Here is a 55,123-nt window from a genome sequence, read left to right on the forward strand (position 1 = left end):
TGCGTTTCGACATCTCTGATCTCCTTCTCGTCGAAGATCAGCAGACTGCAAATCGTAGCTTATGTCAGTGTCCGAATTTCGGGGGGTAGCTCACACCTCAGGACCGGCTCGGAATTCGGTTCCTAGAGGCAACCGTCAACGAGGGCGGAGGGCTTCTGCAAACTGGAGAAGCTATCAAATCCGCAACCGCCCGCAACGAGATAGGGCACGCATTTCTTAGTATGCCTGCAAGTGACGGAGGCGGGCCAAGCCGTTGTCTGCTGCCTCAGGTGGCAGCGTTCCAAAACCTGCTGCTTACACTATGCTTACACGAGCATCGACGCAAACAGGCAAAATCCGGTAAGCAATTGATATTATTGGTGCCGGCAGAGGGACTTGAACCCCCGACCCCGAGATTACAAATCACGTGCTCTACCAGCTGAGCTATACCGGCACAGAGAGGGATCGGTTTCGCGATCCCGCTCTCTGGTCGCAGGGGTACTTGGGCTGGAGGCCCGGCGCAAGAGGATTGGAGCACGGCCCGCGCCCGGAGGAGCGCGGCACCGCGCCACACACGGGCGGGCCACCCGCCCCCGCCGGCGCGAGCGGGCGAGTTCGTGGAAAGCGGTTCAACTGAACGAAAAATCCTCTATGATCGGGCAAAAGCCGACCGGCCCGGAAATATATCATCCATGAAGATCATCTATCACCTCGGCCTGCACTGCACCGATGACGACAAGCTCGTGGCCTGCCTGCGCCGCAACGCCGCCACGTTGAGCCGCGAAGGCATCGAGGCCCCCGACCCCGACCGCTACCGCGCATTGCTGCGCGAGACGATGAACGGCGCCCGCGGCCAGGGCGTTTCTCATGATACGCAGGAACGTCTGCTGGATGCCGTGATGGAGGCCGACACGGCCGAGAGGCTGGTGTTTTCCAACCAGAATTTCCTGTGCAGGCGACAGCGCGTGCTGGGAGAGGGCGTATTGTATCCGATGGCCGAGAAGAAGGCACGCTGGATGGTCGGCCTGTTCCCCGATCACCACGTCGAATTCCACCTGGCGATCCGCAACCCCGCGACCTTCCTTCCGGCCCTGTTCGAGCAGGAAAAGGATCTGAGCTACGATCAATTCATCGACGGCATCACCCCGCACAAACTGCGCTGGTCCGAGATGATCGCCCGGATCCGGCGCGCCCTGCCCAAGGTGCCGCTGACGGTCTGGTGCGACGAGGACACGCCGCTGATCTGGCCCGACGTTCTGCGCGCGGTCGCCGGCCATATGCCCGAAACCATGCTGGACGGCACGCTCGATATCCTGAGCCCGATCATGTCGAAAGAGGGCATGACCCGGCTGACTGACTACCTGCACAGCCACGCGCCTCAGACATCCAGCCAGCAGCGCCGCGTCGTGGCCGCGTTTCTGGACAAATATGCGCTCGACGATCAGATCGAGGTGGAACTCGATCTGCCCGGCTGGGACGAGGAATATACCGAGACCCTGACCCAGATCTACGACCACGACGTGGTGCGCATCGCGGAAATGAAGGGGGTGACCTTCCTGACCCCCTAGCGGTTTGACCCCAGGGTTTGATGAGGCGCGGCGATCGTTGGGCCGGATGGCAGCACCATGAGGCAGCTTCGTCCCGAGAGCGATGTTTCGCGTATATAGGTATCACCCGATGCGGCCGGCGCCCCCTTGGCGGCGCATCGGCGGCGGATACATCTGTATTGGGGACGACCGGGCCGATCTGATCGCGTACATCGCAGGCTTGGACGGCCCGTCTTCATGGGCGGCCATTCGAGAGGCGGAGCCATGTTTCTGATACGCGGTTGGATGCGGCGCTATCATGACCGACGAGATCCGCGCGCAGGTGACCGATGCGGCCACCACCACGACCGGATCGCAAGGCTATCCGGCATGCAACGCGGGCCTGCTCTTCGGGATTGCCGACACGGCAAGCGCGGGCGACGGGCGCGTTGATCGGCGCCGGGCTGGGCGCGGCGTCATGCGATGCGGGCGTGAATTCGTCCCTCGGAGCCGGCGGCGGGGCCGCAGCTTGCGCGCTTATCCCCATTCTGCAGGCCTTCACGCAGGCTCATCATTTCAACCGCCACCAGTTGCCCACACAGTCCGGCGCTTCCGGCACCGCGCCGAGGCCGGGCCAGCAGCGAAAGGCCCCGCAGGCCAAAGTGGATCCAGTTCTCCGACAAATGGGGCAACGTGCGCCCCGCCGTCGCGAGGCGATGGTGCAGGGACGCGACCACCCGGACGGGAAGGCAAAGAAAACCCCTTGCGGCCCGCCGCGCGGCCCGTTATCAGATGCGCCACGGAGCGCGGGCGTAGCTCAGGGGTAGAGCATAACCTTGCCAAGGTTAGGGTCGTGAGTTCGAATCTCATCGCCCGCTCCAAATCTTCACGACAGGCGTGGCTTGATACCGGGCGCGGGCGCGGCACCTGTTTGCGGCGTGTCGCGGACTGCGCCATGATGCCGCGATCCTTGTTGCGCAGAAAGCCCGCCCCATGACCGATCATCACCTTGCCGCGACCCCTGACACCGTTCACTGGGGCCGCTTCTGGTCCGAGTTGCCCCCGGTGCTTCGGGTCGCCCCCGGCGATAGGGTCACCATTCAGACGTTTTCAGGCCGACCCGCCGTGCTGCCGACCGAAGGGTCCGGGATGCATGTCGACCCCGCCCACCGCGAGATCCTAGAGGCGGGCCTGCCGGGCCAGGCGCATCTGCTGACCGGCCCGGTGGCGATCGACGGCGCACAGCCCGGCGACGTGCTGAAGATCACCATCGAGAAGATCGAACTGGGTGCCGACTGGGGCTACAACCTGGTGCGCCCCACCGCCGGCACCCTGCCCGGGGAATTCCCAGCCTCGGCCGAGGCGCTTAGCCTGATCGCGATCGACCGCGCCGCGCGTATCTGCCGCCTGCCCTGGGGTACCACCTTGCCGCTTGCCCCGTTCTTCGGGGTGATGGGCGTGGCCCCGCCGCCGGAATGGGGCGAAATCACCTCGATCCAGCCGCGGCTGCATGGCGGCAACCTCGACCTCAAGCTGCTGACCGAGGGCGCCACGCTCTACCTGCCGGTTCACGCCGAGGGCGCGCTGTTCTCGTGTGGCGACGGACACGGCTGCCAGGGCGATGGCGAGGTCTGCATCACCGCGCTGGAAACCGCGCTGACCGGCACCTTCCGCTTCGATCTGCTGAAGGCCGGTGAACACGCGATCAACCTGCCGCGCGCCGAAACCGAGGAGGATCTGATCTCGATGGGCTTCCACGCCAGTCTCGACGTGGCATTGCAGATCGCCCTGCGCCAGATGATCGCGCAGATCCGCGAACGCACGGCCCTGACCGAAACCGAGGCCTATCAACTATGTTCGCTGGCTGCGGATTTCGCCATCACTCAGTCGGTGAACCAGGAAAAGGGCGTCCACGGCCGGCTCAGGAAAACAATTCTGCTGCCCGGCTAGAGGCATCGCCTTCGGCACGTCGGTCGAATGGAATCGCCTCGGATCGCGATGACAGAGGATCGTTCCGCCATCCGCGGTTGCACCGGAAACGGCGGTCGCGCCCCAGATGGCCACGTTCGGGCGCGGGGGCGAGGCGCCGCCCGTGCTGGTGCCTCCGGCCCGTCGGCTGGCGCGATGCGGCCGGCAGGATCCTCCGGCACCCCGTCGCCCGCGAACGCCGCGACGCGTTTTCCCGGCCCGCATGGGGAGCCGACTTGATCGGACCGTTCAGGCGCGATCCGGGGTACCGAACTTCATTCCCGCCGCCGCGATCGCCTTTTCGGCACCATTGAGGATGTGACGCTCCAGCATCGCGCTGCCGCCGGCGGCATCGCGCGAAACCAGCGCCGAAAGGATCTGGCCATGCTCGGCAAGCATTTGGTCGCGGCGCCGGATGTCCGGAAGTTCGAGGCTGCGGAAGGCAAGGATCTTTTCGTCGATCTCCCGCAGCTCTTGCAGCAGGACCCGGTTGCCACATAGCGCGGCCATGCCCGAATGGAATCGGCTGTCGTAGATGTCCAGCGTTTCGAAACCCGCCACCACATCCTTGCCCCCCCACCGGGCATGGAAGGCGGCCAGATCGCCCTCGGGCGTCGCCGCGCAGGCGCAGCGGAAGGCCCAGACCTCCAGCGCGGCGCGGACCGCGTAGATCTGGGCGATTTGATCGGTGTCGACCTTGCGACAGTAGAAGCCGCGGTTGGGCACGAAAGTCACGAAACCCTCGGTGCTCAGCCGGTTCAACGCCTCGCGCACCGGTGTCCGGCTGACCCCGAACTCGGCGGCCAAAACCCCTTCCTTCACCTTCTCGCCGGGGGCGAAGCCGAACTCTATCGCCCGCCGCTTCAGGCGCGCGTAAACGCGTTCGACCACATCCGCCTTGCGCACTGCCATCCGCGACCCTCCAATGCCGCCCGCGCCGAAAGTGTATGCACTTATTACGGCATAGATGCTATGGAAAGCTTATCTGAGTCTTTGACATGGGAAGAATATCATGACGATCGAACGCCTGCACACCAATGACCGCATGAGCCAGGTCGTGATCCACAATGACACCGTCTATCTTGCGGGCCAGGTGGCGCTGAAGGCGCCGGGCGCCAGCGTGACAGACCAGACCAAGGCCATTCTCGACCAGATCGACGGCCTGCTGGCCGAGGCCGGCACCGACAAGTCCAAGGCGCTGACGGCGACGATCTGGCTGAACAGCATGGACGATTTCGCCGAGATGAATGCGGTCTGGGACGAATGGTCCAAGGGCGGCGCCGCGCCCTGCCGGGCGGCTGTGGAATCGCCGCGCCTCGCCGCGCCGGAATTCACCGTCGAGATCGGGCTGATCGCGGCGCGCTGACGCGGGTCGGCTTCAAGGTGCCTGTCTTGGGCAGTTTCAACAAGCCGCCCCGCCCCACGGTTGCGGCGATCGGCACCGCAAGCCTGAAGGCCACGATCGCCCGGATCCAGGCCGCAACCAAGGTGGATGCGGTCTTCATATCGTGTACGTCGGTGCGGATCGCCAGCGATCGGGCCGCGATTAAAGCCGCGCAGGACCTGCCGGTGACCTCATTGAGCCACGCGCTGGCCTGGCACTGCCTGCGCCTGACCGGGCCGGCTGTTCGCGCTGTAGCCTGCGCCCGGCTCAATGGAAATCCCGGCTGGGGAACAGCCGCTTGGCCTGTTCGCGCGGATGGCGGGCCCCGGGGCCGTTGCGCGGGGGGCGGGGCGCGTCGTCGGCCTGGGGGCGGGTCTGGCCGACCGCGCCCTCCAGCGGATGACCCAGATCGGAAAGCCGGTGCGAAAGATCCTCGACATGGTCGGCGATCAGATGGACGACGATCCCCTCGCGCTCCAGCCGCCCGGTGACGCGCAACAGCCGCCCGCCCATTACCGCGCGGCGAAAGCGCTCATAGGTCTTCGGCCAGACGACGATATTGGACACCCCGGTTTCGTCCTCGAGCGTCAGGAAGATCACCCCCGAGGCGGTGCCCGGCCGCTGCCGCGTGATCACCAGCCCGCAGACCGCGGTGCGCACCAGCGGCGCGGTGACCAGCTGGTCATGCGCCGTCAGCCCCGGGATCGCCGGGCGCAGAAGTTCCACCGGGTGGGCGCGCAAGCTCAGGCGCAGCGCAACATAATCCTCGACCACCTCCTCTCCCAGATGCATCTGCGGCAGCGCCACCTCGGGTTCGGCCACGCGCTCGCCGTCGATCGGATCCGCGAACAGCGGCAGCGGCGTCTGCCCCCGGATCGCCCGCACCTGCCACAGCGCATCGCGCCGGGTCAGGCCCATGCCGGCGAAGGCATCGGCCTCGGCCAGACGCTCCAGCACCGGCGGCTGGATCCCGGCGCGCAGCCACAGCGCCTGCGGATCCGGATAGCCATTGCCCCGCGCGCCCACGATCCAGCCCGCGTCCTCCTCGCGGAAGCCCTTGATCTGGCGAAAGCCCAGCCGCAGCGCCAGCCGCCCGTCGGCGCGCCGTTCCAGCCGGTTGTCCCAGGTGCTGTGGTTGACGCAGACCGGGCGCACCTCGGCCCCGTGGTCGCGCAGGTCGCGCACGATCTGGGCCGGCGCGTAAAAGCCCATCGGCTGCGAATTCAGCAGCGCGCAGGCGAAGACCGCCGGATGGTGGCATTTCAGCCAGGACGAGACATAGGTGAGCATCGCGAAAGCCGCCGCATGGCTTTCGGGAAAGCCGTAATCGGCGAAGCCCTCGATCTGGCCGAAACAGGCCTCGGCCACCTCGCGGGCATAGCCGTTGGCCATCATCCCGGCGATGAAACGGTCGCGGTGCTCGCCGATCGTGCCCATCCGCCGAAACGAGGCCAGCGAACGGCGCAGGCGGTCGGCCTCTTCCGCCGTATAGCCCGCGCCGACCACCGCGATCCGCATCGCCTGTTCCTGGAACAGCGGCACGCCCAGGGTCTTGCGGGTGACCTCTTCCAGCGCCGGGCCGAAGGGTTCGGGCGCCTCCAGCCCCTGGCGGCGGCGAATATAGGGCTTTACCATGCCGCCCTGGATCGGGCCGGGGCGCACGATTGCCACCTCGATCACCAGATCGTAGAAGGTCGCGGGCTTCATCCGCGGCAGAAAGTTCATCTGCGCCCGGCTTTCGACCTGGAACACCCCCACCGCATCGGCGCGCTGCAGCATGGCATAGGTCGCGCGATCCTCCTGCGGCACGGTTTCCAGCCGGTGATGGAGGTTCTCGTGATCGGCCAGCAGTTCGAAGGCCTTGCGCAGGCAGGTCAGCATCCCCAGGCTGAGGATATCGACCTTGAGGGTGCCCAGCGTGTCGATATCGTCCTTGTCCCATTCGATGACCGTGCGCCCCTCCATCGCCGCATTCTCGATCGGGCACAGCTCATCCAGCCGCCCCCGGGTGATCACGAAGCCGCCGACATGCTGGGAAAGGTGCCGGGGAAAGCCGATGATCTCGCCGATCAGGCGGATGGTCTGGGCAAGGCGCCGGTCCTCGGGGTTCAGCCCCATCTCGCGCACCAGCGCAGGGTCGGCGCCCTTGCCCGAAATGCCCCAGATCTGGCCCGAAAGGCCGGTGGTCATATCCTGCGACAGACCCATCACCTTACCCACCTCGCGGATCGCGGCGCGGGTGCGGAAATGGATCACCGTGGCACAAAGGCCGGCGCGGTGGCGGCCGTATTTCTCATAGATCCACTGGATCACCTCCTCGCGCCGCTCATGTTCGAAATCGACGTCGATATCGGGCGGCTCGCCCCGGTGGCGCGAGATGAAGCGCTCGAACACCATACCGATCATGTCGGGTGAAACATCCGTGATCCCAAGCAGATAGCACAGGATCGAATTGGCGGCAGAGCCGCGCCCCTGGCACAGGATCCCGCGCCGGCGGGCCTCGGCCACGATGTCGTGGACGGTCAGGAAATAGGCGGCATAGCCCAGCTCCCCCACCAAGGCCAGTTCCTTCGCCATCAAGCCCCGCACCTTTTCGCCGTCCCCCTGCGGGTAGCGCCGCGCAAGGCCCTCGCGCGCCAGCCGTTCCAGCCGATCCTGGGGCGCCTCGTTCCCGGCTGTCTCGTCGGGATATTCGTAGCTGAGTTCACCCAGCTCGAAGCTGCATCGCGCCGCGATCTCGGCGCTGCGGCGGATCGCGCCGGGGTGGTGGCGGTAGAGCCGCGCCATCTCGGCCGCGCCCTTCAGGCGGCGTTCGGCATTGGGCAGGGCGCGGGTGCCGATCGCGTCGATGGTGATCCCTTCGCGCAGGCAGGTCAGCACATCGGCCAGCTGGCGCCGGGCGGCGCGGTGCATCAGTACGTCGCCCACCGCCACCATTGGCGTGTTGCAGCGCAGCGCCAGCGCCGCGCAGGCCGAGAACCACGCCTGATCCGACCCGTCATAGCGCGGCGCGGCGCCCAGAAAGACATGGCCGGGAAAGCGGCGCTGAAGCCGTTGGACCGGGGCCGCGGCGCGGGTCAGGTCGGCGGGCGGCAAAGCGATCAGGATCAGGCCGCGGGCGCCTGCCTCCAGATCCGTCAGATCGAGGTGGCATTCCGCCTTGCCCGCCCGGCGCTTGCCCAGGGTCAGCAGCCGGGAAAGACGGTGATAGGCGGCGCGGTCGGTGGGCAGAGCCAGCCATTCGACGGGGCTGTCGCGCAGCACGAGGCGCGCGCCCACGATCAGCCTGGGCAGGCGGCGCGCGGCGGGACGCGGCAGGTCGGTGGGTGTACCCACCTCCTGGCGCGAACAGGGATCGACGCGGTGGGTCGAGCGGATGCGCAACGCCTCCTGCGCCGTGCCCTCGGCCTCGTCGCGCAGGATCTTCAGCGCGCGATAGGCCCGCACCACCCCGGCCAGCGAATTGCGGTCGGTGATCGCGAAGGCAGCAAGGCCAAGTTCGGCGGCCCTGACCGCCAGTTCCTCGGGATGCGAGGCGCCGGTGAGGAAGGTGAAATTCGAGGTGATGCAAAGTTCGGCATAGGCGAGGGTATCGTCCCCGGACGGGGAAGCCGCCGCCGCCCGCCGCAGTTCGGCGGCCCAGGGGGATGCCGAGGTCATGACGCTAGCCCCCCTGGGCGCCCGGCGCGCGGCACCGGAGAACGGGAAGGGAAAGAGCCTTGGCGACCAGACACGCCTCAACCACAAAATAGAATGGGCTAAGCCCTCTTGCGCCCGGTTCGCGCCGCAGGCGCAGGGCGAGCACCTGCCCGCCCCGGCGGGCTGGCGCTATGCAGTTCTCGATCATGCGGAGGCTCAGGGAAATGCTGCGCCATAAACGGCGACATGCCAGCGTCGAGGACGCCATCCCACGGGCAGACGCTCGCCCTGCTCGGACCGCTGAAGTTGCCCCCCTCATGCGAATTCCCCCTGCACGAACCAGCCGGGCACCTGCGGCGTGTGGAACAGCCACAGCCGCCGGCCCTGATGGGTCTCGACCCGCCAGTAATCGCGCAGGCCCCGCGCCCAGGCCTCGTCGTCGAGCCACCATTCGGGGGCGATGCGCTCGGGCCCCGTCGCGCGCGCCGTGCTCAGGGACAGGCGCCGCCACTGGAACCGCGTGGGGGGCCGCCTGCCCTGCCCGCCCCCCTGCCCCGCGATCGGCTCGGGCGCGAACAGGCGCAGCGGGCGCGGGCGCGGCGGGGCCCAGGCGCCCTGGGGCCGCGACCAGGCGGCGGGGGCGATCAGGAAGCCACGTTCCGGGATATGGCTGTCGGCGGGCAGGAAGCGGTGGATGTTCTCCAATCCGATCCGGGTGCCGATCCGGGTGATCAGATCATCAAGCCTGCCCCCGTCCTGCCGCCCGCCCGCACGGGTGGCAAGCTGACGGGCGGGCAAGGGTTCCACCTGCGTCGCCTCCAGCCGCAGCTGGTCGATGCCGAAACCCGCATCCGCCGCCTCTACCCCGCGCCGAAAGAGCGGCAGGATGCGGGCGGCATCGCGCAGCGGCGCGGCCAGGCGCAATTCCACCTGCTGGCTGCCGCGGTCGACCCGACGCAGCGTCAGACACAGCCGCCGCGCCCCCGCCTCGCGCGCCGCCAGCTTGGCGCAAAGCGCCTCAAGCAGCCGCGCGGTGCCGGCCATCACGTCCTCGACCCGGCCGATCGGTTCGGGCAGGCTGAGGCGGATGCCGTAATGGGGCGGCGCGGGCAAGGGCGTGACGGATTCGCCCTGCCGCCCCATCGCCTGGTCGAGCCGTGCCATCACCCCGGCCCCGAAACGCCGCGCCAGCGGGCCGCGCGCCGCCGCCTCCAGCTCGCCGATCCGGCGCAGGCCCAGGCGTTGCAGGGCGGTCACCGTATCGGGATCAAGCCGCAGCGCCGCCACCGGCAGCCCCGCCAGCGCCGGCCCCGGATCGCCCGGCGCCGCGATGCCGCCACCGGCATGGGCCAGCGCCCAGGCCGCGCCGCGGGTATCGGCCAGGCCCAGCCCGACCGCGAATCCCGCCCGCTCCATCCGCGCGCCCAGATCCGTCATCAGCGCGGCCTCTCCGCCCATCAGATGCGCAGCCCCCGTGATGTCGAGCACCAGCCCGTCCTGGCCCTCAAGCCCGACCCAGGGGCAATAGCGCCCGGCCCAGCGCGCCAGCGTGGCCAGCATCCGCGCATCGCCCCGCGGATCGGCCGGGCGGCTTTGCAATTCGGGGCAGAAGGCGCGGGCATCGGCGAAGGGCATGCCGCGATGCAGCCCTGCGGCCTCGGCCTCCGCATTCAGGCAATGGATGCGCTCGGCATTCCGCTCGCGCAGGGTCAGCGCGAAGGGTCCGGCGACAGGATGCGCACGCAGGGCCCGGTCACTCGCCAGGCGGGGAAACCACATCGAGACAATGCGCTTCTGGATCCCATCGAACATCCCAGACCCCAAGAGTTCCTGATTTGTTCTTTATAATTTCCCAGCGCATGCGAGTCGAGTCCGCGCCCTCCCCCGGATCGTATACTGGGTCATGGACGGGGGCGCATCGCCAGCGCGTCTCGGCCGCGTTCGACCCCATCCCCTCGGGGATCAGGCACAGCCCCGTGGCGCCCCCGGCCTGCGCCGCCAGTTGCAGCCGCCGCCCTTCGCGCAGGTTCAGGGCGCGGGTGATTTCGATCATCACCAGCGGCACCGCGCCATCCTTCAGCGCCTCTTCGGCGCTGGCCAGGCTGTCGGTCTGGTCGCGGCATTCGGCCACCAGCAGACGGGCGGGGTCGAAGAAGGCGGCCAGGCCCTGGGGGTTCAGCCGCTCGCCCCCCCAGCTTTCACGGATCCACAACAGCGGGCCGCGCGCCCGGGCGCAGGCGACTGCCGCGAAGGCCGTGGCCGCGGCGCCGCAGACCTCATGGACGCGGGCGGGACGCAGGGGGAAGGATTCGTGCAACGGGACGGGCATGGCATCAGCCTAGCGCGGAGAACGAAAGAAGGAAATCAGGGCAGGGAACGGCGCGGCATCCTTGCGGGTGGCATACATAGCCGGGGGGCCACCACGCCGCCAAGACTGGCGCCTTTCGCTCTCACGTCGCCGCCAAGATGTTCGGGTTCGGGCGCCGTGCGGGTCAAAACGCCGGGGACGGGGCTGACAGCGCGGTCAGGCGTGCTATCTGTGGCCCGGACCGTAAAGCGTGAAACCGGAGGACGCGATGCAAGTGAGATATCTCCATACCATGGTGCGGGTGAAGGATCTGGAGGCCTCGATGAAGTTCTATGAACTCCTGGGCCTGAAAGAGACCCGGCGGATCGAGAACGACCAGGCGCGTTTCAGCCTGATCTTCATGGCCCCTCCCGGTCAGGAGGAATGCCCGGTGGAGCTGACCTACAATTGGGACGGCGACGAGGGGCTGCCCTCGGACAGCCGGCATTTCGGCCATCTCGCCTATGCGGTCGAGAACATCTACGACATGTGCAAGCACCTGCAGGACAACGGCGTCACGATCAACCGCCCGCCGCGCGACGGCCGCATGGCCTTCGTGCGCAGCCCCGACAACATATCGGTCGAGCTGTTGCAGATGGGGGAAGCGTTGCCCCCGGCCGAACCTTGGACAAGCATGGAAAACACCGGCCACTGGTAAGGCAGCTGCCCGACATGGGCCGGTGGCCACCACCGCCGGCCCGCTTCCCGACCCAAGACCTGGCGGAGTTTCCATGACAGTTCTCATCACCGGCGCCAACCGCGGCATCGGCCGCGCCCTGTTCGACGCCTACCATTCCGCCGGCGCCGACCCGATCGGCACCTACCGCGGTACCCGCCCCGATGCGCCCGGCATCTGGCGGCAGGCGGACATGGCCGATCCGGCCTCGATCGCGGCCCTGGGGGCAGAACAGGGGCGGGCGCCGCTTGATCTGCTGATCTGCAATGCGGGGGTGAATCTCGGCAAGGGACAACGCCTGGAAGACGGCTTTTCCGCCGCCGACTGGGCCGAGACCTTCGCGGTCAACGTCACCGGGGTGTTCCTGACGATCCAGTCCCATCTGCCGGCGCTGCGTGCCGGACGCGGCAAGATCGCGATCATCTCGTCGCAGATGGCTTCCTCGACCAACGCGGCGGGCGGGCATTACATCTACCGCGCCTCGAAGGCGGCGGCGCTGAACCTGGGACGCAACCTGGCGGTCGATCTGCGGGACGAAGGTATTGCGGTCGGTATTTATCACCCGGGCTGGGTGCGCACCGACATGGGCGGTGACAGTGCCGCGATCGGCACGGAAGAGGCCGCCACGGGCCTTCTGGCGCGCTTCGAGGCGCTTTCGGTCCCCACCACCGGCTGCTTCGAAACCTGGGACGGGCGCGCCCATCCTTTCTGAGGCGAACGCGCAGGCGCGGAAACTGCGCGCGGACCCTGCCCCCGCGCCCAAGTTGGTCGCGCCGGAAGTATATCCCCGCGACGCCAGCAAACGACGGTCCGATGTTTTGCGGGGCAGGTCACCATCGCCAGCCGATCACCCTCGCAAGAGCTGGAGGCGGCACATCTGTCGTCGTCAGAGTAGCGCCGCGAAGGTTCTTTCTTTTCAAACGAGCTTGCTTGCGCTCAATCGCCGCTGTCGCGAACGCGAAGAAGCTCTCTCACCGTGCAGCGGGGCGATTCCTGCCGGATTACCGTTCGGCGGTTCTCCCTCCACATGCTTTCGTCGAATGTCGGAAACCATGTATCGGCATCCGGGACATCCACAGATACCTCTGTGATCAACAGCCGGTCCGCACGGGGAAGCAACGCCTCGTAAATGGATTGGCCGCCAATGCCATAGAGTCTTTGGTGGCCGGCGCCATGACAAAAGTCGATGGCGTCGTCGACGTTCTGGAACACATGATCCGCCACACTGCTGTCGCGGGAGATAACGCAATTCGTTCGCCTCGGAAGGGGACGCGAAGGCAAACTCTCCCATGTATTGCGGCCCATGATCACCGCCCCTCCGACCGTCTCTTTCTGAAACAATCGTAGATCTTCGGGCGAATGCCAGGGGATCTCCTTGCGCCGACCAATCGCTCCATCGCGCGCCCGCGCCACGACCAGGGTAATCATGGCTATACCGCGACCGGTGCTTTGATCGACGGATGGGGGTCATAGCCGACGAACTCGAAATCCTCGTAGCGAAAATCAAAGATCGAAGCGACTTCGCGCTTTATCTTGACGGTCGGCAGAGGCCGGGGCGCGCGCTCCAGCTGTGTTCGAACCTGGTCCATATGATTGTTGTATATATGGGCGTCCCCGATCGTGTGGACGAAATCGCCGGGCGCATACCCCGTGACATGGGCCAGCATCAACAGAAGCAAGGCATAAGACGCGATGTTGAAGGGGACGCCAAGGAACATGTCCGCCGATCGCTGATATAGCTGAAGGTGCAGTTTCTCGTTCAATATCCGAACTTGCCAAAGCGTATGGCACGGCGGCAGCGCCATCCTGGAGATGTCACCAGGGTTCCACGCGGTAACGATCAGCCGCCGACTGTCCGGCGACTTCTTTATGTTCTGTATCAACTCCGAAATCTGGTCGACTTCCCCCAAAAGAGCACCCGCTTCCGCGTCGTCGTCATTTCTCGGCTTTAGGCATGGGAAGTGCCGCCATTGGTGGCCGTACACGGGACCAAGATCCCCGTTCTCATCGGCCCATTCGTCCCAGATCGAGACGCCATTGTCGTTCAGATACCTTACGTTCGTATCGCCCGACAGAAACCAAAGAAGTTCGTGCACGATCGACCGGAGGTGCAGCTTCTTGGTGGTCACCAAAGGAAACCCGTCATCCAGCCTGTAACGGCACTGCATCCCGAAATACGAAACCGTCCCCGTCCCGGTTCGGTCAGAGGACGGGACGCCTTCGGTAAGGACCGTGCGCAAAGCGCCGAGGTACTGGTGCAAGGGAACCTCCAGTTTGTTCGGTATCGGTCACCGTCGAAATGGCAAATGCGCAGCGCGACACCACAGTCAGATGGATAGTGGAGGCTGCCCAACACTGCAACCGGCCGATGCCAAGGCCGGCGAAACCGACCCCGGGGCCTCTGGCGATGCCGTCGCGCTTGCCTTGGGCAGCCTAGTCCAGCGCTTCCAGCACCTCGCGCAGCGTGCCGACCAACTGATCGATCTGGGGCTTGTCGATGATCAGCGGCGGGCTCATCGCGATGATGTCGCCGGTGGTGCGGATCAGGATGCCCTTCTCGTAGGCCTTCAAAAAGGCCGAGAAGGCGCGCTTGGTCGGCTCGCCCGGGATCGGCTCCAGCTCGACCGCGCCGATCAGGCCCATGTTGCGGATGTCGATCACATGGCGCGTGCCTTTCAGCGCGTGCAGCGCGTCCTCCCAATAGGGGGCAAGCGCATGCGCGCGCTCAAAGAGGCCCTCTTCACGGTAGGTGTCGAGCGTGGCGATACCGGCGGCCGCGGCCACGGGGTTGCCGGAATAGGTGTAGCCGTGGAACAGCTCGATCATGTGTTCGGGGCCCTGCATGAAGGCGTCGTGCACCTCGGCCGTGGTCATGACGGCACCCATCGGGATCACGCCGTTGGTCAGGCCCTTGGCGGTGGTGATCATATCCGGCACCACGCCGAAATGCTGCGCGGCAAAGGCCGAACCCAGGCGCCCGAAGCCGGTGATCACCTCGTCGAAGATCAGAAGGATGCCATGTTTTCTGGTGATCGCGCGCAGGCGTTCCAGATAGCCCTTGGGCGGCAGCAGCACGCCGGTAGAGCCCGCCATGGGCTCGACGATCACCGCGGCGATGGTCTCGGCGCCGTGCAGCGCCACGATCCGCTCCAGCTCATCCGCCAGGTTCGCGCCATGTTCGGGCTGGCCGCGGGTGAAATCGTTCTGGCCCGGCAGGTGGGTGTGGGGCAGATGGTCGACCCCGGCCAGCAGCGTGCCGAAGGCCTTGCGGTTCGACACGATCCCGCCGACCGAAATGCCGCCGAAGTTCACCCCGTGATAGCCGCGCTCGCGCCCGATCAGACGGGTGCGCGCCCCGTCACCCTTCGCGCGATGATAGGCGATCGCCAGCTTCAGCGCGGTCTCGACGGATTCGGAACCGGAGTTGGTGTAGAACACATGCGCCATCCCCTCGGGCGCAATGTCGATCAGCCGGTTGGCAAGCTCAAACGCGATCGGATGGCCCATCTGGAAGGCGGGGGCGTAATCCAGCTCTGCCACCTGGCGCTGCACGGCCTCGGTGATCTTCGGGCGGCAATGGCCGGCGTTGCAGCACCACAGGCCCGCGGTCCCGTCCAGGATCTGGCGCCCGTCCGCGGTGGTGTAATGCATGTCCTTCGCGCCCACCAGCATCCGCGGCGCCTTCTTGAACTGCCGGTTCGAGGTGAAGGGCATCCAGAAGGCGTTCAGATCGTTCGGGGCGGGTTTGCGGTCCAGTGCCATGGGCCTCTCCATCACATGCGGGCCATCGGGGCCCGAGCCGGCTGCATTTGTCTGACCAGTCGGTCAGCTTCCACGCTAGGCACCGTCCGGCGGAAAGGTCAAGCCCGCCCAGCACGCGGCGGGCGGGCGGCGCGACGATGGCCGAGGCGTCCCCCCCCGGGGGGCCTTCGGGATTGCCTCTTTGCGATCCACGCGATCCCGGGCACACTATCGCCATTGACCTTCGGAGATTGCATGGACGGCCGAAACGATATTGCCCCGCGCCCGCGCACCCGCATCCAGCGCAAGAACAGCCGCGCGATCCTTGACGCCGCGCTCGAGGTGTTCTCGCAATACGGCTTTCGCGGCGCCACGCTGGACCAGATCGCCGAGGTGGCCGGCCTGTCAAAGCCCAATCTGCTGTATTACTTCCCGTCGAAAGAGGCGATCCATGTCACCCTGCTGGCCGGGCTTCTGGATACCTGGCTTGCCCCGCTGCGCGCCATCGACCCCGCCGGAGAGCCGGTGGAAGAGATCCTTGGCTATGTCCGCCGCAAGTTGGAACTGAGCCGCGACTACCCGCGCGAGTCGCGGCTGTTCGCGAACGAGGTCCTGCAGGGCGCGCCGCGGATCTCGGGTCTGATCCAGGGAGAACTGCGCGATCTGGTCACCGAGACCGCCGCCTTGATCCGCGGCTGGGTCGCCGCCGGTCGGCTTGCGCCGGTGGATCCGCATCACCTGATCTTCTCGATCTGGGCCACGACCCAGCATTACGCCGATTTCGATGTCCAGGTGCGTGGCATCCTGCGCCAAAGCCCGGCCCGCACACATCAGGGTGCACTCGACTTCCTGTGCCATCTTTACAGCGCCGCCCTGGCCCCCGGCGGGCCGGGCCTTGCGCCACCCTTCGATCATTAACCTGCTGGTAGGAATTATGCTTTAGCGTCTCCTTTTGGGGGTGTCTCCTTGTTGCAGGAGGTAGGAATGGTGGATTTCACGGGCCTTGGCCCAAACGCAGGCGCCCGGATCGGGCTCGATCCGGCTTCGGCGGGACGGTTGCACATATCGAACGCGGCGCCCGGCAGCGTGCCCAATGCGCTGTCCAGCGCGGTGGCGGCGGCCGGGGCGGGCGAGAAGACCCGCGCCGATACCGCCGGCCACGACAGCACGGGCGGGTCGCGCAAACCGCGTGACCGCCCCCACGCCGAAGCCGCCGCCCGTTCGGCGCCGCCCAAACAGCAATTGCGCGAGGGTATGCTGACCGGACCGCCCCCGACGTTCGAGGCATCGCTACTGGAATTGGAAACCGATCTGAAGCTGGCGCTTGCGCGGATCCAGGCCGCGGGCTACGGCGAGGCCACGCTCAAAAGCCAGCCCGACGGCGCCGCAGCAGCGGTCAGGGCCGAAGCACAGGCCAGCCGCGTTATCTCTGATCCCGCGACGGCAACACACGCCGCGACGTCCCAGGCGGCCAGGCCAACCGCGGCACCCGCCGCCGCCCCGCCGCAGTGGGCTCCTGCCGCCGAATCGCCGGACGGCGCGGCGAGGATGCCCGCCCAGAGCGCGCATTCCGACCAAGGTGACGGGAACTGACACTTCCCGTCATCGGCGCGCCCCTGGCGCCCGCAGCCGAAGGCGTTGCGCGCCTATTGCGCGGCTTGCGCGGCGGGGTTGTTGGGGTGCGTCGTCCAGTTGGCGTAATCGCCGACCTCCTGCCCGGTGCGCGGATCGACCGTACCCTTTTCCAGCTTGCGCATGGTGATGCAGCCTTCCACCGGGCATACGTCGACGCACAGGTTGCAGGCCACGCATTCCTCATCCTTGACGGTGAAGACCCGCCCCTCGCCCATCGCGATCGCCTGATGGCTGGTGTCCTCGCAGGCCGCATAGCAGCGCCCGCATTTGATGCAGGCGTCCTGATCGATCTGCGCCTTGGTGACGTAATTGAGGTTCAGATACTGCCAATCCGTGACATTGGGCACCGCCCGCCCGACCAGATCCGACAGCGCCATCTGCTTGGCGTCAAGGTAGTCGGACAGGCCCGAGATCATCTCTTGCACGATCTTGAAGCCATAGGTCATGGCGGCGGTGCAGACTTGCACATTGCCCGCGCCCAGCGCCAGGAACTCGGCCGCGTCGCGCCACGTCGTCACCCCGCCGATGCCGCTGATCGGCAGATCCGCCGTCCCTGCATGGCGCGCGATCTCGGCCACCATGTTCAGCGCGATCGGCTTCACCGCCGGGCCGCAATAGCCGCCATGCGTGCCCTTGCCGTCGATCGTGGGTTCCGGCGCGAAGCCGTCCAGATCGACCGAGGTGATAGAGTTGATCGTGTTGATCAGGCTCACCGCATCGGCGCCACCCTTCTTCGCCGCTTCGGCCGGGTAAAGGATGTTGGTAATGTTCGGCGTCAGCTTCACGATCACCGGCATCCGCGTGTTCTGCTTGCACCAGCGGGTGACCATCTCGATATATTCCGGCACCTGCCCCACGGCCGAGCCCATGCCGCGTTCGGCCATGCCATGCGGGCAGCCGAAGTTCAGCTCGATCCCGTCGGCGCCGGTTTCCTCGATCCGTGGCAGGATCGCCTTCCAGGCGTCTTCCTGGCAGGGCACCATCAGGCTGACGACCAGCGCGCGGTCGGGATAGTCGCGCTTGACCTGCTTGATCTCGCGCAGGTTCACCTCCAGCGGGCGGTCGGTGATCAGCTCGATGTTGTTGAGCCCCAGAAGGCGGCGGTCGGCGCCCCAGATCGCGCCGTAGCGCGGGCCGTTCACGTTCACCACCGGGGGGCCGTCCTCGCCCAGCGTCTTCCAGACCACGCCGCCCCAGCCGGCATCAAACGCGCGGCGGACGTTGTATTCCTTGTCGGTCGGCGGCGCCGAGGCCAGCCAGAACGGGTTCGGGGACTTGATCCCCACGAATTCGGAAGTCAGGTCAGCCATATCGTTCCCCTCAGCCCTTCAGCGCCGCGTGAATGTCCATCGCCGCGTCGCGGCCCTCGGCCACCGCGGTCACCGTCAGATCGTCGCCGCCCGCCGCGCAATCGCCCCCGGCCCAGACCCCCTTCAACGAGGTCCGCCCCGGCCCGCTGACCGCGATCTTGCGGCCCGCCAGCTTCAGCCCCTCGGGCACGCCGGCCAGCGTCTGGCCGATCGCCTTGAAGACCTGATCGGCGGCCAGGCGGAAGGTCTGATCGGTCAGGCGCAGCCCCTCGGGGCCGGTCTCGGTATAGGCGAATTCGACCTCGGCCACGGCGCCGTTGCCCAGTACCCGCAGCGGCGCCGCATGGGTGACGATCCGCACCCCGTGGCTGGTGGCATGGTCGCGCTCGTAGGCGGACGCGCCCATCTCGGCCTCGCCGCGGCGGTAGACGATGGTGACATTCTCGGCACCCAGAAGCTTCGACTGCACCGCCGCGTCCACCGCGGTCATGCCGCCGCCGATCACTACGACGTTGCGCCCCACCGGCAGCGCGGCAAGGTCCGAGGCCTGCCGCAACTCGGCTATGAACTCGACGGCGTCGCGGACGCCCGGCTTGTCCTCGCCCTCGGCGCGCAGCGCGTTCACGCCGGCCAGGCCGATCCCCAGAAAGACCGCGTCGAATTCGGCCCGCAGGGTGCCAAGATCCAGATCGCGGCCAAGCCGCGCGCCGTTCTTCACCGCGATCCCGCCGATCCGCAGCAGCCAGTCCACCTCGGCCTGGGCGAAATCGTTGACCGCCTTGTAGGCGGCGATGCCGTATTCGTTCAGCCCGCCGGCCTTCTCGCGCGCATCATAAAGCGTCACCTCATGCCCCAGCATCGCCAGCCGATGCGCCGCCGCCAGACCCGCCGGCCCCGCGCCCACCACCGCCACGCGCTTGCCCGTGGGCGCCGCGCGGGTGAAGGGCTGCACGCCCTTGGCCATCAGCGTGTCGGTCGCGAACCGCTGCAGGCGGCCGATCTCGACCGGCTTGCCTTCGGCCGCCTCGCGCACGCAGGCCTCTTCGCAAAGCGTCTCGGTCGGGCAGACCCGGGCGCACATGCCGCCCAGGATGTTTTGCGACAGGATCGTGCGCGCCGCCGCCTCGGCCGTGCCAGTCGCGATCTGGCGGATAAAGAGCGGCACGTCGATCGAGGTCGGGCAAGCCACGGTGCAGGGCGCATCATGGCAGAAATAGCAGCGATCCGCCGCTACCGCCGCCTCATGCGGATCAAGCGGCGCCACCATGTCGGCAAAGTTCTGGTCATATGCCCCGGCGGGCAGGCGGCCCTGCACCACCCCGGGGGTGCGCTGTGTATTCGGCACGAAAGCTCTCCCGTTGAACATCTGTTTTGGAAAAGGCTGCCACAGGGTAATTTTTTTATCAAACGGTAAATTTTGGATTCGATCGGCCCCGGCGCCTTCTGCGGTGTTTGCCTCGGAAAAGGGCAATCCGGATGCCGCGCGCGCCCATTTCGACGGCTTCGGGGGGCAAACTCGTGCTTTTCACCCCGGGCCGGCTAGCGTATAAGCGGCCAATCTCAGGCACAGGCCTGCATAAGACAGGCCGCAAAGACCGACCGAGGACGGCATGACCCAGCACCCCCATGACAGTGACGTGGCCTTCATCCAGGCCCTGGCAGAGCTTCTGAACGCGAACGAGCTGACCGAGTTGAGCGTCAAGCGCGAATATGGCGAGAACGACAGCCTCAATGTCCGCGTGACCAAGCAGACGACCGTGGTGACCCAGGCGGCGCCGGCACCCGCCGCAGCCCCGACCGCGGCACCCGGCGGGGGCACCTCTGCCCCGGCTGCGGTGGTCGACGACCCGGCCCAGCACCCCGGCGCGGTGACCTCGCCGATGGTCGGCACCTGCTATCTGGCGCCCGAACCGGGGGCTTCGAATTTCGTCACCACCGGCGCCAAGGTGGCCGAGGGCGACACTCTGCTGATCATCGAGGCGATGAAGACGATGAACCACATCCCCGCGCCGCGCGCCGGCACGGTGAAGCGCATCCTCGTCGAGGACGGCAGCCCGGTCGAATTCGGCGCCCCCCTCGTCATCATTGAATAGGGGCGCGCGATGTTCGAGAAGATCCTGATCGCCAACCGGGGCGAGATCGCGCTGCGCGTCATCCGGGCCTGCCGCGAGATGGGTATCCGCTCGGTCGCCGTCCATTCCACTGCCGATTCGGACGCGATGCATGTGCGTATGGCCGATGAATCGGTCTGCATCGGCCCGAACTCCTCGACCGACAGCTACCTCTCGGTGCCCGCGATCGTCTCGGCCTGCGAGATCACCGGCGCAGAGGCGATCCACCCCGGCTATGGCTTCCTTTCCGAGAACGCCAATTTCGTGCAGGTGCTGGAAGACCACAACATCACCTTCATCGGCCCGACGGCGGCGCATATCCGCATCATGGGCGACAAGATCACCGCCAAGGAAACCGCCAAGGAGCTGGGCATTCCGGTGGTGCCGGGCTCGGAGGGTGGGGTGCCCGACGTGGCCTCGGCGCTGAAGGTGGCCGAAGAGATCGGCTATCCGGTGATCATCAAGGCCACCGCCGGCGGCGGCGGCCGCGGCATGAAGGTGGCCAAGGGGCCGAAGGATCTGGAATCGGCCTTCCGCACCGCCCGCACCGAGGCCAAGGCCGCCTTCGGCAACGATGAGGTCTATATCGAGAAATACCTGCAGAAGCCGCGCCATATCGAGATCCAGGTCTTCGGCGACGGCAAGGGCCAGGCCGTACATCTGGGAGAGCGCGACTGTTCCCTGCAGCGCCGCCACCAGAAGGTGTTCGAGGAGGCCCCCGGCCCCGTGATAACGCCCGAGGAACGCGCCCGGATCGGCAAGGTCTGCGCCGATGCGGTGGCCAAGATCTCCTATGCCGGCGCCGGCACGATCGAGTTCCTCTACGAGGACGGCGAGTTCTACTTCATCGAGATGAACACCCGCCTGCAGGTCGAACATCCGGTGACCGAGGCGATCTTCGGCGTCGATCTGGTGCGTGAACAGATCCGCGTGGCCTCGGGCCTGCCGATGTCCTTCACCCAGGACGATCTGGTCATCAACGGCGCCGCGATCGAGGTCCGCATCAACGCCGAGAAAGTGCCTGATTTCGCCCCCCGCCCCGGCCGCGTGAACATGTTCCACGCCCCGGGCGGCCTGGGGGTGCGGATGGATTCGGCGCTTTACAGCGGCTATTCGATCCCGCCCTATTACGACAGCCTGATAGGCAAGCTGATCGTCCACGGCCGCGACCGCACCGAGGCGCTGGCACGTCTGAAACGCGCGCTGGGAGAGTTGATCGTCGACGGCGTGGAAACCACGGTGCCGCTGTTTCACGACCTTCTGGAAGAGCCGCAGATCCTGGCCGGCGATTACAACATCCATTGGCTGGAGAAATGGCTTGTCAGCCATTACGGTGTGAAGGGCTAGCCGGGAGCGGCGCGCAGGTCGACCAATGCGCCCCGCCCCGGTAGCCTTCGAAGACCTCGGCGCCGGCGTTTCACCCCGTCCGTTTTCGTGGCGCGGTCCCGCCGACGCCGGCGCCACGGGGTCCGGGCACCGTCGGCAACGGCGCGCCAACGGCAACGCCGATGGAGTATTTTCGCCAAGGTGAAATGCAGGAAGGGCGCCGTGCTTTCATTGTTCCCTAAATACGCAGGGCGCTAACGCCACCGCCCTTACATCGGTCGCAGCGTACAGGTGCCGCGTCGCATGTCGGTATCGCGGTAGTAATCCATCACGCCTTTGCGGCGGTCCGCGGGCACCGCCCCCCAGTCGACCCAGTCGATGCGATAGCCCAGAACCTCGGCCATCACCTCCATCGCCTTGAAGGATGGCACGCCCTTCACAGCCACCTTCTGCCCCTCGATCTGCGGCGCGGCGTTCAGCACGTTATCGGTGCGTTCCTTGACCAACTGGATCATCGGGCCGGGGCGGCGCATGAATTCGCTGTCGACGATCACCAGTTTCGGCCCCAGCTTGCGGAGTGCCTGGAACAGGCGGAAGTGGTCCATCAGATGATAGAGGATCCCATAGACCGCCACCACGTCATAGCGGGCGCCTTTGCGGGCCTCGCTGTCGATCTCGTCGTAAAGGTCGTTGCGGCGCAGTTCGACCCGGGCGCGCAGATCGGCATCGGGGAAGCTGGGAAAGATGTCGATCAGCTCCTGCCGGGCCTCGACGCCCACCACCTGCGCCGCCCCCGCGCCGGCCAGCGCATAGGACCAGCGCCCGTCGTGCGCGGCCAGGTCCAGAACCCGGGCGCCGCGGATGTCGTCCGCGAAGGGCTGCACGATCATCGCGTGGCGCGCGTTCAGCCGCGCCACCGGCTGGTTGTGGTCTCGGTAAGCCTCCATATCTGCGATGAAATCGAAAAAACCCATGTTGCCCTCGCCTCCGCTTTGCGATCCAATCTGCCCGCTCGGCGCAGGAAGGCAAAGCCCTAATTCGCGCGGGGCGTGCATGACAGGACCCGGCGAAGAGGGCGCGCGATGCGGGGACTGACCCCCGAGATGCTGTTGAATGCTTATGCGATCGGCATCTTCCCGATGGCGCAGTCGCGCGATTCGACCGAGTTGCAATGGATCGACCCGCGCCAACGCGGCATCTTTCCCATGCAGAACTTCCACATTTCACGCTCTTTGCGCCGCAAGATCCTGCGACGCCCCTTCCAGATCACGGCTGACACCGATTTTGCCGGCGTGATGGCAGGCTGCGCCGACCGGCCCGAAACCTGGATCAACCCCGAGATCGAGACGTTGACCCGGGCGCTTCACCGCGCGGGCCATGCCCATTCCCTGGAAGTCTGGGATGGCGCCGAACTGGTCGGCGGCGTCTATGGCGTCACGCTAGGGGCGGCCTTTTTCGGCGAAAGCATGTTCTCGCGCCGCCCGGACGGCTCGAAGATCGCACTCGCCTATCTGATGCATCGGCTGCGCGTCGGGGGCTTCACGCTGTTCGACACCCAGTTCCTGACCGACCACCTGGCCAGCCTCGGCGCGATCGAGATCCCCCGCGCCGCCTATCGCACCCTGCTGGCCGAGGCATTGCGGCGCCGCGCCGATTTCAACGCGCTCAGGGGGGAACCCGTGCCTCAGGATGTCGTGCAGCGCAGCAGCCAGACGTCATAGCGCGGACTGTCGAGCGGATCGAGCGCCGGGCTGGAGGCGATCATCCAACCCTGAAAGATCGGCTTCTTCACCAGGCTGTCGTGGATGATCAGATAGGCAAAGGCATTCGAGGAGGGATCCTCCACCGGATAGCGGCATTGCGTCAGCTTGATGGTCAGCCGGCCCTCGGTCTTCGACTGGCCGTCCTTCAGCGAGACATCCACCGTCTGCCCCGAGACCTTGTCAAGCCAGCGCACCACCCCGCCCGGGGCCTGGGTGACCTTCACCGTCTCCATCCGCGGGCCGGACTGGACGGTCGGGCCGGAATTGTTGGTGACATGGCCAAGACCGGTATCATCGGCCACAAACCCGCCCTGCCCGGAATATTGCGAATTGCCCGCCGATTGGCCGGTTCCCTGACCCGTTTGCTGCCCGCTTTCCTGGCCCGAACCCGCCCCGCCGTCCTGGGCGGCGCTTTGCAGCGCGTTCTCGACCGCCTGGTTGATCGCGTTCTGCTCGACCGAGGCGCCACCGGATTGCCCCGCCGCAGAAGACGGCCCCGCCGAGGGGACGGTTGCGGCCCCGGTTGCTGCGCCGGCTTCCGTCCCCACCGGTCGCGGCGCGGCGGATTGGCCCGTCGCAAGGCCCTGCAGCGATTGCGGCATCACGCCGATGCCCTGATCACCCGGTTGCGGCCCGCCGTTCTGAAAACTTTGCGCCCAAAGCGGTGCCGCACCCAGCGCGAGCGCGGCGATCAGCGCCCGGCGCATCTTCATTTCGTCGCCGCCGGCGCGCCGGCCCCCCCGCCGGAGCTATCGCTGCCGGACTTGTCTCCACCCACGAATTTCATCAGCAGCGAAATCAGGCTGACGGAGCCCTGGGTGTCGGTGATCTCGCCGCCAGGCTTGAGGTTTTCCAGCGACCCACCGGGCACGACCTCGACATAGGAGCCGCCCAGCAACCCGTCTTGCGAGATCAGGATGGCGCTGTCGGTGGGCAGTTCGATCCCCGGTTTCATGTGGATCGTGGTATCGGCGAAGAAGGTCTTGGGGTTGAGCTTGATCGAGGTGATCGTGCCCACCTTGACGCCGGCCAGCTTGACGTCGGCGCCCGGGCTGATTCCCTCGATCGAGCGGAACGCGGCATGCAGGTCATAGCCGCCGGTGCTGGTATTCGACAGGCCCGTAACCTGCCCGGCGTAGACCAGAAAGGCGATCGCCACGGCCAGCACGATTCCGCCGACCAGCACTTCGGTGGTGTTTTCGGATGCCATGGTCCTATTCCGGCCGCCAGGCCTCGTAATCGCTGCGCTGGGCCGGTTGCGGCCGGCGCAGCGATCCGGGCGGAACATAGGCCAGCGGCGTTCCGGTCAGGTTTTCCTGATGCGGCTTTTCCCAGGGCTTGCGCAGTACCGGGGTTTCGGTCGGGGGCTGGTCCCAGGTGTGATGTAGCCAGCCATGCCATTCGGGCGGGATGCGGCTGGCCTCGGCCTCGCCATTGTAGATCACCCAGCGACGCTTGCCGTCGGCGGTCTGGTAAAAGACGTTGCCCTCGCCGTCCTCGCCGACCTTCTGGCCCTTGCGCCAAGTGAAAAGCTGGGTGCCCATCGTCTGGCTGTTCCACCAGGTCACGAGCCGCTTGAGGAAGTCCATTGCCATGCCTCCGGGGACGTTTCCCCCCATATGGACCAAGCGCGCGCGGAGGTCCAGAGGAACGGCCCGCCTGCGCGGGGTTTCGCAAGGCATTCGAGGGGACGTGAGGAAGAGAGAGGGCCTGCGGCAGCCGGGGGCGCTGCCCCCGGACCCCCGGCGTGTTTGGGGAACAATGAAAGGAGCGGGTGGGAAAACAGCCGGCGTGTTGGATGCCGCGACGCAGGCGGGCGTCGGGATTGATGCATTCACGAAGCCTCCGGGAAAGGACGCTTCCGACGAAACCCTTGGAACGCCGATCTGCTGTTATCGGCCGCTCGGGATGGAGCACACTTTCTTCAGGCCAGTCCGAGTGGCGGCTGGCCGAGGAGTGTGCCGGCCACAGATCGCCGCCCCCTAGGGGTGTTGTCCGTCTCGTCCAGGGTCGTCGGTATTGCTGGATAACAGCGCGATCTTGTTGCCTTGTGGATCGCGGAGGTAACCGACGTAGAAATGGGGTCCGCAGGCTTCCCGGAAGCCCGGGCGGCCCTCGTCGCGGCCGCCAGCGGCGAGCGCGGCGGCGTGAAGGTCACGAACTTGTTGGCGGCTTTGCACGCGGAATGAGGTCATCGTACCGTTGCCCTTTGAGGCCGGTGGTCCGTCAAAGGCCGGCTTGACGTGGTAGTCGGGCGGGACGGCAAGTTGATCCGGTTTGGCTGGGCGCACATAGCTCAGGCCCTCCGGGCCTTCCTTGCATCTGTAGCCGAGGGCTTACGTGAATGCCGAGCAGAAGCGTTTCGCACGCTGAATGTCGTCGGCACCGACGGTGACGTAGCTGATCATGCTGCAGGTCTCTTGCCGAAGGCTCGTTCATTGTAACCGAGTTCTGGCTGAGGCCTCTGGATCGGCATGCCATGCGGCTCTGGATACCGACGCGGGGATCGAAGCAGATCGGCCATTCAGGACTATCTCAGCATCTGTCAATTTGGGTTCGAAACAGCCGCAGCGGCCCCGGATTTCGGGGGGCCGTCCGTCACCGCGGCACGAAATGCAATGGGGTGAGGCCAATCCCCCTTCCCGTTCTTCGTGGCGCAAATGCTTCCGCATGCCCGGAGGTCGCGCGCCCAAGACCCCGCTTCCCGCGGACCTGCGCGCGGGTGGCCTATTCGGCCGCGACGGGGCGCGGCGGGATCGGCGGGGCCGCCTCATCGGGCATCGGGCAGATGTAGGGCTGCGCCGCCAGAAAGGCCGCGTGGGCTTTCTTCGCCGCATGTAGAAGCGCGGGCATCTCGATCAGATCGCGCGCGGTCGCGGCCATCACCTTGGCGGCATGGATCATGCCCTTGTGCGCCGCCGGGCTTTTGCCCTGCGCGGTCATCTGCCAGCTGTGCAGAGGCGTGCCCAGCGCACAGGTCGCCACCCGCGCCTGCACCGTCGGCACCGCCCAGCTGACATCCCCCACGTCGGTCGAGCCCTCGCTGCCCAGATGCGGACGCTCCAGCGGAGCCACGAAATCGGCAAGCGGAAGGTCCATGCGCGGCGTCATCGCCACCTTGCGAAAGCTCGCTGCGACATGATCGGGCGTCAGGGTCGCGCGGATCGCCTCTGCATAGGCGCGGTCGCGGGCGTCGAAGACCGGCGGGCCGAGGCGCTCGAAGGCGGCTTGCATCGTCTCTTCCAGCACCCGATTGCCGATCAGGTTCGACACCCCCGACACCAGCCGCCGTTCGACCCGGGTCTCGGTCATCAGCGCGGCGCCCTCGGCGATCTTGTCGACCCGGGCGATCAGGTCGCGCAGCCCGGCCAGATCGCGGGCCCGGATCAGCTGGCGTACCGTGGCCCTGGCCTGCACCACGTTCGGCGCGGTCCCGCCAGCGTCGAGATAGGCGTAGTGGATGCGCGCGTCGTCGGGCATGTGCTCGCGCATGTAGTTGACGCCGATATTCATCAGCTCGACCGCGTCGAGACCCGAACGCCCCAGTTCCGGCGCCCCCGCGGCGTGGGCCGCGCGGCCGTGGAACGTGTAATCGATCCGGCTGTTGGCCAGCGACACCGCATCGTCCACCGCGTTGATCGAAGAGGGATGCCAGGTGATCGCCGCGTCGACGTCGTCGAAGGCACCGGCGCGGACCATGAAGGTCTTGGCCGCGCCGCCTTCCTCGGCCGGGCAGCCATAATAGCGCACCCGCGCCTTGACGCCGGTCTCGGCCAGATAATCGCGCAGCGCAACCGCCGCCAGCATCGAGGCCGCGCCGAACAGGTTGTGGCCGCAGCCATGACCCGGCCCCGCCTGGCCGCCCACGGGTTTCGGTTCCGCCAGGCCTGCCTCTTGCCCCAGTTCGGGCAGCGCGTCGTATTCGCCCAGGATCGCGATCACCGGGCCGCCGTCCGGTCCTGTGTCGCCCGCTTCGCCGATCATCGCGGTCGGGATGCCCGCGACCCCCTCGGTCACGCGAAAACCCGAAGCGCGCAGCATCGCGGCGTGTTCGGCGGCCGAAGCGATTTCGGTATAGGCGATCTCGGGCGTATCGAAGACCCGGTCGGACAGTGCGGCAAAGTCCGCACCGTGAGCGTCGACGATATCCCAGATCTGGTCTCGGTTGCGCATCGCTCCAGCCTCTTTCCCATGCCGCACCCCCGACGCTAGGCCCGCGGCAACGCTTGCGCAACGCCGCTTGGGCGCGCCTCGCGAAATTCACGGCCTAGTGAAGCAACATTTTGCCGCCCTCTGACCGGCGTCACATAATTGTTGCATGATTTGCATATTGGAGGGGCACTTCATCGTCCGGTCGCTGCGGCCGGGCCAACCAAGGTCCCTGACCAGGAGACAGACAGTGAGCTTCATGAAATCCGTCGTGGCCGGCACCGCGGCCGCCGCCCTCAGCCTTGGCCTTGCTGCCGCTGCCCAGGCTTCCGATATTTCGGGCGCTGGCTCGAGCTTCATCTTCCCGGTGTTCGCCAAGTGGGGCGTCGCCTACAAGAAAGCCACCGGCAAGAGCCTGAACTACCAGTCGATCGGCTCGGGCGGCGGCATCAAGCAGGTGACCGCCAAGACCGTGACCTTCGGCGCCTCGGACAAGCCGCTCAGCGACGAATACCTGGAAAAGCACGGCATGGTGCAGTTCCCGATGATCCAGGGCGGCATCGTGATGATGTACAACGTCAAGGGCATCAAGCCGGGCCAGCTGGTCCTCGACGGCAAGACTGTCGAAGAGATCTACATGGGCAAGATCACCAAGTGGAACGCCCCCGAGATCCAGGCGCTGAACAAGGGCGTCAAGCTGCCGGACCAGCCGATCGTCGTGATCCACCGTTCGGACGGGTCGGGCACGACCTTCAACTTCACCAACTACCTGTCGAAGATCTCGAAGAACTGGGCTGACAAGATCGGTTCGGACACCGCCGTGGAATGGCCGGTCGGCCTGGGCGCGAAAGGTTCGGAAGGCGTGGCCAACATGGTCAAGCAGACCGCCGGCGCCATCGGCTACAACGAATATGCCTATGTGATCCAGAACAAGCTGGGCTATTCGAAGATGATCAACAAGGAAGGCAAGGTGGTTTCGCCTTCGCTGAAGACCTTCGCCTCGGCCGCCGCCAACGCGGACTGGAAAAATGCGCATAACTTCCGCGTCATCATCACCGACCAGCCGGGCGCCGACAGCTGGCCGATCGCGGCTTCGACCTGGGTGATCATCCACAAGAACCCGCAAGATCCGAAGGCCGCGAAAGAAGCGCTCAAGTTCTTCGCCTGGGCCTACAAGAACGGCAAGCCCGAAGCCAAGTCGCTCGACTATGTCGCGATCCCCAACAATGTCGTTGAACTGATCGAGGCTTCCTGGTCGAAGATCCAGCACAATGGCAAGCCGATCTACACCCCGATGATGCACTAAGCCCATCCATCGGGTATCCTAAGCGAACGGGCGGGGACATTCCCGCCCGTTCGGCTGTTTGAAGAGACGCGGAAGGGGGCGCCGGACATGGCCACGACCGAAATCGGAGCGACAGAGCAGGCTTCGCGCAGGCATACCCGCCGGCTCAAACGGCAAGACGGGGCCTTTTTCTGGCTCGCCTGGGGTTCTGCCGCTTTGGTCGTCGTGCTGCTGCTTGGCATCCTGCTGTCGCTGTTGTGGGAATCGCTGCCATCGATCGGCCATTTCGGCCTGCCGTTCCTGTGGAACGAACGCTGGAGCCCGGCGAAAGATATCTTCGGCGCCGCCGCACCGATCTACGGCACCTTGCTGACTTCGCTCATCGCGATGGTGATCGCGGTGCCCACAAGCTTTGGCATCGCGATGTTCCTGACCGAGATCTGCCCCAAGTCGCTGCGCAGGCCGATCGGCATCGCGATCGAGCTGCTGGCCGGCATCCCCTCGATCATCTACGGTCTGTGGGGCTTTTTCGTACTTGCCCCGATCATGCAGCACACGGTGCAGCCTTTCCTCATCAACACCTTCGGCGACCTGCCGATCATCGGCTTCCTGTTCCAGGGCGCACCCTACGGCATCGGCATGCTGACCGCGGGGCTGGTGCTGTCGATCATGATCTTGCCGTTCATCACCTCGGTCACCCGTGACGTGTTCGAGACCGTCCCGGTTATGCTGCGCGAAAGCGCCTATGGCATGGGCATGACCACCTGGGAGGTCGTGCGCCGGATCATCATCCCCTATACCCGCCTCGGCCTTGTCGGCGGGGTGATGCTGGGTCTCGGCCGGGCGCTGGGTGAAACCATGGCGGTCACCTTCGTGATCGGCAACTCGCACCGAATCGCCAGTTCGCTGCTGGCGCCGGGCACCACGATCTCGGCCGCCATCGCCAACGAATTCGCGGAAGCGGACGGCAAGCTTTACACTTCGGCTCTGGTCGAGCTGGGCCTGATTCTCTTCGTCATCAGCTTCACCGTGCTCGCGCTTGCCAAGTGGCTGATCGGCCGCACTGAATCCTACTGAGGCCCCCATGACCACGCACAATCCCATCACTCGACGCCGCCATCGCCGCAACCGGGTCGCGATGGTCTTCTCGATCTTCGCGACCGCCGTCGGGCTGTTCATCCTGGCCGCGATCCTGTGGGAACTGCTCTGGCAGGGCCTCGGCGGACTGAACATGAAGGTCTTCACCGAAATCACGCCACCGCCGGGCTCCGACGGCGGCCTGAGCAATGCGATCTACGGCTCTATCATGCTGACGCTGGTGGGGATCGCCATCGCCGCGCCGATCGGCATCCTGGCCGGCACTTATCTGTCGGAATATGCCCGCGGGTCGAAGATCGGCGAGGCCGCGAAATTCATCAACGACGTGCTCTTGTCGGCGCCCTCGATCATCGTCGGCCTGTTCATCAACGCGATCCTCGTGGTGCCCTTCGGCACGTTCTCGGCCTGGGCGGGGGCGGTGGCGCTGGCGGTGATCGCGCTGCCGGTGATCAACCGCACCACCCAGGACATGCTGGCGCTGGTGCCCAATACCCTGCGCGAGGCCGCCGCCGCCCTGGGCGCACCGCGCTGGAAGGTGCTGGTCTTCATCGTGTGGCGCGCTGCGAAAAGCGGCATCCTGACCGGGGTGCTCTTGGCCATCGCACGGATCTCGGGCGAGACCGCGCCGCTGCTGTTCACCTCGTTCGGCAACCAGTTCTGGTCGACCGACATGGGCAAGCCGATGGCCAACCTGCCGGTGGTCATCTATCAATTCGCGATGAGCCCCTATAGCGACTGGCAGCGACTGGCCTGGGTCGGCGCGCTGCTGATCACCTCTGCGATCCTGTTCCTCAACATCCTCGCGCGCAGCCTTGCCGCGCGCAGCCGCTGAAGGTAGGCCTATGGACGACCAGACCATGACACATCCCGCCGATCATCCCGCCACCGATTCCGTCGCCGCGTTGAAACCGCGGCGCTCGGTCGAGGATCATCCCGTCAAGCTGGAGGTGAAGGGCCTCAACTTCTTCTACGCCAACAACCACCAGGCGCTGACGGACATCAACCTGTCGCTCCGCGACAAGGCGGTCACCGCCTTCATCGGCCCCTCGGGCTGCGGCAAGTCCACGCTGCTGCGCGTGCTGAACCGGATGTATGACCTTTACCCCGGCCAGCGCGCCCAGGGCGAGGTCCTGCTGGACGGGCGCAACATCCTGGCGCCGAAAGAGGACCTGAACGTCCTGCGCGCCAAGGTGGGCATGGTGTTCCAAAAGCCCACCCCCTTCCCGATGTCGATCTACGAGAACATCGCCTTCGGGATCCGCCTTTACGAGAAACTGTCCAAGGCCGAGATGGCCAACCGGGTCGAGGCCGCGCTGCGCGAGGCGGCGCTGTGGGACGAGGTGAAGGACAAGCTGCATCAATCGGGGCTGGGCCTGTCGGGCGGCCAGCAGCAGCGGCTGTGCATCGCGCGGGCGGTGGCGGTGAAGCCCGAGGTGCTGTTGATGGACGAACCGGCCTCGGCGCTCGATCCGATCTCGACCGCGAAGATCGAGGATCTGATCACCCGCCTGGCCGACGATTACTGCATCGCGATCGTGACCCACAACATGCAGCAGGCGGCGCGGACCTCGGATTACACCGCCTTCATGTATCTGGGCGAAATCGTCGAATTCGACCGGACCGAACAGATCTTCACCGCGCCGAAGAACCAGAAGACCAACGATTATGTGACCGGCCGCTTCGGCTAGGCTGGGCGGCTTGGGGCCGGTCGCGCGTCGGCCCGGGGCCTGCGCCAGCCGCCCTCACCCGGCGCGCGGTGGCACCGCCTAGCCCGCCTGCCCGTCGCGCCCGAACAGCCCCGCCAGCGCCCGCGCGACCAGGGCCGACACCAGCGGCCGCTTGCGCGCGCGGAACGGCAGCGGGCGACAGACCTCGATCGCGGCCACCCCCACGCGCGCCGTCAGGGCGCCGTTCACCATGCCCTCGCCAAAGCGGCGCGAGACCTTGGTCAGCAAGGTGCCGCCGGCGACCGAATGCACCAGATCGTCGCCCACGGCGACCGCGCCGGTCGCCGCCAGATGCGCCAGCACCGACCGCGTCAGCCGCCACGAGCCCAGCGCGCCGGACCGCCCGCCGTAGATTTCCGCGATGCGGCGGATCATCCGCAGGTTCGCACCCAGCGCGGTCGCCACGTCGGCCAGCGCCAGGGGCACCAGCGCGGTCACCGTCGCCACCTGCCGCGCCGCGCCCTCGATGGTACGCAGGGCCTGCGCATCCAGCGGCGTCAGCAGCGCATCCTCGGCCAGCGCCAGCAGGCCATCGGCGTCGAAGCTGTCGTCGTGGCGCGCGGCCAGCCGGGCGCGCCCCAGGGCGGTCTCGGGGCGGTGGGCATAAAGTGATTGCAGCCGAGCGACCACCCGGCGCGCGCCGGCCAGATCGGCGCCCGTGATCGCGGCCTCGGCCTCGCGGTGGATGGTGTCGACGCGCCTCAGCCGCGCGAAGGCCGCCAGTTCGCGCAGCGCAATGATCGCCACGACCAGCACGAACGCCCCGATCAGCACCGCCGCCAACCAGCCCAGAAGCGGATAGCGGGCCATCAGATCGGTCACGAAGGTCCAGGCCGCGACCGATACGGCAAAGCTCAGGATCGCCCCCAGAAGCCCCCAGAACAGCCGCCCCAGGCGCGACGGGGCGCGGGCCGCGAACGCCGCCGCGCCCCGCATCGCGCGGCCCTCGGGCAGGTCGGCGTCGGGCACCGGCGGCGCGGCCGAGGGATCGGCGGTTTCCTCGAGTTCCAGGACCAGGGGTTTTCGCGACTTCATGTCAGGCGGTCCCCGATCAGAAATTCGGCGGCCCGGTCCAGCCGGATATGCGGCGGCCCCTCGCCGGGTTTGAGGTTCAGCCGCGCCGGCGCGAATCCCTCGACGGCATAGTCGCCCTCCAGCCAGCGTTCGGCCCCCTGGCGCGCGGGCGACAGAAGCCGCGCGGGATCTTCCGGCAATTCGCCCGGATACATCGCCGCCACACGCCCGGTCCCAGCCAGCACGCCCTTGACGCAATCAAGCGTCGCGCCCTCATGGCTGATCTGCGCCTCGACGGTGGCGCGCAGGCTGGCGATCGCCATCGCTGCGGTCCGCGCGCCGGAAAAGTCGGCGCGGTCCCTGGCCTCGCGCACCAACGCCTCCATGATCGCGGCCAGCCGGCCGTGCTGGGAATGGTGCAGATGGTCGGCCTTGGTGGCGGCGAACAGGATCCGGTCGATGCGCTTGCCCAGCACGATATCGGCAAGCCAGCGCGCCCGCCCGGGGCGGAACGCGGTCAGGATATCGGCCAACACCCGGCGCATGTCCTCGACCGCGCGCGGCCCCGCATGGATCGCGCCCAGCGCGTCGATCAGCACCACCTGCCGGTCGATCCGGGCGAAATGGTTGCGAAAGAACGGGCGCACGACCTCGCGCTTGTAGGCCTCAAAGCGGCGCTCGAACTCTCGCCACAGGCTGCCGCGCGGGGTCTTTTCCGGCGCGGGCAGCGGCGCGAAGGTGACGACGGGCGACCCCGCCAGATCCCCGGGCAGCAGGAAGCGCCCCGGGGTGCAATCGGAAAAGCCTGCCTCGCGGGCGGCCAGCAGATGCGCGGTGAAGGCCGCGGCCAGCGCCCGCGCGCCGGTCTCGTCATGCGGCGCGGCGCCGGTGGTCGCGTCCACCTGCCCCAGATAGGCCCCGCCCCCGGGCCGCGCGGGCAGGCGCTCCAGCACGTCCGCGGACCATTGAGCAAAGCTCTTGTTCATCAGCGTCAGGTCCAGCAGCCATTCGCCCGGATAGTCGATGATGTCCAGATGCACCGTCCGCAGCCCCGAAACCGCCCCCAGAAGGCCACTTGGCTGCACCCGGAACGACAGCCGCAATTCGCTGACCGCGCGGGTCGAGGCAGGCCAATGCGGCGCCTCTCCAGTCAGCGCGGCCAGATGAGCCTCGTACTCGAAGCGCGGCACGGTATCGTCGGGCTGGGGCTGCAGATAGGCGGTGCGGATGGCCCCGCTGCGCGCCGCGTGCAATTGCGGCATGCGGCCCCGGTCCATCAGATTGGCGACCAGCGCCGTGATGAAGACGGTCTTGCCGGCGCGGCTAAGGCCGGTCACCCCCAGCCGGATCGTCGGCTCCAGGAAGACGCCTGACACACGCGCGCCGACGTCCTCGATCCCGCGCGTGATGCCATCGGTGATGGATGTGAAGACCAAACGCTGCCCCTTGCTTGCCGGATCCAAGATAGGCACGAAGCGCGCGGGTGAACAGAGGGCGCGCCGGGTTCCGCCACCGCCTGTTTACAGCGCATCCCGCCCAAGCTAACGGAAGGCATGACGCGCTACGCCCTGAAGATCGAATATGACGGCACCCCGTTTTGCGGCTGGCAGCGGCAATCGGGCCAGCCTTCGGTGCAGCAGGCGCTGGAAGAGGCGATCCGGCGGCTGGAACCCGACGCCCCCGGCATCGGAGCCGCGGGCCGCACCGATACCGGCGTTCACGCCACCGCCCAGGTGGCGCATTGCGACCTGGCCAAGCCCTGGGAATGCTTTCGCCTGATGGAGGCGCTGAACTATCACCTCAAGCCGCTGCCCGTGGCCGTGGTCGCCGCCGCCCCGGTGGGGGCGGATTTCCACGCCCGCTTCTCGGCCAAGGGCAGGCGCTATCTGTTCCGGCTGGTGGCGCGCCGCGCGCCCGTCACCCATGACGCGGGCCGCGTCTGGCAGGTGCGCCACGACCTGGCGCTTGCGCCGATGCAGGCAGCCGCGCGCCACCTGATAGGCCTGCATGACTTCACCACCTTCCGCTCGACCATGTGCCAGGCCGCCTCGCCGGTGAAAACCCTTGATCGGCTTGATATCGAGGCGCGGCCCTACCCCCATGGCACCGAATTTCGCTTCCACCTCGCGGCGCGCAGCTTCCTGCACAACCAGGTCCGCTCGATCGTCGGCACGCTGGAACGGGTCGGCGCGGGCGCCTGGGCGCCGGATCAGGTAAGGGACGCGCTGGAGGCCGCCGACCGCGCCGCCTGCGGCCCAGTGTGCCCGCCACAAGGTCTGTATCTCGATGGCGTCACCTACGAACCCGACCCCTTCGCCGTCTAGCCAGCCGGTCCTTGCCCCGGGCAGCCTCACCTTGACCATCGCGGCGCCACCGGAACGCGCGCCTGCGAAAACACGCGGCGCCGGCCAGCCGCCGCGACCGCGGACCAAAGGAGGCCCGCGCGGCACCCAGCCGGGCCGGCGCCACTGACCGGCCCGACCAGCCGCACCGAAAGACAGCCAAAATCTCTGCCGGCCGGAGCGGAGCGGATCAGATCGCCGGCCGGCCGCGTCGGCCTCCTCCCCGCAAGCCGACCCCGGAAGTCCCCCAAGCCGGTTGTCGCGGGGGCCTTCGGTCAGGTCCGCGTCAGCTTTTTCACATGTGCGCGCGATTGCGGTCCAGAATGCGCCTTTGGCGCGGCGCGCAGTTGCTTTTTCGGGGAATGGTTTCATCCTGACGGCGACGAGCTTGCCGCAAGGCTTTGGTCGGCGCGAGAACACACCGCCCATCCGGGAAGCGAAGTTGCGCGAGGTTTCGGCCTGGCTGTGCCTGTCGGCGTTCCGGCGCAGACCCCATGTCCCCGCCGACGCGCCGGCGTCCGGTCTTGCCAAGGCTGGCCTCGGGACGATCCCGTTCGCGCCCCTTGTGGCAGGCGCGCGCACCGGGCTGCATGGGCACAGTGGGAGACACCGCGATGGATAGTGGAATGATCGACGCAACCCATGGCGAAGCAACAGGTCCAGGCCGGTTCCGGCGTGCCTTGATCGCGATGGGGCTGCGTGGCGAGGACCCCGAGTTGGTCTCGCCGGTACCGGCCAACGCCTTCGAGTGGATCCGTGTGCTGTTCGGCATCACGCTGATCTACGACACCTGGACCACACTGAGTTGGGAACACAAACAGGCCGTCGCCCACACGCTGGGACTGCCGATCTCCAGCCCGACGCTGCACCTCCTGGTGGCCGTCATGGCCCTCGTGCAACTGGTCGTGGCGATGTCGATCGTCTTCAATCGGGGCGTCGCGATACTGGCCTGGGTGGGCTTGCTGCACACCGTGTACGTCTGGGTGGTGCTCGAACACGGTGGCGATTTCGGCCAGCAGGGGACGGATCCCGGCGATGCCTTCGCCTATATGGTGATGTTCTTCTTCATCATCGCCGCCGACCGCCACAGCCGGTCGCCGGACCCGTCGAAGAACGAATATTTCACCCTGGCACGCCTGTGGTTCGGCTTTCTCTGGGCCTATGACGCGATGATGAAGTTCCACCCCTATTTCATGACCCATTTCACCGACTTCCTGACCTCGGCCGAGACCAGCGTCAAGGGCACCTGGGGCGCGGGGCTGGACCAGGTGTTCCTGAACCTGACCAATATCATCGGTCCGCATGTCGTGCCGGTTCTGGTGGCGCTGACCGAGTCCCTGATCGCGCTGTCGCTGATCAGCGGGCGCGGGCTGCGGATCATGGCGCCGGTCGGCTTCGTGTTGGCGGTCGTGATCTGGAACACCGCCGAATCCTGGGGAGGCCCCTACCCCGATTTCGTGACCTCCGCGGGCGGACAGATGTTCGGTAACGTGATCATCTACGCGATGGCCTTCCTCTATATCCTGACGCTCTACAATCCGCTCGACTTGCTACGCCAGCGGCGCTGAGCGCCATTGGCTTTGTATCCGATTCGATGAGGCGGCCGACCGGCACGAGCGATGGCGCGGGCAACCCGAACCTCCGAGTTCGGTGGATTTCCCGCTTCTTCGTCCCGGCGGTGTTGCACGCATGAAGGAGCCAAGATGACGAGACGACCAAGACGGAACCATAGAGAACCCGAACCGCACCCTCTCTGCAAACCCGCACGTCGCGCAGGCAGCGCCAAAGGCCGGAAGCCCAATGAACATTAGGGGAAAATGGCGCACCCGGAGCGATTCGAACGCCCGACCCCCAGATTCGTAGTCTGGTGCTCTATCCAGCTGAGCTACGGGTGCGTGGGAGTGGCGTTTAGCCCTGCCAGCCGGGCATTGCAAGGGGCAAATCGCAGCTTTTCCGAAAGCCGCGGTCGGAAACCGCCCCGATCGACGCGGCGACCTCCGCCGATCTTGGCGCCGCGCGGTTTCCTCGGCGAAGAAATTCCCAGAAAAACATAGTCCCGTCGAAGCTTACCCCCCCCCGAACGGGATCCGGACGAGAAACCTCTGCTCGCGATGCGCCACCGCCTTCCGCTTCGGCCCACGCCGCGGACCGGGGCGGATGCATCCGGCCGGGCGCGTCCGTGATCACCGCGGCGGGCGAGCGGCAGGAATTCGCGCCCCGGGGCGGATGGCCACGCCAGAGGGGATGGAATTCATGCGCGGCGACGATTAGATCAGAAGCATGAAACGTCTTCGCCGCCTCAGCGCCCGCCCGTTCGTCCGCAATTCCGCCGCGCTTGCCGCGCCGCTGGTGGCCGCCCTGGCCCAACCCGCCGCTGCGGCGCCGATCCCGCTGGGGGATCTGTCGAGCTACCTCAACAGCATGACGACCGCCGAGGCGCCCTTCACCCAGATCAACGCCGATGGTTCGATCTCGACCGGCACGCTGTACATCGACCGTCCCGGACGGGTCCGGTTTCAATACGCGCCGCCGAATGGAACGCTGGTGATCGCCAACAATGGCGTCGTCGCGGTGATCGATCCGAAATCGAACCAGATCCCGCAGCAATACCCGCTGCGCCGCACACCGCTGAACCTGATCCTAGCACGCCATGTCGAACTGAGCCGCAGCAATTCCGTGACCGGACTGCGCCAGGACGGCGTCAAGACGATCGTCACGGCGCATGATCCGAAACATCCCGATTACGGCTCGATCCAGCTGATCTTCACGCCGGACCCGACCCAACTGCGGCAATGGGCGATCACCGATCAAAGCGGCCAGAAGACGACCATCGTCCTGGGCGACATGAAAACCGGGATATCGATCCCGCCCAAGACCTTCGATATCGGCGCGGCCACACCCCGGCAGGTCAAGCGCTAGGACAGGACAAGCGCTGGGACGACGCCTTCGGTTTTGCTACATCCTCCCGCAAGAGATCAGCTGCGCCTCATAGCTATAGGCGCGCCGCTGCACCCGATCCGCCACCTCCATCAACCAACGCTTGTGGCGGTACGAGCCACGGGCATAGCCGGCGAACCCCTCATGATAGGCAAGGTAAAGGTCGCGCGCATCGGACCGCGGGATACCCAGCTTCTGATGCGCCTTGTTCAGATACCAGCCCATGAAATCGGTGGCATCATTGATGTTCGTGCGCCGAGCGCCCCAGCGTCCGGCCTCCTTGCGGTAATCGTCCCAGGTTCCGTCCAGCACCTGCGCATACCCGTAGGCCGAGCTTTGCCGCCCCATCGGGATCACACCCAGAAGCCAGCGAAACGGCGTGCGCGCATCACCGACGAAACGCGATTCCTGATGGATCATCGCCATCTGCACGGCCACCGGAATGCCCCATCGCGCACGCGATTGGCGCATCGCCGACAGGTAATGAGGCCGCTCGCTTACGATCACGCAGGCGTCGTTCACGTTGGTCGGCGGCGCGAAACGGCGCCCACAGGACGCCAATGCCAGCAACACCATGGCTGCGAGGAGAAGTCTGCTCATCTGCCTCTCGCTTATTGTTGGCCACAGGATAAGCGAAATTTTCCGAACAGAAAACCGCCCCGTCGCCCGAAACCGCAGGAAAATTCGCGATTTCGCGGCCGCGGCGGCGCGGCACTGTCGGGGCGGAGTTCACAGACTGTTTCTCGAATACTTGATCCCGCCGATGGACGACACGGCGTCGAAGGACTAACTATTATGCTGGGGGTTGTAATGAATGCTTAAGACGCGGGCAAAATACCACATCGGCCAGGTGGTGCGTCATCGCAAACATCCGTTTCGCGGTGTCGTCTTCGATGTCGACGCCATGTTTTCGAACACCGAAGACTGGTACCAGGCCATCCCGGAAGAGAGCCGCCCGTCCAAGGATCAGCCGTTCTACCACCTTCTCGCGGAAAACGATCAAAGCTATTACGTGGCCTATGTTTCCGAACAAAATCTCGTCCCCGACGAAACCGGAGAGCCTGTCGAACACCCCGACCTGCCCGACCTGTTCGGTGATTTCGACGGCGCGGCCTACTCGCTTCAGTTCCAACTGAACTGATCAGCCCTCACGGATCCCCAGACACGCGCACAGCCGCCGCCCCGCACTGACAGCAGAGGGGACCGGCCCGGCGGGCCTAGTCCAGGACGTGCCGAAAGCTTCGAAGCACCCCCTCCGCCTGCGGGCCTCGCCGGTCGCCGCGGCAAGGCCTTGTGCGCCCCAGCGGGTTGTGCGGCATGGGGAATAGGGCCTCGGTTCTCGTCCGCCGGGCGCGGCCGCGCCTCAATAACCCAGGGCGCAGCCATCCTTGCGCGGATCCGAGGCGCCCACCAGCACCCCGGTCTCCGGGTCGATCAAGATCGCCTGGGCGCCGCCGATCGGCCCGCTGGGAATGCGTACATCATGCCCCATCTCGGCCAGCTTCGCGCGCACCGCATCGCTGTAGCCACGCTCGACCTCCATCCCTTCGCCGCCCACGGCAAAGCTGCGCGGGGCATCGATCGCGCCCTGCGGGTCAAGACCGAAATCGGTCAGGTTGGTGACGAAGCGCGCATGACCGTTCGCCTGATAGGCCCCGCCCATCACCCCGAAGGGCATCATCACCTTGCCGTCGCGGCACAACATGCCCGGAATGATCGTGTGCATCGGACGCTTGCCCGGGCCGGCCTCGTTCGGGTGCCCCTCGGTCAGGGTGAAGCCCGCACCGCGGTTCTGGAAATTGATCCCGTAGCGCGACGACGCCAGGCCAGAGCCGAAGGCATGGAAGACCGAATAGATCAGCGACACCGCCATGCGGTCGCGGTCGACCACGGTGATATAGATCGTGTCGCGGTGCACCGCCTCGGACAGCGGCGCCGGATCGGCCATCGCCCGCTTGGGGTCGATCAGCGCGGCCAGTTTCTGCGCGGTCTCGACCGACAGCATATGATCGAGCCGGGTCATATGGGCGGGGTCGGCAACGAACCGGTTGCGCGCGTCATAGGCAAGCTTCGCGGCCTCGGCCTCGATATGGGCGCGCTCGGCACCGAAAGGGTCCATCGAGGCCAGGTCGAATTGCGCCAGGATGTTGAGCAGCAGGATCGCCGCCGCCCCCTGCCCGTTCGGCGGATGCTCGACCAGTTCGATATCGCGGTAGGTGCCGCGCACCGGCTCGCCATAGCTGCATTCGGTGGCCGCGAAATCCTCCACCGTGTGGCTGCCACCCAGGGCGCGCAACGAGGCCACCATGTCCTCGGCCACCGCCCCCTCGTAGAAACCGGCACGGCCCTCGGCGGCGATCTTGCGCAGCACCTCGGCCTGCCGCGGCGCGCGGAAGGTCTGCCCGATCGCCGGCGCCTTGCCGTCCAGCAGGTAGAAATCGCGCGCATCGCCCTGCAACACCCCGGCCGAGGCCGCCCAGTCGAAGGCCACACGGGGCGCAACCGGCACGCCTTCGTCCGCGTAGCGGATCGCCGGGGCCAGGACGCGCGACAGCCCCAGCTTGCCCCAATCCTGCGACAGCCGGCAGAAGGCATCGACCGCGCCGGGCACGGTCACCGCTTCGGGTCCGTGCGGCGGCACCGCCGTCAGCCCGCGGCCGCGCATCTCGGCCGCGCTCAATCCCGCCGGCGCCCGGCCCGATCCGTTCAGCGCGACGATCCGCTCCTCGCCCGCCGGTTTGAGCAGCACGAAGCAATCGCCGCCGATCCCGGTCATCTGCGGCTCGCAGATCCCCAGCAGCACCGCCCCGGCGATCGCGGCATCCACCGCGTTGCCCCCCGCCTCCAGCGTTTCGACCGCCACCTTGGCCGCCAGCGGATGTGAGGTTGCGCAGAGTCCGTTCTGGGCGAAGACCGCCGATCGGCCGGGAAGTTGGTAGTCGCGCATTCTTGCCCTCCTCGCAATTCGCCGCGACGATAGGCCGGGGCCGGCGCCATGCCAAGTACCCGCGGTCAAGGATTATGACCAATACCCAGGGGGGAAGCGAAAGAGACCGATGGGGAGGGGGCGATCTTGCCATGCCCCCGGGCGCCACAGGGGCGCGGCACATGTCCTGAACGCCAAAAAACCCGCAAGGCCTGGCGGCCGCGGGTTTTTTGGTGTCTCGCCGCACAGGAACCTCGGCTCCGCGAACTGGGTGGGGGCTGTTGACCGCGGCGCCGAGGTGAAGCCTGTGCAGCTACCGCTTCGATATCGCCGCAGCCAATGGCCGAGGTATGGGCGAAATCCGGCATCTTTGCGGCACTGTTTACCCGGCGCCGACACTGGGTCAGATAGAGGGCTTTTGTTCGACCATCAGACTGAATCGGAACCAGTTGCAACCGCCCTCGCGCCCGTGGTCCAGGCTGCACGCCAAAGCCCGAATCAAATGCCAGCCGAATCCCCCCTCGGGCGGATCCGCAGCATCCGAGGCCGGCAGCGCGCCTTCGGGCAGCATCCCGCCCGGCATCGGCCGACCCCAATCGCGCACGACAAAACGCAGCGCCCGCGCCCGGCCGTCCGCCCCGCTTTCAACATCCGCAGCAAGCTCGATCCAGCCGCCACGTTGGTCATAGGCGTGCTCGACCACGTTATTCAGAACCTCCGCCAGCAAGATCTCGGCCGCGGCACGGTCATCGGCGGAGACACCTGCAAGGCCAAGGGCCTCCAACACCGCTTCCAGCGCCGTGCGCACCGCCATCGGATCTGCGGCGAAATCCAGGCAGATCACCCCGGCGTCGCTGCCCCCTTGGGCCGAGGTCGCCGTCTCAACCCGCATGGCGGCTTTCCGCCGCGGCGGAAAGCTTCGGCACCGCCGCGTGCAGGGTGAAGACGCTGTCCATCCGGGTCAGGGCGAAGACCTTGTTCACCGTCGGGGTCATTCCCGCCAGTTCCAATTGTCGTTCGGGCGCCAGCATCTTCATTACCGCAACCACCGCGCCCAAACCGCTGCTGTCGAGAAAATCCACCTGCGACAGATCCAGGATCACCCGCGTCACCGGCTGGTTGGCGATTTCGCGCATCTTATCCTTGAACCGGATCGCCACCGCGGCGTCGATCCGCTTTTCCTCGACGCGGACAAGCAGGAAATCCTCCTGCAAATGCGGCACCAGTTTCATCCGACCCTCCGTCAGTAGCTGTCGCAAAGGCTAGACGGCAATCCTTACCATTCGGTATGCAGGGCCATTCGGAAATGGAGGCGAAGATGGAAGACGTGGTGATCTCCGGCGCGGCGCGGACCGCGATGGGCGGCTTTCAGGGGGTGTTCGCCCCGGCCACGGCGGCCGAGCTGGGCGGCGCGGCGATCCGCGCGGCGATGGAAGGTGCCGGGGTCGCCCCCGCGAAGGTCGAAGAGGTTCTGATGGGCTGTGTCCTGCCCGCGGGCCAGGGCCAGGCGCCCGCGCGCCAGGCGGGCTTTGCCGCCGGCCTGGGCGAAGAAGTCCCGGCGACCACGCTGAACAAGATGTGCGGCTCGGGGATGCGTACGGCGATGATGGGCTTCGACCAGATCGCGTTGGGCCACAGCGGCGTCCTCGTCGCGGGCGGCATGGAGAGCATGACCAACGCGCCCTATCTGCTGCCCAAGGCACGCGGCGGGTTTCGGATGGGCCATGGCCAGGTGATCGACCACATGTTCCTCGACGGGCTTGAGGATGCCTACGACAAGGGTCGGCTGATGGGCACCTTCGCCGAAGATTGCGCCGAGGCCTTCCAGTTCACCCGCGACGCGCAGGACGCCTATGCGGTGGGGTCGCTGGAAAACGCGCTGGCGGCACAGACCTCCGGCGCCTTCGAGGCAGAGATCACCCCGGTCACCGTGACCACCCGCAAGGGCGAGGCCGTGGTGGCGGTGGACGAACAGCCCGGCAATGCCCGGCCCGACAAGATCCCGACGCTGAAACCCGCCTTCCGCAAGGACGGAACGGTGACGGCGGCGAATTCCTCGTCGATCTCGGACGGGGCGGCGGCGCTGGTGATGGCCAGCCGCAGCGCGGCCGACGCCGCCGGCCTGCCCATTCGCGCCCGTGTCCTGGGCCATGCCAGCCACGCCCAGGCGCCGGGCCTCTTCCCCACCGCGCCGATCCCCGCCGCGCGCAAGCTGATGGAGCGCCTCGGCTGGTCGGTCGGCGATGTCGATCTGTGGGAGGTGAACGAAGCCTTCGCGGTGGTGCCGATGGCCTTCATGCACGAGATGGGCGTGCCACGCGAGAAGATGAACGTGAACGGCGGCGCCTGTGCGCTGGGGCACCCGATCGGCGCCTCGGGCACGCGGATCATCGTCACGCTCCTCAATGCGCTGGAAAAGCGCGGGCTGAAGCGCGGGCTTGCGGCGATCTGCATCGGCGGCGGAGAGGGCACCGCGATCGCGATCGAGCGCCCCTGAGCGCGGCGCCGTTCGCCGCGATCTGGCGTCTGCCGCAGTCCGGCCGAGGCCTGCCGCCGGGGTCAGGTCTTGGCCGCCCCGGCGCGCAGGATCCAGACGCGCAGAAGGCTTGCGGCGATCAGCGCCAGCGCGATCCCCAGGCAATCGGCGTAGAAATCGTGGATATCGCGGTCACGGCCGACATAGGGTTGGATCAGTTCGACCAGGCCGCCCAAAGCGACCGCCGCTGGGACCATGATCCTCAGCCAGCGCGGCCGGAACAGCGCGGCCGGCACCACCAGGCTGCCGAAGCCCAGCAGATGCTGGATCTTGTCGCTACCCAGCGCGTGCTGGGACAGCAGCGGATGTGGCGACAGCGTTCCCACGCCGATCAGCACCACAAGCGCCAGCGTCAGCGGCGCGGTATATCGAATGCCAATGTCCATCCGCAGACGTTAAGCAGATCGCCCCATCACGCACCATTCAAATCCTGCGTGACAGGGCAGCAGGCTGGCGGTGACTTGCCGGGGAGCGCGACGCCTCCGGCGGCTTTCAGCCGGGCAGCAAAGCCGCGCCGATCTCGGCCTTGCAGCGTGCCGCCATGAAATCCACGAAAACCCGGATCTTGGGATCCTTGAATCGCCGGTGCGGATAGAGGCAGGACAATTGAGCCGGCACCGGCGGCGACGCCTCGGCCACGATCTGCAACCGCCCGTCGCGCAGATATTCCGCCACCTCGAACAGCGGCTTCATCACCACGCCGCGCCCGTCCAGCGCCCAGCCGGTCAGCACGTCGCCATCGTCGGATTCGAACGGCCCCGAGATCTCGAACCGGCGCGGCCCCTCGGGGGTTTGCAGCGTCCACTGGAATTCCTTCGCGCCGGGAAAGCGCAAGGTCAGGCAATCGTGCCCCGCCACCAGCGCCGCCCCGTCTTCCGGCATCCCGCGCCGCGCGATGTAGTCGGGCGCCGCGCACAGCACCCGCGGGCATTCCGCGATCACCCGGACCTTGAGGCTGCTGTCTTCCAGGATCCCCAGATGGAACGCCACGTCCAACCCCTCTCCGGCCACGTCGATGACCCGGTCGGACAGCCTCAGACGCACGTCGATTTGCGGATATGCGTCCTTGAAGGCGGGCACGGCCGGCGCGATCAGACGCCGCCCGATCCCCAGGGGGGCGGCGACGAAAACGGTGCCGCGCGGGCTTTGGGTGGCGCTGACCACCGCCGCCTCGGCCGCGTCGATCGCGTCCAGCACCTTCAGCGCGCCCTCGTAGAACAGCCGCCCGCTTTCGGTCGGATGCAGGCTGCGGGTGGTCCGGTTGAACAGCCGCACGCCCAGATGCTTTTCCATCTCCGCGACCCGGGCCGAGGCCACCGCGGGCGAAGTGCGCTGATCACGCGCCGCCGCCGACATGCTGCCCAATTCATAGACACGCACGAACATCTTGACGTTGTTCACATAGGACATGGGGATTTTCTGGTCACGTTTGAAAGTCCTCTGACATTTGCCGGATTAACAAAAAGGTGGGCGCCGGTATAGCGTCGGGTGAAACGAGACCGGCGACGGCAGGGGGCGACGGCAGGTGGACTACGCAATCCTAGAGGACTGGCTGCAATTCGCGGTGCGCTGGTTTCACGTCGTCGCGGGCATCGCCTGGATCGGCTCTTCGTTCTATTTCATCGCGCTGGATCTGGGGCTAAGGCGCGACCGTCCGCTGGCCTCGGGCGCGGATGGAGAGGAATGGCAGGTCCACGGCGGCGGTTTTTACCATGTCGAGAAATACATGGTCGCCCCCGATGCCCTGCCAGAGCACCTGACCTGGTTCAAATGGGAGGCCTACACCACCTGGCTGACCGGTTTCCTGATGATGGTGCTGGTCTATTACATGGGCGCGAACATCTACCTGGTGGATCCGAACGTGCTGGCGATGCCCACCTGGGTGGCAATCTGCATCTCCCTTGGCTCGCTGATCTTCGGCTGGATCGCCTATGACCTGATCTGCAAGTCGCGCTTCGGCGATGACAACACCCGGCTGATGATCGGGCTTTATGTGATCCTGGTGGCCATGGCCTGGGGCTATGCGCATGTCTTCTCGGGCCGGGCGGCACTGCTGCACCTTGGGGCGTTCACGGCGACGATCATGTCGGCCAATGTCTTCATGATCATCATCCCCAATCAGAAGATCGTGGTGGCGGACCTGCGCGCAGGCCGCACGCCGGACGCGAAATACGGGCGCATCGCTAAGCAGCGCAGCACGCATAACAACTATCTGACGCTGCCGGTTCTGTTCCTGATGTTGTCGAACCACTACCCGCTGGCATTCGCCACCAAGTACAACTGGGTCATCGCCAGCCTTGTCTTCCTGATGGGGGTGACGATCCGGCATTTCTTCAATACCTACCACAAGACCAAGCGCAAGCTCTGGTGGACCTGGGCGGTGACCGCGCTGATCTTCGGGGTCATCATCTGGCTCTCGATGGCGCCGCTACGGTCCGAGGAGGTAACCAAGACCGCCCAGCTTTCGCCCGCGGCGCTGCGCTTCGCCCAGGCGCCCGGCTTTAGGGACGTGACCGACATCGTCACCGGCAATTGCTCGATGTGCCACGCGCGGTCGGCGGCACAGAACGGGATCGTCGCCCATGCGCCGAAGGACGTGCTGCTGGAAACCCCGGCCGAGATCGCGCAGGAGGCAAAGCGGATCTACATCCAGGCCGGGGTGACCCATGCGATGCCGCCGGGCAACTACAATTACATGAGCCCCGCCGACCGCGCCCGGATCATGGCCTGGTTCCGGGCCGGCGAGGCCGGGATCAGGGCGCCGAAGCAGGGCGGCTAGGCCCCACCGGCGCCCGGGCGCGCCCGGAGGCGCCCGCTACCCTTTCTGCCGCATCCCCCCGAACCCCGCCGACAGCGCGAAGACCACGGCCGCCGCGCAGACAACCGACGGCCCGGCCGGGGTGTCGAAACGCAGCGAGGCCCACAGCCCCGCCAGCACCGCGACCATCCCGATCAGCGACGCGAAGACGGCCATGCGCTCTGGCGTTCGCGCAAAGCCCCGCGCGGCGGCCGCCGGGATGATCAGCATCGCGGCGATCAGCAGCGCGCCCACCACCTTGATCGCCACCGCCACCACCACCGCCAGCGCCAGCGTCAGCACCAGCCGCTCGCGCGCCGGGTTCACCCCCGATGCCTGGGCCAGATCCTCGCTCAGCGTCGCGGTCAGCAGACCCGGCCAGCGCCAGGCCAGCCCGGCCAGCACCAGCCCGGCGCCGCCCCAGATCAGCCAGACGTCATTCCATGACACCGCCAGGATATCACCGAACAGATAGGCCTCCAGATCGACGCGCACGCCCGAAACGAAGCTGATAGCCACCAGCCCGACCGCCAGCGAGGAATGGGCCAGCACCCCCAACGTCGTGTCGATTGCCCAGCCGCGCCCGGCCAGCGCCGAAACCGTCAGCGCCATCAACAGTGCCACCCCCAGCGTGCCGGCGTAGATCGAGACAGAGAACCCCAGCGCCAGCGCCACCCCCAGGATCGCCGCATGGGCCGTGGCGTCCCCGAAAAAGGCCATCCGGCGCCAGACCACGAAGCAGCCCAGCGGCCCCGCCGCCAGCGCCAGCCCGACGCCGGCCAGGGCCGCACGGATCAGGAAGGGCTCATACATGGTCGGCCTCCGACATCTTCGCAGGGGCGGCAGCGGGGCCGCGGTCGTGATCGTGATCGTGATCGTGGTGATGGTCATGATCGTGCTGGTACAACGCCAGCGTGCCACGCGTGCCCAGACCGAAGAGCGCGCGGTATTCCGGCGCGTTCGACACCACATGTGGCGTGCCCTGGCAGCAGACATGGCCGTTGAGGCAGATCACCCGATCCGAAGCGCTCATCACCACATGCAGATCGTGGCTGACCATCAGGATCGCACAGCCAAATTCGGCCCGCACCTCCTCGATCAGTTCATAGAAGGCGGCCTCGCCGGGTTGATCGAGCCCCTGGGTCGGTTCGTCGAGGACCAGGATGTCGGGCCTGGCCAGCAGCGCCCGGGCCAGCAGAACCCGTTGCAACTGCCCCCCGGACAGCCCCAGCATCTGGCGTTCTTCCATGCCGGCCATGCTGACCCGGGCCAGCACGGCGGCGGTGTCGGCCGCGCCGTGGCGGCGGGGCAGCGACAGAAAACGGCGCACCGTCAGCGGCAGCCCCGCATCGATATGCAGCCTTTGCGGAACATAGCCCAGCCGCAGGCCGGGTTTGCGCGTGACCCTGCCCGACGCCAGCGGCTGAATTCCCAAAAGCGCGCGCAGAAGCGTCGACTTGCCGGATCCGTTGGGCCCGACGATGGTGACGATCTCGCCCGGCTCCAGCGCCAGATCCACGCCCTCCAACACCGTCGCGCCGCCCAGACGGACGGTCAGATCGCGGGCTTCGATCAGGGTCATGCGCGGATCTCCGGGGCGGCGGACTGGCAGGCGGGACATAGGCCCACGGCCTCGACGCTGGCGCGATCAATGGCGAAATCGACATCCCGCGCGGCAAGTTTCAGCGCCTCGGAAACCCGCGCGCCCGGGGCCTCGGCGATGGCGTTGCAGCCGGTGCAGATCAGGAAGACCGGGCGATGCGCTTCGCCCGGGTGGGCACAGGCGGCAAAGGCGTTCAGGCGGCGGATACGGTGGGCAAACCCCTGCTCGACCAGAAATTCCAACGCGCGATAGGCCACCGGTGGCTGCTTGCCAAAGCCGTCCTCGGCCAGCCGGTCCAGCACCTCGTAGGCCCCCATGGCACGGTGCTGTTCAAGCAGGATTTCCAGCGTCCTGCGGCGCACCGGCGTCATCCGCAGGCCGCGCGCGGCCGCCAACGCCTCGGCCCTGCCCAGCGCCTCTGTGGTGCAATGGCCATGATCGTGACAATGGAACGCGCGGCCGGGGTCATCCGCCCCGGTGCTTTTCACACCGGGACCTTTCGCGACGGCGCCGGGCGCGGGCTGAATGGGATCGGACATCAGAGCCTCACGGAATGTTATGCTATCACATCTCTTGACATGTTATCTTATTACATACGATATGTCGTGACGAACCACAACCCCGGAGGCTTCCGATGACATCTTCCCCCTTGCGCGGCCTGGTCGCCGCGGTGGCGCTGGCCCTGATGGGCACCTCGTCATTTGCCGGCGTGCCCCGGGTGGTGACCGATATCCCGCCGGTCGGCTCTTTGGTGGCGCAGGTGATGGGCGATCTGGGCCGCCCGGAAGTGTTGACCGGCAAGGGCGCCGATCCGCATGATCTGCAGTTGCGCCCCTCGCAGGCGGTGGCGCTGGCGCAGGCGGATCTGGTGTTCTGGATCGGGCCCGAACTGACCCCGTGGCTGGCGCGCGCATTGCAGGGGGCCGGGGGCCGGGCGAAGTCGGTATCGCTGCTGCATCTTCCGGGCACCAAGACCCTGGATTACAGCGCCGGCCAGGGCGATCCTGCCGCCGCCGCGGGCGATCACGATCACGCGCATGACGAAGGCGCGCTGAACCCCCATGCCTGGCTGGATCCCGACAACGCGCGGCTCTGGCTGAAGGCGATCGCGGCGGATCTGGCGCAGGCTGATCCCGCCCATGCGGCCCAGTACCGCGCGAATGCCAAGGAAGCCGAGGCCAGGGTCGCCCAAGCCGATGCGCGCGCCCGGCAGATCCTGGCCCCCGTCGGCACCCGCCCGATCATCGTCTATCATGATGCGCTGGGCTATTTCGCACGCCATTACGGGCTGCATCTGGCAGGGTCGATCGCCCTGGGCGATGCCGCGACGCCCGGCGCGCGGCGCCTGGCCGATATCCGGGGGCTGCTGGCAAAGGGTGATGCGGTCTGCGTGTTCCCCGAGGCCGGAGTCGATCCGCGGCTGGTCCAGACCGTGACGCAGGGCACGAAGGTGAAGATCGGCGCGCCGCTGGATCCTCCGGGCACGATGCTGGCTCCGGGGCCCAAGCTGTACGAGCGGCTGATCGAGGGCATGGCCCGGAAGATCGCCGATTGCGCCGGCTGAGGGTCTCGCGCCGCTACACGGCCTCTTTCTCGGCCCGGTTCGCGGCAGGGTCCGGGCCGGGCCATCGCCGCCGGCCAGCAGGCCTATTTGCGCCGCAGATGTTCGTCCAGCCGCGGCAGGATCTCGATGAAGTTGCAGGGTCGGTGGCGGTAATCCAGCTGGAATTTCAGGATCTCGTCCCAGGCGTCGCGGCAGGCGCCCGGGCTGCCGGGAAGGGCAAAAAGATAGGTCCCCCCCGCCACGCCGCCGGTGGCGCGCGACTGCACCGCCGAAGTGCCGATCTTCTGCATCGAAACCATGGTGAACACCGTGGCGAAGGCCTCGATCTCTTTCTCGTAGACATCGCGGTGGGCCTCGACCGTCACGTCGCGCCCCGTAAGCCCGGTTCCGCCGGTCGAGATCACCACATCCACGCCCGGATCAGCGATCCAGGCGCGCAGTTGCTTGGCGATCTGCGCCCGTTCGTCAGGCAGGAGGGCGCGGGCGGCCAGGCTGTGGCCGGCCTCCTGCAGGCGCGCGACAAGCGTGTCGCCGGACTTGTCGTCGGCCTGGGTGCGGGTGTCGGACACCGTCAGCACCGCGATGCGGACGGGAATGAAATCGAGGGATTCGTCGATGCGGCTCATGGCAGCCCTTTCAGCCTTGCGCGAAGATCCAGAAGATCCGCCCAGGCCTCGCGCTTGGCATGGGGGTTGCGCAGCAGATAGGCCGGATGGAAGGTGGGCAGCACCGGCAGGCCCAGGGCTTCGGTCCATTGGCCGCGCATCCGTGTGATGCCGCGCCGGCCCAGCACGGCCGCGCAGGGCGTGTTGCCCATCAGCACCAGGATATCGGGCGCCGCCAGGTCCACATGGCGCCGCACGAAGGGCATCATCATCGCGATCTCGGCGGCTTCGGGGTCGCGGTTGTGGGGCGGACGCCAGGGCAGGATGTTCGAGATATAGACCGAGGCCTGCGGATCGGGACTGCTGCGCGACAACCCGATCGCCGCCAGCATCCGGTCCAGCAACCGCCCGGCGCGGCCGACGAAGGGCTTGCCCTCGAGGTCCTCTTCCCGACCCGGCGCCTCGCCCAGAATCATCACCCGCGCCGCCGGGTTGCCGTCGGCGAAGACGGTGGTCTTGGCGCCGCGCTTCAGCTCGCAATGACCGAAACCCGCGATGGCGTCGCGCAGCGCCTCCAGATCCGCGGCCCCACGCGCGGAAACCTCGGCCACCGCGACCGGATCGGGGCCGACCTGTGGCGCAGGCATCGGCTGCGGCATGGCGGCCCGCTGCGGGGCTGGCTGCGCGGCGCCCGGCTGCGCGGCATCGGACCCGGCTTCGGCGGGGGCCTGGGCCGCATAGCGGTTGATCGGGGCGTCGGACAGGGCCTCGTCCGCGCCCAGTTCGACCTGCCACGCCAGCATCGCCAGCGCGGTGTCGAAATCCAGATCTGGCCCGGCCTCTGCTTTCATGCCCGGAAGCTAGGCGATTCCGCGCCCGGTTGGAACCGGTTTCGCCACGCTTGACTTCCGCCACGGCGGGCGGCACATATCGGCCAGACATACCCGCAACCGGGCGTTCCGTGGGCGCCAAACCGACGAGGAGGAAGGCCGATGAGCCTTGACCAGTCCGCTATTTCCCTGACATTCCCCGATGGCAACAGCCGCGAATTCCCGCGTGGCGTGACCCCGGCCGAGGTGGCCGCCGACATCTCGAAGTCGCTGGGAAAGAAGGCGATTTCGGCGCAGGTCGACGGCCGGCACTGGGATCTGCAATGGCCGATCGAGGCCGATGCGAAGATCGCCATCAACACCCTGTCCGACGACGCCCCGGCGCTGGAACTGATCCGCCACGACCTGGCCCACATCATGGCCCGCGCGGTGCAAGAGCTGTGGCCCGACGTCAAGGTCACCATCGGCCCGGTGATCAAGGACGGCTGGTACTACGATTTCGACCGGGCCGAACCCTTCACCCCCGAGGATCTGGGCGCGATCGAGAAGAAGATGAAGGAGATCATCAATCTTCGCGATCCGGTGCGCACCGAGGTCTGGGACCGCGACCGCGCCATCGCCCATTACCGCAAGACCGGCGAGCCCTACAAGGTGGAGCTGGTCGAGGCGATCCCGGCCGACCAGAAGATCCGGATGTACTGGCACGGCAATTGGCAGGATCTGTGCCGCGGCCCGCATCTGCAGCACACGGGCCAGGTGCCCGCCGATGGTTTCAAGCTGATGAGCGTGGCCGGCGCCTACTGGCGCGGCGACAGTTCAAAACCGATGCTGCAGCGCATCTACGGCGTTGCCTTCAAGAACCGCGACGACCTGAAGGCCCATCTGACCATGCTGGAAGAGGCCGCCAAGCGCGACCACCGCAAGCTGGGCCGCGAGATGGACCTGTTCCACATGCAGGAAGAGGCCCCGGGCCAGGTGTTCTGGCATCCGAACGGCTGGACGATCTACACCACGCTGCAGGATTACATGCGCCGCAAGCAGCGCGCCGGCGGCTATGTCGAGGTCAACACCCCCCAGGTGGTCAGCCGCGTGCTGTGGGAGAAATCCGGCCACTGGGCAAATTATCAAGAGAACATGTTCATCGTCGAGGTCGACGAGGAACACGCGCGCGAGAAGACGATCAACGCGCTGAAGCCGATGAACTGCCCCTGCCATGTGCAGATCTTCAACGTCGGGCTGAAATCCTACCGCGACCTGCCCCTGCGCATGGCCGAGTTCGGATCGTGCAACCGCTATGAGCCTTCGGGCGCGCTGCATGGCATCATGCGGGTGCGCGGCTTCACCCAGGACGATGCGCATATCTTCTGCACCGAGGACCAGATCGAGAGCGAGACCAAGCGCTACATCGCTTTCCTGTCGGACATCTACCACGACCTTGGCTTCGACAATTTCAAGATCAAGTTCTCCGACCGGCCGGAATCGCGCGCCGGGTCGGATGAGGTCTGGGACAAGGCCGAGGCGGCGCTTCTGTCGGCCACTCGCGCCGCCAATTGCGATGTCGAGCTGAACCCGGGCGAAGGCGCCTTCTACGGGCCGAAGCTGGAATTCGTGCTGACCGACGCGATCGGGCGCGACTGGCAATGCGGCACTCATCAGGTGGATTTCGTGCTGCCCGAACGGCTGGATGCCAGCTACATCGGCCAGGATGGCGCCAAGCATCGCCCGGTGATGCTGCACCGCGCCACGCTGGGCAGTTTCGAGCGTTTCATCGGCATCCTGATCGAAAGCCACGCCGGGAAACTGCCGATGTGGCTGGCACCGCGGCAGGTGGTGGTGGCCTCGATCGTGTCCGAGGCCGACGATTATGTGCATGAGGTCGTGAACACCCTGCGCGCCGCCGGCGTCCGGGCCGAGGCCGACACCCGCAACGAGAAGATCAACTACAAGGTCCGCGAACATTCGCTGGGCAAGGTGCCGGTGATCCTGGCGATCGGCATGAAAGAGGTCGAGGAGCGCAGCGTTTCGGTCCGCCGGCTGGGCGAGAAAACGACCCAGACCGTACCGCTGGACGGCATCGTCGGCGATCTGGCCGCCGAGGGCACACCGCCCGACCTGCGTTGAAGCGCGGCCCGGCCTAGCGCAACCGCCGGGGCCGATGCCGGCGCCAGACGATCCGGGCCGCGACCTCGGGGCCGTCGAGCGCGGCGATCAGGGTATGGGTATCCAGCCCCGGCAGCCCCGCGAAGGCGTCGAACAGCGCCTCGGCGCCTTCGGCGGCGATCGGGATGAAAAGGATCGTGCCGTCGGGCTGCGACAACCGCCAGGCCCGCTGGCCCAGATGCGCAACCAGGGACAGCTCGGACAACTCGGCCAGCGCGACATAGCCGCCGTGCAGCGGGCCGAAATAGCCGATCTGGCCTTCGATCACCTCGACCACGCCGGGCGCGCCGGCACCACGGAAGAATCGTACCCGGCGGACCGCCAGAAGGCCAAGCCCGGCGCCGATCAGTCCGATCGCGCCGCCCAGCACCGCAAAGAACGGCCCACCCCAGGAAACGACCCACAACCCCAGGCACACGATCGTGGCGGCAGCGATCGCCTCGCGCCAGCGATACAGCAGGGATACCGCTTCGGGTCGCAAGAAGGCCATGGCTCAGACCTCTGGCACGGGCCGACGGGCGGCAAGGCTCACCGCCAGTCCCCGTGCCGCATCTGCCACAGCGTCAGCGCCGCCACCGCTGCGGTATCGGCGCGCAGGATGCGCGGCCCCAGCGCGGTGGGATGCGCCTGCGGCAGCGCGGCCAGACGCTTGCGCTCGGCTTCGGAAAAGCCGCCCTCGGGGCCGATCAGGATCGCCCAGGGCGCACCCTCCGGCACATGCGGCGCTGCAGCCGGCGCCGGCGCCGCCGCCAGCGACTCATCGCAAAACATCAGCTGCCGTTCGGCCGGCCAATCGGCCAGCAGCCGGTCGAGCCGGGTCAGTTCGGCGACCTCGGCGACGTTGGTGGCGCCGCATTGCTCGGCCGCCTCGACCGCATGGGCCTGCAGACGGTCCTGCCGGATGCGTTCGGAATTGGTGAACTCGGTCTGCACCGGCACAATCCGGGCGGCGCCCATCTCGGCCGCCTTCTCGACGATGAAATCGGTACGCGCCTTCTTGATCGGCGCGAACAGAAGCCACAGGTCGGGCAACGGCTGCAACGGCCTGGTCTGCGCGCGGCAGGCCAGCGTGCCGCCCTTCTTGCCGGCTTCGGCCACCTCGGCCAGCCATTCGCCATCGCGCCCGTTGAAGACCAGAACCTGCCCCCCCGCGGCCAGCCGCATCACCCCGAAAAGATAATGCGCCTGGTCCCGCGACAGAGGAACCGATTGCCCCGCCCCAAGCGGGTGATCTACATAGAGCCTGATCTTCGCCACCGACATGAGGCCGAACTTATGCCCGAGCATCGCGGAACGCCAGCGCCGACGGGAGAGGTCTTCGACGCCTACAGCGGCAATTGGGTCGACCGTCTGGCCCCGGCCTGGAGCCGCCCCTACCTGCGCCTGTCACGCGCCGACCGCCCGATCGGCACCTGGCTTTTGCTGCTGCCCTGCTGGTGGGGCGTCGCGCTGGCCGCCGCCGCCGATCCGGCCGGCCCGGGCTGGCGCGACCTGTGGATCGCCCTGGCCTGCGCGATCGGCGCCTTCCTGATGCGCGGCGCCGGCTGCACCTGGAACGACATCACCGACCGCGAGTTCGACGCCGCCGTGGCCCGCACCCGATCTCGGCCGATCCCGTCGGGCCAGGTCAGCGCGAAACAGGCCGCCGTCTGGATGGCGGTGCAGGCGCTCATTGCTTTCGGGGTCCTGCTGACCTTCAACGCCGCGGCGATCGGGTTGGGGGTGGCGTCCCTGGTGCTGGTCGCGATCTATCCCTTTGCCAAGCGCTTCACCTGGTGGCCGCAAATCTTCCTGGGGCTCGCGTTCAACTGGGGCGCGCTCCTGGCCTGGACGGCGCATACCGGCAGCCTTGGGTGGCCGGCGGTGCTGCTGTATCTGGCGGGGATCTGCTGGACGCTGTTCTATGACACGATCTATGCCCATCAGGACAAGGAGGACGACGCGCTGATCGGCGTGAAATCCACCGCGCGCCTCTTCGCCCAGAACACCAAGCCCTGGCTACGCGGCTTTCTGATGGCGTCGGTCGCGCTGATGGGGCTGGCGGTGATCGTGGCGCTGGCCGGGCACGCCAATGTCCTGGCGCTGGTGATCGCACTGGCCGGGGTCTGGGGGTTCGGCTGGCACATGGCCTGGCAATTGCGCCGG

Annotated in this window: 52 protein-coding genes, 3 tRNA genes and 2 pseudogenes (1 of these 57 cut by a window edge); 25 read left to right on the plus strand and 32 right to left on the minus strand. The window is 66.9% G+C overall.

From position 1 onward, the window contains the following. Positions 1–357: 357 nt before the first annotated feature. Positions 358–433: transfer RNA gene (locus BLV97_RS14180), tRNA-Thr, on the minus strand. Between the two features lie 238 nt (positions 434–671). Between BLV97_RS14180 and BLV97_RS14185 the strand changes: the two genes are divergently transcribed. The 3 genes from BLV97_RS14185 (at position 672) to BLV97_RS14195 (ending at position 3,455) form a co-directional block, all read left to right on the plus strand. Continuing rightward, positions 672–1,547 (plus strand): hypothetical protein, encoded by an 876-nt coding sequence (locus tag BLV97_RS14185; protein ID WP_035837586.1) that lies wholly within the window; start codon positions 672–674, stop codon positions 1,545–1,547. Between the two features lie 764 nt (positions 1,548–2,311). Continuing rightward, a tRNA-Gly gene (locus BLV97_RS14190) sits at positions 2,312–2,386 on the plus strand. 112 nt (positions 2,387–2,498) lie between these two features. Continuing rightward, positions 2,499–3,455 carry an acetamidase/formamidase family protein gene (locus tag BLV97_RS14195; RefSeq protein ID WP_035837587.1) on the plus strand — a complete coding sequence of 319 codons (957 nt, stop codon included), beginning with the start codon at positions 2,499–2,501 and terminating at the stop codon, positions 3,453–3,455. Positions 3,456–3,722: 267 nt separating this feature from the next. Here BLV97_RS14195 and BLV97_RS14200 read toward each other — a convergent pair whose 3' ends face one another. Further along, positions 3,723–4,385, minus strand: coding sequence for a GntR family transcriptional regulator (locus BLV97_RS14200; protein ID WP_051645797.1), 663 nt, complete (start codon positions 4,383–4,385; stop codon positions 3,723–3,725). Positions 4,386–4,485: 100 nt separating this feature from the next. On the opposite strand from BLV97_RS14200, the gene BLV97_RS14205 reads away from it, so the two are divergent. Together BLV97_RS14205 and BLV97_RS21995 are read left to right on the plus strand one after the other, a co-directional pair. Beyond that, positions 4,486–4,839, plus strand: a complete 354-nt coding sequence (locus tag BLV97_RS14205; RefSeq protein WP_035837589.1) for a RidA family protein — start codon at positions 4,486–4,488, stop codon at positions 4,837–4,839. Next, positions 4,737–5,114 (plus strand): annotated as a pseudogene (locus BLV97_RS21995) (aspartate racemase/maleate isomerase family protein); the annotation flags it as partial. The gene BLV97_RS14205 and the pseudogene BLV97_RS21995, both read left to right, overlap by 103 nt. A gap of 10 nt (positions 5,115–5,124) precedes the next feature. Here the strand turns inward: BLV97_RS21995 and BLV97_RS14210 are convergent. The 3 genes from BLV97_RS14210 to BLV97_RS14220 form a co-directional block, all read right to left on the minus strand. Further along, positions 5,125–8,517, minus strand: a complete 3,393-nt coding sequence (locus tag BLV97_RS14210) for an error-prone DNA polymerase (RefSeq protein WP_092164117.1) — start codon at positions 8,515–8,517, stop codon at positions 5,125–5,127. 294 nt (positions 8,518–8,811) lie between these two features. Further along, positions 8,812–10,308, minus strand: a complete 1,497-nt coding sequence (locus BLV97_RS14215; RefSeq protein WP_092164118.1) for a Y-family DNA polymerase — start codon at positions 10,306–10,308, stop codon at positions 8,812–8,814. Continuing rightward, positions 10,250–10,825 carry an ImuA family protein gene (locus BLV97_RS14220; RefSeq protein WP_035837602.1) on the minus strand — a complete coding sequence of 192 codons (576 nt, stop codon included), beginning with the start codon at positions 10,823–10,825 and terminating at the stop codon, positions 10,250–10,252. The genes BLV97_RS14215 and BLV97_RS14220 overlap by 59 nt, the downstream gene beginning before the upstream one ends. A 247-nt stretch (positions 10,826–11,072) precedes the next feature. Between BLV97_RS14220 and BLV97_RS14225 the strand changes: the two genes are divergently transcribed. Next, positions 11,073–11,501: a VOC family protein gene (locus tag BLV97_RS14225; protein ID WP_035837604.1), complete on the plus strand. Its 429-nt coding sequence runs from the start codon at positions 11,073–11,075 to the stop codon at positions 11,499–11,501. A gap of 73 nt (positions 11,502–11,574) precedes the next feature. Beyond that, entirely contained in the window at positions 11,575–12,231 is a 657-nt protein-coding gene (locus BLV97_RS14230; protein WP_035837606.1) for an SDR family NAD(P)-dependent oxidoreductase, read from the plus strand. 224 nt (positions 12,232–12,455) lie between these two features. On the opposite strand, the gene BLV97_RS14235 is transcribed toward BLV97_RS14230, so the two are convergent. The 3 genes from BLV97_RS14235 to aptA all read right to left on the minus strand — a co-directional run bounded on the left by BLV97_RS14235 (position 12,456) and on the right by aptA (position 15,281). Beyond that, complete coding sequence (locus tag BLV97_RS14235) at positions 12,456–12,947, minus strand: dihydrofolate reductase (protein WP_035837608.1); 492 nt, start codon at positions 12,945–12,947, stop codon at positions 12,456–12,458. A 2-nt stretch (positions 12,948–12,949) separates the two neighbouring features. After that, a complete protein-coding gene (locus BLV97_RS14240) occupies positions 12,950–13,780 on the minus strand; it encodes a thymidylate synthase (protein WP_035837610.1) in 831 nt (276 codons plus the stop codon). Positions 13,781–13,952: 172 nt separating this feature from the next. Continuing rightward, entirely contained in the window at positions 13,953–15,281 is a 1,329-nt protein-coding gene (gene aptA / locus BLV97_RS14245) for an omega-aminotransferase AptA (RefSeq protein WP_092164119.1), read from the minus strand. Between the two features lie 234 nt (positions 15,282–15,515). Here aptA and BLV97_RS14250 point away from each other — a divergent pair, with 234 nt between their 5' ends. Together BLV97_RS14250 and BLV97_RS14255 are read left to right on the plus strand one after the other, a co-directional pair. Then, a complete protein-coding gene (locus BLV97_RS14250) occupies positions 15,516–16,178 on the plus strand; it encodes a TetR family transcriptional regulator C-terminal domain-containing protein (RefSeq protein WP_051645798.1) in 663 nt (220 codons plus the stop codon). Positions 16,179–16,244: 66 nt separating this feature from the next. Further along, on the plus strand, positions 16,245–16,853 hold the full coding sequence (locus BLV97_RS14255; RefSeq protein ID WP_035837633.1) for a hypothetical protein: 609 nt from the start codon (positions 16,245–16,247) through the stop codon (positions 16,851–16,853). A gap of 53 nt (positions 16,854–16,906) precedes the next feature. On the opposite strand, the gene preA is transcribed toward BLV97_RS14255, so the two are convergent. Both preA and BLV97_RS14265 read right to left on the minus strand, forming a co-directional pair. Continuing rightward, positions 16,907–18,205 carry an NAD-dependent dihydropyrimidine dehydrogenase subunit PreA gene (gene preA / locus BLV97_RS14260; protein WP_035837635.1) on the minus strand — a complete coding sequence of 433 codons (1,299 nt, stop codon included), beginning with the start codon at positions 18,203–18,205 and terminating at the stop codon, positions 16,907–16,909. A 10-nt stretch (positions 18,206–18,215) separates the two neighbouring features. Further along, positions 18,216–19,550 (minus strand): NAD(P)-dependent oxidoreductase, encoded by a 1,335-nt coding sequence (locus tag BLV97_RS14265; RefSeq protein ID WP_092164120.1) that lies wholly within the window; start codon positions 19,548–19,550, stop codon positions 18,216–18,218. 265 nt (positions 19,551–19,815) lie between these two features. Here BLV97_RS14265 and accB point away from each other — a divergent pair, with 265 nt between their 5' ends. Together accB and accC are read left to right on the plus strand one after the other, a co-directional pair. Beyond that, positions 19,816–20,298 (plus strand): acetyl-CoA carboxylase biotin carboxyl carrier protein, encoded by a 483-nt coding sequence (accB, locus tag BLV97_RS14270; RefSeq protein WP_035837637.1) that lies wholly within the window; start codon positions 19,816–19,818, stop codon positions 20,296–20,298. A 9-nt stretch (positions 20,299–20,307) separates the two neighbouring features. Next, positions 20,308–21,663, plus strand: a complete 1,356-nt coding sequence (gene accC / locus BLV97_RS14275; RefSeq protein ID WP_092164121.1) for an acetyl-CoA carboxylase biotin carboxylase subunit — start codon at positions 20,308–20,310, stop codon at positions 21,661–21,663. A gap of 248 nt (positions 21,664–21,911) precedes the next feature. On the opposite strand, the gene BLV97_RS14280 is transcribed toward accC, so the two are convergent. Beyond that, positions 21,912–22,616, minus strand: a complete 705-nt coding sequence (locus tag BLV97_RS14280; RefSeq protein WP_035837641.1) for a class I SAM-dependent methyltransferase — start codon at positions 22,614–22,616, stop codon at positions 21,912–21,914. Positions 22,617–22,724: 108 nt separating this feature from the next. On the opposite strand from BLV97_RS14280, the gene aat reads away from it, so the two are divergent. Continuing rightward, on the plus strand, positions 22,725–23,363 hold the full coding sequence (aat, locus tag BLV97_RS14285; RefSeq protein WP_035837643.1) for a leucyl/phenylalanyl-tRNA--protein transferase: 639 nt from the start codon (positions 22,725–22,727) through the stop codon (positions 23,361–23,363). Here aat and BLV97_RS21615 read toward each other — a convergent pair. The 5 genes and pseudogenes from BLV97_RS21615 to BLV97_RS14310 all read right to left on the minus strand — a co-directional run bounded on the left by BLV97_RS21615 (position 23,327) and on the right by BLV97_RS14310 (position 27,578). Continuing rightward, positions 23,327–24,118 carry a DUF2155 domain-containing protein gene (locus tag BLV97_RS21615; RefSeq protein ID WP_244521033.1) on the minus strand — a complete coding sequence of 264 codons (792 nt, stop codon included), beginning with the start codon at positions 24,116–24,118 and terminating at the stop codon, positions 23,327–23,329. The genes aat and BLV97_RS21615 overlap by 37 nt on opposite strands. Further along, a complete protein-coding gene (mlaD, locus tag BLV97_RS14295) occupies positions 24,115–24,615 on the minus strand; it encodes an outer membrane lipid asymmetry maintenance protein MlaD (RefSeq protein WP_035837645.1) in 501 nt (166 codons plus the stop codon). The genes BLV97_RS21615 and mlaD overlap by 4 nt, the downstream gene beginning before the upstream one ends. A 4-nt stretch (positions 24,616–24,619) precedes the next feature. Beyond that, positions 24,620–24,994 (minus strand): NADH:ubiquinone oxidoreductase subunit NDUFA12, encoded by a 375-nt coding sequence (locus BLV97_RS14300; RefSeq protein WP_092164122.1) that lies wholly within the window; start codon positions 24,992–24,994, stop codon positions 24,620–24,622. A 393-nt stretch (positions 24,995–25,387) separates the two neighbouring features. Beyond that, positions 25,388–25,813 (minus strand): annotated as a pseudogene (locus BLV97_RS14305) (VOC family protein). A 319-nt stretch (positions 25,814–26,132) separates the two neighbouring features. Further along, on the minus strand, positions 26,133–27,578 hold the full coding sequence (locus BLV97_RS14310; protein ID WP_035837649.1) for an amidohydrolase: 1,446 nt from the start codon (positions 27,576–27,578) through the stop codon (positions 26,133–26,135). 235 nt (positions 27,579–27,813) lie between these two features. Between BLV97_RS14310 and pstS the strand changes: the two genes are divergently transcribed. The 4 genes from pstS to pstB all read left to right on the plus strand — a co-directional run bounded on the left by pstS (position 27,814) and on the right by pstB (position 31,625). Next, positions 27,814–28,860, plus strand: a complete 1,047-nt coding sequence (gene pstS / locus BLV97_RS14315; RefSeq protein WP_035837651.1) for a phosphate ABC transporter substrate-binding protein PstS — start codon at positions 27,814–27,816, stop codon at positions 28,858–28,860. Positions 28,861–28,947: 87 nt separating this feature from the next. After that, positions 28,948–29,916, plus strand: a complete 969-nt coding sequence (gene pstC / locus BLV97_RS14320; RefSeq protein WP_035837654.1) for a phosphate ABC transporter permease subunit PstC — start codon at positions 28,948–28,950, stop codon at positions 29,914–29,916. A 7-nt stretch (positions 29,917–29,923) separates the two neighbouring features. Further along, entirely contained in the window at positions 29,924–30,769 is an 846-nt protein-coding gene (gene pstA / locus BLV97_RS14325; RefSeq protein ID WP_035837655.1) for a phosphate ABC transporter permease PstA, read from the plus strand. 25 nt (positions 30,770–30,794) lie between these two features. Beyond that, on the plus strand, positions 30,795–31,625 hold the full coding sequence (gene pstB, locus BLV97_RS14330) for a phosphate ABC transporter ATP-binding protein PstB (protein WP_035837744.1): 831 nt from the start codon (positions 30,795–30,797) through the stop codon (positions 31,623–31,625). Between the two features lie 78 nt (positions 31,626–31,703). Here the strand turns inward: pstB and BLV97_RS14335 are convergent, their stop codons facing one another. After that, a complete protein-coding gene (locus BLV97_RS14335) occupies positions 31,704–32,699 on the minus strand; it encodes a YcjF family protein (RefSeq protein ID WP_035837657.1) in 996 nt (331 codons plus the stop codon). Further along, positions 32,696–34,114, minus strand: coding sequence for a YcjX family GTP-binding protein (locus BLV97_RS14340; protein ID WP_035837659.1), 1,419 nt, complete (start codon positions 34,112–34,114; stop codon positions 32,696–32,698). Before BLV97_RS14340 ends, BLV97_RS14335 begins: the two co-directional genes overlap by 4 nt. A 117-nt stretch (positions 34,115–34,231) precedes the next feature. Here BLV97_RS14340 and truA point away from each other — a divergent pair, with 117 nt between their 5' ends. Beyond that, positions 34,232–35,002, plus strand: a complete 771-nt coding sequence (truA, locus tag BLV97_RS14345) for a tRNA pseudouridine(38-40) synthase TruA (RefSeq protein ID WP_035837661.1) — start codon at positions 34,232–34,234, stop codon at positions 35,000–35,002. A 644-nt stretch (positions 35,003–35,646) separates the two neighbouring features. Further along, the gene (locus BLV97_RS14350) at positions 35,647–36,588 is read left to right on the plus strand and encodes a hypothetical protein (protein ID WP_035837663.1); all 942 of its coding nucleotides are present in this window, start codon (positions 35,647–35,649) and stop codon (positions 36,586–36,588) included. 250 nt (positions 36,589–36,838) lie between these two features. On the opposite strand, the gene BLV97_RS14355 is transcribed toward BLV97_RS14350, so the two are convergent. Further along, positions 36,839–36,915: transfer RNA gene (locus tag BLV97_RS14355), tRNA-Arg, on the minus strand. Positions 36,916–37,300: 385 nt separating this feature from the next. On the opposite strand from BLV97_RS14355, the gene BLV97_RS14360 reads away from it, so the two are divergent. After that, positions 37,301–37,939 carry a LolA family protein gene (locus tag BLV97_RS14360; protein ID WP_035837665.1) on the plus strand — a complete coding sequence of 213 codons (639 nt, stop codon included), beginning with the start codon at positions 37,301–37,303 and terminating at the stop codon, positions 37,937–37,939. Between the two features lie 36 nt (positions 37,940–37,975). Here BLV97_RS14360 and BLV97_RS14365 read toward each other — a convergent pair whose 3' ends face one another. Beyond that, positions 37,976–38,557: a transglycosylase SLT domain-containing protein gene (locus tag BLV97_RS14365; RefSeq protein WP_035837666.1), complete on the minus strand. Its 582-nt coding sequence runs from the start codon at positions 38,555–38,557 to the stop codon at positions 37,976–37,978. 214 nt (positions 38,558–38,771) lie between these two features. Between BLV97_RS14365 and hspQ the strand changes: the two genes are divergently transcribed. Continuing rightward, positions 38,772–39,098, plus strand: coding sequence for a heat shock protein HspQ (hspQ, locus tag BLV97_RS14370; protein ID WP_035837669.1), 327 nt, complete (start codon positions 38,772–38,774; stop codon positions 39,096–39,098). Between the two features lie 222 nt (positions 39,099–39,320). Here the strand turns inward: hspQ and BLV97_RS14375 are convergent, their stop codons facing one another. The 3 genes from BLV97_RS14375 to BLV97_RS14385 form a co-directional block, all read right to left on the minus strand. Continuing rightward, entirely contained in the window at positions 39,321–40,904 is a 1,584-nt protein-coding gene (locus BLV97_RS14375; RefSeq protein WP_035837671.1) for a gamma-glutamyltransferase family protein, read from the minus strand. A gap of 382 nt (positions 40,905–41,286) precedes the next feature. Continuing rightward, entirely contained in the window at positions 41,287–41,775 is a 489-nt protein-coding gene (locus BLV97_RS14380) for an ATP-binding protein (RefSeq protein ID WP_051645799.1), read from the minus strand. After that, positions 41,765–42,115 carry an STAS domain-containing protein gene (locus tag BLV97_RS14385; RefSeq protein WP_035837673.1) on the minus strand — a complete coding sequence of 117 codons (351 nt, stop codon included), beginning with the start codon at positions 42,113–42,115 and terminating at the stop codon, positions 41,765–41,767. The genes BLV97_RS14380 and BLV97_RS14385 overlap by 11 nt, the downstream gene beginning before the upstream one ends. Before the next feature lie 86 nt (positions 42,116–42,201). Here BLV97_RS14385 and BLV97_RS14390 point away from each other — a divergent pair, with 86 nt between their 5' ends. Then, positions 42,202–43,380 carry an acetyl-CoA C-acyltransferase gene (locus BLV97_RS14390; protein WP_035837746.1) on the plus strand — a complete coding sequence of 393 codons (1,179 nt, stop codon included), beginning with the start codon at positions 42,202–42,204 and terminating at the stop codon, positions 43,378–43,380. 62 nt (positions 43,381–43,442) lie between these two features. On the opposite strand, the gene BLV97_RS14395 is transcribed toward BLV97_RS14390, so the two are convergent. Together BLV97_RS14395 and BLV97_RS14400 are read right to left on the minus strand one after the other, a co-directional pair. Further along, on the minus strand, positions 43,443–43,805 hold the full coding sequence (locus BLV97_RS14395; protein WP_035837675.1) for a VanZ family protein: 363 nt from the start codon (positions 43,803–43,805) through the stop codon (positions 43,443–43,445). Between the two features lie 106 nt (positions 43,806–43,911). After that, on the minus strand, positions 43,912–44,829 hold the full coding sequence (locus tag BLV97_RS14400) for a LysR family transcriptional regulator (protein ID WP_035837677.1): 918 nt from the start codon (positions 44,827–44,829) through the stop codon (positions 43,912–43,914). 115 nt (positions 44,830–44,944) lie between these two features. Between BLV97_RS14400 and BLV97_RS14405 the strand changes: the two genes are divergently transcribed. After that, positions 44,945–46,198: a urate hydroxylase PuuD gene (locus BLV97_RS14405; protein ID WP_035837679.1), complete on the plus strand. Its 1,254-nt coding sequence runs from the start codon at positions 44,945–44,947 to the stop codon at positions 46,196–46,198. A gap of 36 nt (positions 46,199–46,234) precedes the next feature. Here the strand turns inward: BLV97_RS14405 and BLV97_RS14410 are convergent, their stop codons facing one another. From BLV97_RS14410 to BLV97_RS14420, 3 genes are read right to left on the minus strand one after another with little or no spacing between them, the layout of a single operon-like run. Continuing rightward, positions 46,235–47,029, minus strand: a complete 795-nt coding sequence (locus tag BLV97_RS14410; protein WP_035837681.1) for an iron chelate uptake ABC transporter family permease subunit — start codon at positions 47,027–47,029, stop codon at positions 46,235–46,237. Beyond that, the gene (locus tag BLV97_RS14415; protein ID WP_035837684.1) at positions 47,022–47,798 is read right to left on the minus strand and encodes a metal ABC transporter ATP-binding protein; all 777 of its coding nucleotides are present in this window, start codon (positions 47,796–47,798) and stop codon (positions 47,022–47,024) included. The genes BLV97_RS14410 and BLV97_RS14415 overlap by 8 nt, the downstream gene beginning before the upstream one ends. Further along, positions 47,795–48,358, minus strand: a complete 564-nt coding sequence (locus tag BLV97_RS14420) for a Fur family transcriptional regulator (RefSeq protein WP_143037544.1) — start codon at positions 48,356–48,358, stop codon at positions 47,795–47,797. Before BLV97_RS14420 ends, BLV97_RS14415 begins: the two co-directional genes overlap by 4 nt. Positions 48,359–48,453: 95 nt before the next feature. On the opposite strand from BLV97_RS14420, the gene BLV97_RS14425 reads away from it, so the two are divergent. Beyond that, positions 48,454–49,383 carry a zinc ABC transporter substrate-binding protein gene (locus tag BLV97_RS14425; protein WP_035837685.1) on the plus strand — a complete coding sequence of 310 codons (930 nt, stop codon included), beginning with the start codon at positions 48,454–48,456 and terminating at the stop codon, positions 49,381–49,383. Between the two features lie 83 nt (positions 49,384–49,466). Here BLV97_RS14425 and moaB read toward each other — a convergent pair whose 3' ends face one another. Beyond that, positions 49,467–50,009 (minus strand): molybdenum cofactor biosynthesis protein B, encoded by a 543-nt coding sequence (moaB, locus tag BLV97_RS14430; protein ID WP_035837687.1) that lies wholly within the window; start codon positions 50,007–50,009, stop codon positions 49,467–49,469. Then, positions 50,006–50,839 carry a uracil-DNA glycosylase gene (locus BLV97_RS14435; protein WP_035837688.1) on the minus strand — a complete coding sequence of 278 codons (834 nt, stop codon included), beginning with the start codon at positions 50,837–50,839 and terminating at the stop codon, positions 50,006–50,008. The genes moaB and BLV97_RS14435 overlap by 4 nt, the downstream gene beginning before the upstream one ends. A gap of 141 nt (positions 50,840–50,980) precedes the next feature. On the opposite strand from BLV97_RS14435, the gene thrS reads away from it, so the two are divergent. Beyond that, positions 50,981–52,939, plus strand: coding sequence for a threonine--tRNA ligase (thrS, locus tag BLV97_RS14440; RefSeq protein WP_035837689.1), 1,959 nt, complete (start codon positions 50,981–50,983; stop codon positions 52,937–52,939). A gap of 13 nt (positions 52,940–52,952) precedes the next feature. On the opposite strand, the gene BLV97_RS14445 is transcribed toward thrS, so the two are convergent. Together BLV97_RS14445 and BLV97_RS14450 are read right to left on the minus strand one after the other, a co-directional pair. Further along, entirely contained in the window at positions 52,953–53,468 is a 516-nt protein-coding gene (locus BLV97_RS14445; protein ID WP_035837690.1) for a hypothetical protein, read from the minus strand. 38 nt (positions 53,469–53,506) lie between these two features. Then, complete coding sequence (locus BLV97_RS14450) at positions 53,507–54,241, minus strand: 16S rRNA (uracil(1498)-N(3))-methyltransferase (RefSeq protein WP_035837692.1); 735 nt, start codon at positions 54,239–54,241, stop codon at positions 53,507–53,509. Between the two features lie 12 nt (positions 54,242–54,253). Here BLV97_RS14450 and ubiA point away from each other — a divergent pair, with 12 nt between their 5' ends. Beyond that, positions 54,254–55,123, plus strand: partial view of a 4-hydroxybenzoate octaprenyltransferase gene (ubiA, locus tag BLV97_RS14455; RefSeq protein WP_035837694.1) — the 5' portion only. The gene runs 102 nt beyond the window's last position; the window shows 870 of its 972 coding nt (coding positions 1–870); it begins with the start codon at positions 54,254–54,256; its stop codon lies off the right edge, out of view.

It is taken from the genome of Allgaiera indica, from assembly GCF_900106675.1.
Taxonomy (GTDB): Bacteria; Pseudomonadota; Alphaproteobacteria; order Rhodobacterales; family Rhodobacteraceae; genus Acidimangrovimonas; species Acidimangrovimonas indica.

Excerpts from the sequence above, each read along its gene's own strand:
- truA (WP_035837661.1), top strand. The coding sequence starts at position 34,232 with ATGACGCGCTACGCCCTGAAGATCGAATATGACGGCACCCCGTTTTGC.
- BLV97_RS14200 (WP_051645797.1), bottom strand. The coding sequence starts at position 4,385 with ATGGCAGTGCGCAAGGCGGATGTGGTCGAACGCGTTTACGCGCGCCTG.
- BLV97_RS14415 (WP_035837684.1), bottom strand. The coding sequence starts at position 47,798 with ATGACCCTGATCGAAGCCCGCGATCTGACCGTCCGTCTGGGCGGCGCG.
- BLV97_RS14390 (WP_035837746.1), top strand. The coding sequence starts at position 42,202 with ATGGAAGACGTGGTGATCTCCGGCGCGGCGCGGACCGCGATGGGCGGC.
- BLV97_RS14445 (WP_035837690.1), bottom strand. The coding sequence starts at position 53,468 with ATGGCCTTCTTGCGACCCGAAGCGGTATCCCTGCTGTATCGCTGGCGC.
- BLV97_RS14310 (WP_035837649.1), bottom strand. The coding sequence starts at position 27,578 with ATGCGCAACCGAGACCAGATCTGGGATATCGTCGACGCTCACGGTGCG.
- BLV97_RS14350 (WP_035837663.1), top strand. The coding sequence starts at position 35,647 with ATGATCGACGCAACCCATGGCGAAGCAACAGGTCCAGGCCGGTTCCGG.
- BLV97_RS14420 (WP_143037544.1), bottom strand. The coding sequence starts at position 48,358 with ATGTCCGATCCCATTCAGCCCGCGCCCGGCGCCGTCGCGAAAGGTCCC.
- BLV97_RS14395 (WP_035837675.1), bottom strand. The coding sequence starts at position 43,805 with ATGGACATTGGCATTCGATATACCGCGCCGCTGACGCTGGCGCTTGTG.
- BLV97_RS21615 (WP_244521033.1), bottom strand. The coding sequence starts at position 24,118 with ATGAAGATGCGCCGGGCGCTGATCGCCGCGCTCGCGCTGGGTGCGGCA.
- pstS (WP_035837651.1), top strand. The coding sequence starts at position 27,814 with ATGAAATCCGTCGTGGCCGGCACCGCGGCCGCCGCCCTCAGCCTTGGC.
- BLV97_RS14410 (WP_035837681.1), bottom strand. The coding sequence starts at position 47,029 with ATGTATGAGCCCTTCCTGATCCGTGCGGCCCTGGCCGGCGTCGGGCTG.
- hspQ (WP_035837669.1), top strand. The coding sequence starts at position 38,772 with ATGCTTAAGACGCGGGCAAAATACCACATCGGCCAGGTGGTGCGTCAT.
- BLV97_RS14365 (WP_035837666.1), bottom strand. The coding sequence starts at position 38,557 with ATGAGCAGACTTCTCCTCGCAGCCATGGTGTTGCTGGCATTGGCGTCC.
- BLV97_RS14385 (WP_035837673.1), bottom strand. The coding sequence starts at position 42,115 with ATGAAACTGGTGCCGCATTTGCAGGAGGATTTCCTGCTTGTCCGCGTC.
- BLV97_RS14235 (WP_035837608.1), bottom strand. The coding sequence starts at position 12,947 with ATGATTACCCTGGTCGTGGCGCGGGCGCGCGATGGAGCGATTGGTCGG.
- BLV97_RS14400 (WP_035837677.1), bottom strand. The coding sequence starts at position 44,829 with ATGTCCTATGTGAACAACGTCAAGATGTTCGTGCGTGTCTATGAATTG.
- thrS (WP_035837689.1), top strand. The coding sequence starts at position 50,981 with ATGAGCCTTGACCAGTCCGCTATTTCCCTGACATTCCCCGATGGCAAC.
- BLV97_RS14375 (WP_035837671.1), bottom strand. The coding sequence starts at position 40,904 with ATGCGCGACTACCAACTTCCCGGCCGATCGGCGGTCTTCGCCCAGAAC.
- BLV97_RS14450 (WP_035837692.1), bottom strand. The coding sequence starts at position 54,241 with ATGTCGGTGGCGAAGATCAGGCTCTATGTAGATCACCCGCTTGGGGCG.
- BLV97_RS14230 (WP_035837606.1), top strand. The coding sequence starts at position 11,575 with ATGACAGTTCTCATCACCGGCGCCAACCGCGGCATCGGCCGCGCCCTG.
- BLV97_RS14210 (WP_092164117.1), bottom strand. The coding sequence starts at position 8,517 with ATGACCTCGGCATCCCCCTGGGCCGCCGAACTGCGGCGGGCGGCGGCG.
- BLV97_RS14185 (WP_035837586.1), top strand. The coding sequence starts at position 672 with ATGAAGATCATCTATCACCTCGGCCTGCACTGCACCGATGACGACAAG.
- BLV97_RS14250 (WP_051645798.1), top strand. The coding sequence starts at position 15,516 with ATGGACGGCCGAAACGATATTGCCCCGCGCCCGCGCACCCGCATCCAG.
- BLV97_RS14220 (WP_035837602.1), bottom strand. The coding sequence starts at position 10,825 with ATGCCCGTCCCGTTGCACGAATCCTTCCCCCTGCGTCCCGCCCGCGTC.
- BLV97_RS14425 (WP_035837685.1), top strand. The coding sequence starts at position 48,454 with ATGACATCTTCCCCCTTGCGCGGCCTGGTCGCCGCGGTGGCGCTGGCC.
- preA (WP_035837635.1), bottom strand. The coding sequence starts at position 18,205 with ATGGCTGACCTGACTTCCGAATTCGTGGGGATCAAGTCCCCGAACCCG.
- pstA (WP_035837655.1), top strand. The coding sequence starts at position 29,924 with ATGACCACGCACAATCCCATCACTCGACGCCGCCATCGCCGCAACCGG.
- BLV97_RS14280 (WP_035837641.1), bottom strand. The coding sequence starts at position 22,616 with ATGGGTTTTTTCGATTTCATCGCAGATATGGAGGCTTACCGAGACCAC.
- BLV97_RS14225 (WP_035837604.1), top strand. The coding sequence starts at position 11,073 with ATGCAAGTGAGATATCTCCATACCATGGTGCGGGTGAAGGATCTGGAG.
- moaB (WP_035837687.1), bottom strand. The coding sequence starts at position 50,009 with ATGAGCCGCATCGACGAATCCCTCGATTTCATTCCCGTCCGCATCGCG.
- aat (WP_035837643.1), top strand. The coding sequence starts at position 22,725 with ATGCGGGGACTGACCCCCGAGATGCTGTTGAATGCTTATGCGATCGGC.
- BLV97_RS14360 (WP_035837665.1), top strand. The coding sequence starts at position 37,301 with ATGAAACGTCTTCGCCGCCTCAGCGCCCGCCCGTTCGTCCGCAATTCC.
- BLV97_RS14215 (WP_092164118.1), bottom strand. The coding sequence starts at position 10,308 with ATGTTCGATGGGATCCAGAAGCGCATTGTCTCGATGTGGTTTCCCCGC.
- BLV97_RS14255 (WP_035837633.1), top strand. The coding sequence starts at position 16,245 with ATGGTGGATTTCACGGGCCTTGGCCCAAACGCAGGCGCCCGGATCGGG.
- BLV97_RS14335 (WP_035837657.1), bottom strand. The coding sequence starts at position 32,699 with ATGAAGTCGCGAAAACCCCTGGTCCTGGAACTCGAGGAAACCGCCGAT.
- BLV97_RS14195 (WP_035837587.1), top strand. The coding sequence starts at position 2,499 with ATGACCGATCATCACCTTGCCGCGACCCCTGACACCGTTCACTGGGGC.
- BLV97_RS14205 (WP_035837589.1), top strand. The coding sequence starts at position 4,486 with ATGACGATCGAACGCCTGCACACCAATGACCGCATGAGCCAGGTCGTG.
- pstC (WP_035837654.1), top strand. The coding sequence starts at position 28,948 with ATGGCCACGACCGAAATCGGAGCGACAGAGCAGGCTTCGCGCAGGCAT.
- BLV97_RS14300 (WP_092164122.1), bottom strand. The coding sequence starts at position 24,994 with ATGGACTTCCTCAAGCGGCTCGTGACCTGGTGGAACAGCCAGACGATG.
- BLV97_RS14380 (WP_051645799.1), bottom strand. The coding sequence starts at position 41,775 with ATGCGGGTTGAGACGGCGACCTCGGCCCAAGGGGGCAGCGACGCCGGG.
- BLV97_RS14435 (WP_035837688.1), bottom strand. The coding sequence starts at position 50,839 with ATGAAAGCAGAGGCCGGGCCAGATCTGGATTTCGACACCGCGCTGGCG.
- accC (WP_092164121.1), top strand. The coding sequence starts at position 20,308 with ATGTTCGAGAAGATCCTGATCGCCAACCGGGGCGAGATCGCGCTGCGC.
- accB (WP_035837637.1), top strand. The coding sequence starts at position 19,816 with ATGACCCAGCACCCCCATGACAGTGACGTGGCCTTCATCCAGGCCCTG.
- mlaD (WP_035837645.1), bottom strand. The coding sequence starts at position 24,615 with ATGGCATCCGAAAACACCACCGAAGTGCTGGTCGGCGGAATCGTGCTG.
- pstB (WP_035837744.1), top strand. The coding sequence starts at position 30,795 with ATGACACATCCCGCCGATCATCCCGCCACCGATTCCGTCGCCGCGTTG.
- aptA (WP_092164119.1), bottom strand. The coding sequence starts at position 15,281 with ATGGCACTGGACCGCAAACCCGCCCCGAACGATCTGAACGCCTTCTGG.